Annotated in this window: 39 protein-coding genes, 1 tRNA gene and 1 riboswitch (1 of these 41 running past the window's edge); of the genes, 26 read left to right on the top strand and 14 right to left on the bottom strand. The window is 73.5% G+C overall.

The genetic code is table 11. From position 1 onward, the window contains the following. The 3 genes in view from ACFV4P_RS33225 to ACFV4P_RS33215 are tightly spaced (each overlapping or abutting the next) and all read left to right on the top strand, a layout consistent with a single transcriptional unit that may run on beyond the window. On the top strand, window positions 1-135 hold the end of the coding sequence (locus tag ACFV4P_RS33225) for a class I SAM-dependent methyltransferase (RefSeq protein ID WP_380477217.1). Its footprint begins 768 nt before the window's first position; 135 of the gene's 903 nt are visible here — the last part of the coding sequence; the start codon falls outside the window, past its left edge; its stop codon occupies window positions 133-135. Further along, entirely contained in the window at window positions 135-1,130 is a 996-nt protein-coding gene (locus ACFV4P_RS33220) for an alpha/beta hydrolase (RefSeq protein ID WP_380477216.1), read from the top strand. The genes ACFV4P_RS33225 and ACFV4P_RS33220 overlap by 1 nt, the downstream gene beginning before the upstream one ends. Then, a complete protein-coding gene (locus ACFV4P_RS33215; RefSeq protein WP_380477215.1) occupies window positions 1,127-2,428 on the top strand; it encodes a PLP-dependent aminotransferase family protein in 1,302 nt (433 codons plus the stop codon). Before ACFV4P_RS33220 ends, ACFV4P_RS33215 begins: the two co-directional genes overlap by 4 nt. 128 nt (window positions 2,429-2,556) lie before the next feature. On the opposite strand, the gene ACFV4P_RS33210 is transcribed toward ACFV4P_RS33215, so the two are convergent. From ACFV4P_RS33210 to ACFV4P_RS33200, 3 genes are all read right to left on the bottom strand, one after another. Continuing rightward, complete coding sequence (locus ACFV4P_RS33210; RefSeq protein WP_380477214.1) at window positions 2,557-3,321, bottom strand: ABC transporter permease; 765 nt, start codon at window positions 3,319-3,321, stop codon at window positions 2,557-2,559. A gap of 100 nt (window positions 3,322-3,421) precedes the next feature. Continuing rightward, a complete protein-coding gene (locus ACFV4P_RS33205) occupies window positions 3,422-4,375 on the bottom strand; it encodes an ATP-binding cassette domain-containing protein (RefSeq protein WP_198953258.1) in 954 nt (317 codons plus the stop codon). A 316-nt stretch (window positions 4,376-4,691) separates the two neighbouring features. Next, window positions 4,692-5,963, bottom strand: a complete 1,272-nt coding sequence (locus ACFV4P_RS33200) for a nucleotide disphospho-sugar-binding domain-containing protein (RefSeq protein WP_380477213.1) — start codon at window positions 5,961-5,963, stop codon at window positions 4,692-4,694. Window positions 5,964-6,148: 185 nt separating this feature from the next. On the opposite strand from ACFV4P_RS33200, the gene ACFV4P_RS33195 reads away from it, so the two are divergent. The 7 genes from ACFV4P_RS33195 (at window position 6,149) to ACFV4P_RS33165 (ending at window position 12,828) form a co-directional block, all read left to right on the top strand. Next, window positions 6,149-7,081: a 3-oxoacyl-[acyl-carrier-protein] synthase III C-terminal domain-containing protein gene (locus ACFV4P_RS33195; RefSeq protein ID WP_380477212.1), complete on the top strand. Its 933-nt coding sequence runs from the start codon at window positions 6,149-6,151 to the stop codon at window positions 7,079-7,081. A gap of 120 nt (window positions 7,082-7,201) precedes the next feature. Further along, complete coding sequence (locus ACFV4P_RS33190; protein WP_380477211.1) at window positions 7,202-7,657, top strand: phosphopantetheine-binding protein; 456 nt, start codon at window positions 7,202-7,204, stop codon at window positions 7,655-7,657. 2 nt (window positions 7,658-7,659) lie between these two features. Further along, on the top strand, window positions 7,660-8,508 hold the full coding sequence (locus ACFV4P_RS33185) for a hypothetical protein (protein WP_380477210.1): 849 nt from the start codon (window positions 7,660-7,662) through the stop codon (window positions 8,506-8,508). Then, entirely contained in the window at window positions 8,505-9,218 is a 714-nt protein-coding gene (locus ACFV4P_RS33180; RefSeq protein ID WP_380477209.1) for a 4'-phosphopantetheinyl transferase family protein, read from the top strand. Before ACFV4P_RS33185 ends, ACFV4P_RS33180 begins: the two co-directional genes overlap by 4 nt. Before the next feature lie 2 nt (window positions 9,219-9,220). Further along, window positions 9,221-10,099 carry a hypothetical protein gene (locus ACFV4P_RS33175; protein WP_380477208.1) on the top strand — a complete coding sequence of 293 codons (879 nt, stop codon included), beginning with the start codon at window positions 9,221-9,223 and terminating at the stop codon, window positions 10,097-10,099. Window positions 10,100-10,105: 6 nt separating this feature from the next. Then, a complete protein-coding gene (locus ACFV4P_RS33170) occupies window positions 10,106-11,740 on the top strand; it encodes a condensation domain-containing protein (RefSeq protein ID WP_380477207.1) in 1,635 nt (544 codons plus the stop codon). Window positions 11,741-11,886: 146 nt separating this feature from the next. Next, window positions 11,887-12,828 carry a DUF5996 family protein gene (locus tag ACFV4P_RS33165; RefSeq protein ID WP_380477206.1) on the top strand — a complete coding sequence of 314 codons (942 nt, stop codon included), beginning with the start codon at window positions 11,887-11,889 and terminating at the stop codon, window positions 12,826-12,828. 100 nt (window positions 12,829-12,928) lie between these two features. On the opposite strand, the gene ACFV4P_RS33160 is transcribed toward ACFV4P_RS33165, so the two are convergent. Beyond that, window positions 12,929-14,449 carry a glycosyltransferase family 39 protein gene (locus ACFV4P_RS33160; RefSeq protein WP_380477205.1) on the bottom strand — a complete coding sequence of 507 codons (1,521 nt, stop codon included), beginning with the start codon at window positions 14,447-14,449 and terminating at the stop codon, window positions 12,929-12,931. A gap of 134 nt (window positions 14,450-14,583) precedes the next feature. Here ACFV4P_RS33160 and murQ point away from each other — a divergent pair, with 134 nt between their 5' ends. Next, a complete protein-coding gene (murQ, locus tag ACFV4P_RS33155; RefSeq protein ID WP_380477204.1) occupies window positions 14,584-15,525 on the top strand; it encodes an N-acetylmuramic acid 6-phosphate etherase in 942 nt (313 codons plus the stop codon). 19 nt (window positions 15,526-15,544) lie between these two features. On the opposite strand, the gene ACFV4P_RS33150 is transcribed toward murQ, so the two are convergent. Continuing rightward, window positions 15,545-17,614, bottom strand: coding sequence for a SpoIIE family protein phosphatase (locus ACFV4P_RS33150; protein WP_380477203.1), 2,070 nt, complete (start codon window positions 17,612-17,614; stop codon window positions 15,545-15,547). Between the two features lie 780 nt (window positions 17,615-18,394). Between ACFV4P_RS33150 and ACFV4P_RS33145 the strand changes: the two genes are divergently transcribed. After that, the gene (locus ACFV4P_RS33145) at window positions 18,395-19,648 is read left to right on the top strand and encodes an ATP-binding protein (RefSeq protein WP_380477202.1); all 1,254 of its coding nucleotides are present in this window, start codon (window positions 18,395-18,397) and stop codon (window positions 19,646-19,648) included. A gap of 70 nt (window positions 19,649-19,718) precedes the next feature. Here the strand turns inward: ACFV4P_RS33145 and ACFV4P_RS33140 are convergent, their stop codons facing one another. After that, the gene (locus tag ACFV4P_RS33140) at window positions 19,719-20,363 is read right to left on the bottom strand and encodes a response regulator transcription factor (RefSeq protein WP_073808717.1); all 645 of its coding nucleotides are present in this window, start codon (window positions 20,361-20,363) and stop codon (window positions 19,719-19,721) included. Between the two features lie 94 nt (window positions 20,364-20,457). Here ACFV4P_RS33140 and ACFV4P_RS33135 point away from each other — a divergent pair, with 94 nt between their 5' ends. From ACFV4P_RS33135 to ACFV4P_RS33125, 3 genes are all read left to right on the top strand, one after another. Then, a complete protein-coding gene (locus tag ACFV4P_RS33135; RefSeq protein ID WP_380477201.1) occupies window positions 20,458-22,326 on the top strand; it encodes an AMP-binding protein in 1,869 nt (622 codons plus the stop codon). Window positions 22,327-22,724: 398 nt separating this feature from the next. Continuing rightward, window positions 22,725-22,798: transfer RNA gene (locus tag ACFV4P_RS33130), tRNA-Ala, on the top strand. A 53-nt stretch (window positions 22,799-22,851) separates the two neighbouring features. Then, complete coding sequence (locus ACFV4P_RS33125) at window positions 22,852-24,342, top strand: SDR family oxidoreductase (protein ID WP_380477200.1); 1,491 nt, start codon at window positions 22,852-22,854, stop codon at window positions 24,340-24,342. Window positions 24,343-24,468: 126 nt separating this feature from the next. Here the strand turns inward: ACFV4P_RS33125 and ACFV4P_RS33120 are convergent, their stop codons facing one another. From ACFV4P_RS33120 to ACFV4P_RS33110, 3 genes are all read right to left on the bottom strand, one after another. Beyond that, window positions 24,469-25,578, bottom strand: a complete 1,110-nt coding sequence (locus tag ACFV4P_RS33120; protein WP_380477199.1) for an RNA polymerase sigma factor — start codon at window positions 25,576-25,578, stop codon at window positions 24,469-24,471. A gap of 140 nt (window positions 25,579-25,718) precedes the next feature. After that, complete coding sequence (locus ACFV4P_RS33115) at window positions 25,719-26,480, bottom strand: SDR family NAD(P)-dependent oxidoreductase (protein ID WP_380477198.1); 762 nt, start codon at window positions 26,478-26,480, stop codon at window positions 25,719-25,721. A gap of 50 nt (window positions 26,481-26,530) precedes the next feature. After that, window positions 26,531-27,670, bottom strand: a complete 1,140-nt coding sequence (locus tag ACFV4P_RS33110) for an acyl-CoA dehydrogenase family protein (protein WP_380477197.1) — start codon at window positions 27,668-27,670, stop codon at window positions 26,531-26,533. 332 nt (window positions 27,671-28,002) lie between these two features. On the opposite strand from ACFV4P_RS33110, the gene ACFV4P_RS33105 reads away from it, so the two are divergent. Then, window positions 28,003-28,599 carry a TetR/AcrR family transcriptional regulator gene (locus ACFV4P_RS33105; protein WP_380477196.1) on the top strand — a complete coding sequence of 199 codons (597 nt, stop codon included), beginning with the start codon at window positions 28,003-28,005 and terminating at the stop codon, window positions 28,597-28,599. A gap of 18 nt (window positions 28,600-28,617) precedes the next feature. On the opposite strand, the gene ACFV4P_RS33100 is transcribed toward ACFV4P_RS33105, so the two are convergent. Continuing rightward, window positions 28,618-28,821, bottom strand: coding sequence for a hypothetical protein (locus tag ACFV4P_RS33100; RefSeq protein WP_380477195.1), 204 nt, complete (start codon window positions 28,819-28,821; stop codon window positions 28,618-28,620). A gap of 310 nt (window positions 28,822-29,131) precedes the next feature. Here ACFV4P_RS33100 and ACFV4P_RS33095 point away from each other — a divergent pair, with 310 nt between their 5' ends. From ACFV4P_RS33095 to ACFV4P_RS33085, 3 genes are all read left to right on the top strand, one after another. Next, entirely contained in the window at window positions 29,132-29,650 is a 519-nt protein-coding gene (locus tag ACFV4P_RS33095) for a SigE family RNA polymerase sigma factor (protein WP_073808706.1), read from the top strand. Between the two features lie 95 nt (window positions 29,651-29,745). Then, window positions 29,746-30,678, top strand: coding sequence for a hypothetical protein (locus ACFV4P_RS33090; RefSeq protein ID WP_380477194.1), 933 nt, complete (start codon window positions 29,746-29,748; stop codon window positions 30,676-30,678). A 196-nt stretch (window positions 30,679-30,874) separates the two neighbouring features. After that, on the top strand, window positions 30,875-33,097 hold the full coding sequence (locus tag ACFV4P_RS33085) for an AAA family ATPase (protein WP_380477193.1): 2,223 nt from the start codon (window positions 30,875-30,877) through the stop codon (window positions 33,095-33,097). A gap of 9 nt (window positions 33,098-33,106) precedes the next feature. On the opposite strand, the gene ACFV4P_RS33080 is transcribed toward ACFV4P_RS33085, so the two are convergent. Next, window positions 33,107-34,732, bottom strand: coding sequence for a translation initiation factor 2 (locus ACFV4P_RS33080; protein WP_380477192.1), 1,626 nt, complete (start codon window positions 34,730-34,732; stop codon window positions 33,107-33,109). 264 nt (window positions 34,733-34,996) lie between these two features. Further along, window positions 34,997-36,868 carry a flavin monoamine oxidase family protein gene (locus tag ACFV4P_RS33075; RefSeq protein WP_380477191.1) on the bottom strand — a complete coding sequence of 624 codons (1,872 nt, stop codon included), beginning with the start codon at window positions 36,866-36,868 and terminating at the stop codon, window positions 34,997-34,999. Between the two features lie 199 nt (window positions 36,869-37,067). Between ACFV4P_RS33075 and ACFV4P_RS33070 the strand changes: the two genes are divergently transcribed. From ACFV4P_RS33070 to ACFV4P_RS33040, 7 genes are all read left to right on the top strand, one after another. Next, a complete protein-coding gene (locus ACFV4P_RS33070) occupies window positions 37,068-38,402 on the top strand; it encodes an MFS transporter (RefSeq protein WP_380477227.1) in 1,335 nt (444 codons plus the stop codon). After that, the gene (locus tag ACFV4P_RS33065; protein WP_380477190.1) at window positions 38,399-38,725 is read left to right on the top strand and encodes a sulfurtransferase TusA family protein; all 327 of its coding nucleotides are present in this window, start codon (window positions 38,399-38,401) and stop codon (window positions 38,723-38,725) included. Before ACFV4P_RS33070 ends, ACFV4P_RS33065 begins: the two co-directional genes overlap by 4 nt. Before the next feature lie 55 nt (window positions 38,726-38,780). Beyond that, a riboswitch (cobalamin riboswitch) is annotated at window positions 38,781-38,999 on the top strand. 46 nt (window positions 39,000-39,045) lie between these two features. Next, complete coding sequence (locus ACFV4P_RS33060; RefSeq protein WP_073808696.1) at window positions 39,046-39,474, top strand: acyl-CoA thioesterase; 429 nt, start codon at window positions 39,046-39,048, stop codon at window positions 39,472-39,474. 229 nt (window positions 39,475-39,703) lie between these two features. After that, window positions 39,704-41,422, top strand: a complete 1,719-nt coding sequence (locus ACFV4P_RS33055; RefSeq protein ID WP_380477189.1) for a putative Ig domain-containing protein — start codon at window positions 39,704-39,706, stop codon at window positions 41,420-41,422. Window positions 41,423-41,596: 174 nt separating this feature from the next. Then, entirely contained in the window at window positions 41,597-42,880 is a 1,284-nt protein-coding gene (locus tag ACFV4P_RS33050; RefSeq protein ID WP_380477188.1) for an MFS transporter, read from the top strand. Further along, complete coding sequence (locus tag ACFV4P_RS33045) at window positions 42,877-46,176, top strand: type I polyketide synthase (RefSeq protein ID WP_380477187.1); 3,300 nt, start codon at window positions 42,877-42,879, stop codon at window positions 46,174-46,176. Before ACFV4P_RS33050 ends, ACFV4P_RS33045 begins: the two co-directional genes overlap by 4 nt. Before the next feature lie 62 nt (window positions 46,177-46,238). Further along, complete coding sequence (locus ACFV4P_RS33040) at window positions 46,239-53,813, top strand: MupA/Atu3671 family FMN-dependent luciferase-like monooxygenase (RefSeq protein ID WP_380477226.1); 7,575 nt, start codon at window positions 46,239-46,241, stop codon at window positions 53,811-53,813. Window positions 53,814-55,088: 1,275 nt separating this feature from the next. Here the strand turns inward: ACFV4P_RS33040 and ACFV4P_RS33035 are convergent. Then, window positions 55,089-56,261, bottom strand: coding sequence for a Wadjet anti-phage system protein JetD domain-containing protein (locus ACFV4P_RS33035; RefSeq protein ID WP_380477186.1), 1,173 nt, complete (start codon window positions 56,259-56,261; stop codon window positions 55,089-55,091). Between the two features lie 133 nt (window positions 56,262-56,394). Further along, a complete protein-coding gene (locus tag ACFV4P_RS33030; protein ID WP_380477185.1) occupies window positions 56,395-57,561 on the bottom strand; it encodes an SbcC/MukB-like Walker B domain-containing protein in 1,167 nt (388 codons plus the stop codon). Window positions 57,562-57,671: the final 110 nt, after the last annotated feature.

The following is a 57,671-nucleotide window of genomic DNA, read 5'->3' as shown; positions in this document are numbered from 1 at the left end:
GGCTACCACGAATTCGCCGTCGCACGACGGGAGTTCCAGACCGGCACCCGCCCCGACGTGGCCGACCTCGACACCGCCTTCCGCAAGGACGAGTCGATCTACCTGGAGGCCGTCGCCCCCGGAGGACCGCACTGATGCCACTGCACCCGCAGGCCGAGGCCATGCGCGCCCGCCGCGTCGCCGCCGGCACCCCGCCGCTGTACACCCTCACCCTCGATGCGGCCCGCGCCGCCGACCTCGCCGACCTGCGCGCCGCCACCGGCACCGGCGAACCCGTCGCCGCCGTCGAGGAGTTCACCATCGATGGCCCCGGCGGCCCGCTCACCCTGCGGCACTACCACCCGGCCGCCCGCGCCGAACGGCCCGGCCCCGCGCTGCTGTACCTGTACGGCGGCGGCTGGGCCCTCGGCTCACTGGAGACCGGCGACCCGATCTGCCGCGTACTCGCCAACGGCACCCGCGCCGACGTCCTCGCCGTCGGCTACCGGCACGCCCCCGAACACCGCTTCCCCGCCGCCGTCCACGACTGCTGGGCCGCCCTCGACTGGATCGCCCGCAACGCGCCGGGCCTCGGCCTCGACCCGGCCCGGATCGCCGTCGGCGGCGACAGCGCCGGCGGCAACCTCGCCGCCGCCCTCACCCTGCTCGCCCGCGAACGCGGCGGCCCGGCCCTCGTCCACCAGCTGCTCGTCTACCCCAACACCGACCACCGCACCGCCGCGGCCGACGGGGAGGACCCGGCACTGTTCAACCGCCACTCGGTGGCCTGGTACTGGTCGCACTACCTCGCCGACCCCGCGGACGCCGCCCACCCCCTCGCCAGCCCACTGCGCGCCCCGTCGCTGGCCGGCCTGCCGCCCGCCACCGTCATCACCGCCGAGTACGACCCGTTGCGCGAGGAGGGCGAGGAGTACGCAGCCGCCCTGCACGCCGCCGGCGTCCCCGTCGAGCTGCGCCGCTACGACGGCATGCCGCACGGTTTCTTCGCCGTGCCCGGCGTCCTCGACGACGGACGCGCCGCCCAGCTCTTCGCCGCCGAACGGCTGGTGGCGTCGTACGCCGAGGCGGCGTTGTGCCCCTACACGGCGTTGTGCCCCGACACGGCGGCCGGGACGGGGGTCGGCCGGTGAGCGGGGTGCTGCGCCTCGGCGAGCTGCACGGCTCGCTGTCGGACCCGCTGCTGGACGCGATGACCTTCCTCAACGAAGTCACCGGCCGCTACCCCGAGGCGATCTCGTTCGCGCCGGGCCGCCCGCACGAGGAGTTCTTCGACCCCGCCGACATCCACGGCCACCTGGAGACCTACCTGCGGCACCTGCGCGAGGAACGCGGGATGACGGAGAGCCAGGTCCGGCAGGAGGTGTTCCAGTACGGGCGGACCAAGGGCCTGATCGCGCCGCTGATCGCCCGTGCGCTGGAGGCCGACGAACGGATCACCGCCGACCCCGAGGCGCTCGTCGTCACCGTCGGCGCCCAGGAGGGCATGCTGCTGGTGCTGCGTGCCCTGTGCGCCGACCCGGACGACGTGCTGCTGGTCTCCTCGCCCTGCTACGTCGGCGTCACGGGCGCGGCCCGGCTGCTCGACCTGACGGTCCGACCGGTGCCCGAGGCCGGACCCGACGGCGGCCTCGACCCGGAGGCCCTGGCCGCCGCCGTCCACGAACTGCGCGCCGCCGGGAAACGCCCCCGCGCCTGCTACGTCGTCCCGGACTTCGCCAACCCCAGCGGTGCCAGCCTGGACGAGGCCGCCCGCCGGCGGCTGCTGGAGGTCGCCGAGGCCACCGGCGTGCTGCTGATCGAGGACAACCCGTACGGCTTCTTCGGCCGCCACGGGCCCGTCCGGCCCACCCTGAAGGCGCTGGACGGCGACCGTCGCAACGTGGTCTACCTCGGATCGTTCGCCAAGACCTGCTTCCCCGGCGCCCGCGTGGGCTACGTCCTCGCCGACCAGCAGGTCCTGGCACCGGACGGGCGGACGGGCCTGCTCGCCGACGAACTCGCCAAGCTCAAGAGCATGACCACCGTCAACACCTCGGCGCTCGCCCAGGCCGTGATCGGCGGCATGCTGCTGGCCGGCGGACTGCGCCTGCGGGAGGCCAACGAGCCCGCCCGGGAGTTCTACGCGCAGAACATGGACGTGCTGCTGACCCAACTGGAAAACGCTTTCCGGTTGGTTCCCGGAGTCACCTGGAACACCCCGGAAGGCGGCTTCTTCGCCGTCGTCACCGTCCCGTTCCGGGCCGACGCCCGGGCGCTGGACGCCTGCGCCCGCGAGCACGGCGTGCTGTGGACCCCGATGGACGGCTTCCACCCCGGCGGGGGCGGCGAGCACCAGCTGCGGCTGTCCTGCTCGTACCTGACCCCGGAACAGATCGTCGAGGGCGTTCGGCGGCTGGCCTGCTTCGTGGCGGAGCGCGTGGCGTCGTAGGTCGCCGTGACAGCACTGAGTGGGGCCCGGCATCCTGCGCCTGGCCCCACTCAGTGCTGTCGTGACGTGCTGTCGTGACGGTGCTCTCGCGTCGGGGAAGTGCGTCGGGGAAGTGCGGCGGGGAGGTGTCAGCGGATCCGGCGGGCGAACAGACGGGACGCCCAGGCCACCGCCAGGGCCGTCATCAGACCGGTCAGCAGCAGCCCGCGCCACACCTCCGGCGCGTCGAGGTGACCGGCGAACAGGGCGCGCATGCCCTCCACACCCCAGTAGCAGGGGTTCCAGGACGCGGCGGTGCGCAGCCAGGCAGGGGCGAGGGCGATCGGCAACAGGGTGCCGGAGAGCAGCGCCAGCGGCTGGGCGATGGTGTTGACGACCGGCCCGAGCGCCGCGTCCGTGGGCACCAGCAGCGCCAGGCCGTAGGAGACCGAGGACGCCATCAGCGCCATCAGCGCGAGCAGCGCCATGGCCAGCAGCAGGTCGGTGAGGCCGACGGTGAGGCCGAACGGGATGGCCAGCACGGCGATCAGCAGCGACTGGACGAGCAGCGCGGTGGTCTCCCGCAGGGCGCGGCCGAGCAGCAGCGCGACCCGGCTGACGGGCGTCACCCGGGAGCGTTCGATGACGCCGGCGTGCAGTTCGCCGAGCAGCGTGAACCCGGTGAACAGGCCGCCCATCACGGCCAGCGCGGACAGCAGCCCGGGCACGTAGATCCGGTACGCGTCGGCGGTGCTGTGCGCGCCCGACGCGGCCAGCGCCGAGGTCAGCAGCGGGGCGAACAGCAGCAGGTAGCACAGGGGTTGGAGCAGTCCGACGGCCAGCCATGCGGGCGAGCGGGCCATCAGGAGCAGTTGGCGCTGGTAGACCAGCCAGGTGTCGCGGGCGAGCTTCACAGGGACCTCGGGGCGTCGGAGCGGCGGAGGGCGAGGCGGGGCGCGGCGGGGCGGGGAGAGGGGAGGGGGGAGGGGGGAGGGGGGAGGGGGAGCGCGGGCGTCAGGCGTGGACCAGCGGGCGCCCGGTGAGCGCCAGGAACACGTCGTCCAGGCTGGGGCGCTGCAGCTGGACGTGGTCCGGCTCCAGGCCGGCGGCGGCCAGCGCGCGCAGCAGCTGCGGGATCGCGGTGGCCGCGGAGTCCACGTGCAGGCGCAGCCCGTCCTGCCCGGGAAGCGCCTCCAGGCGCTGGACGCAAGGGAGTTCGGCGAGGGCACGTTCGGCGTGGGCCGTGTCCTCGGCGCCCGGCAGGCCGATGGTGACGGCGTCGCCGGAGATCTCCTGCTTGAGCTGCTCGGGGGTGCCCTCGGTGACGATGCCGCCGTGGTCGACGATGCCGATCCGGTCGCACAGGGCGTCCGCCTCGTCCAGGTAGTGGGTGGTGATCAGCACCGTCATTCCCTGCTCGCGCAGGCGGCGGACCTCCGACCAGACCTGGGCGCGGCTGCGCGGGTCGAGCCCGACGGTGGGCTCGTCCAGGAACAGCACCCTGGGCCGGTGGACCACGCCGAGGGCGAGGTCGAGGCGGCGGCGCTGGCCGCCCGAGTACGTCTTGCAGGGGCGGTCGCCGAACTCGGCCAGGTCGAAGGCCGCCAGGCCCTGTTCGGCGCGCTGCAGTGCCTCGGCCTTGCGGATGCCGTACATCCGGGCCTGCAGGACGAGTTCCTCGCGGGCGGTGGCCTGGTCGGTGGTGCCGCCGCCCTGGGCGACGTAGCCGATCCGGCGGCGGACCTCGCCGGGCTCGGCGCGCAGGTCGGCGCCGGCGACGGTGGCCTCGCCGCCGTCGGGCGCGAGGAGGGTGGCGAGCATGCGCAGCGTGGTGGTCTTGCCTGCGCCGTTCGGGCCGAGGAGGCCGTAGATCTCGCCCTCCGCGACGTTGAGGTCGATGCCGCGCACCGCGTCGACGGTGGCGGCGCCGCGGCGGGGCCGGAAGGACTTGCGCAGCCCCTTGGTCACGATCAACCCGGACTCCTGTGCTCGGTCGGTGGGTTCGGTGGGTTCGGTGGCGGTGCGGAAGCGGTGGCTTCTGGAGCGATGGGCTCGGAAGCAGTGCCTTGGAAGGCGGCGGCTCGGAAGCAGTGGCTCGGAAGCAGTGGCTCGGAAGCAGTGGATTGGAAGGCAGTGCCATGGAAGGCAGCGACTCGGGAAGCGGTGGGCTCGGAAGCGGTGGGGGAGGTGCGAGGCGAGGGGGACGGCGGCGGATGCCGGAGCAGACCCTAGGGCCGGACCCCGCCCGCCCACAATGGTCTGGACCAGGTGGTGGACTCGTCGCTCAGCGCGGTGCGCGCGCGAACCGCTCCAGCCGCTCGACGGCCGCCACCGCGCCGCCGCCCGCCAGGAGTTGACGTCCGAGCAGCTTCGCAGCGGCGGTGAACGCCGGGTCGTCGAGGACGGCCCGCAGTGCCGCGTGCAGCTGCGAGGAGGTGGCGGTGGCGAAGTCGACCCGGACGGCTGCGCCGAGCGCGGCCAGCCGGCCCGCCGTCACCGGCTGGTCGTGCCGGATCGGCGCGACCACCAACGGCCGCCCGTGGACCAGGGATTCGGCGACGGTGTTCATCCCGCCGTGGCACAGTACGGCGTCCACCGCCCCGCGCTCAAGCAGTTCCAGCACCGGAACGCGCTCGCACACCACCGCGTCCGGCGGCCACCCGGCGTCGCCCGGGCCCGCCACCACGGCCTGCACGTCCGGGAGTTCGGCGAGCGCGGCCGCCGTCCGGTGCAGGAAGCCGCCCGCGACGTCGGCGGCCAGCGTGCCCATGGTGACCAGCACCCGGCGGCGTCCCGGCTCCAACCGGCCCCAGGGGAAGGGGGGTTCGGGACGGTCCGCGAGCAGCGGCCCGACCAGGGCGTATCCGTCGGGCACCCGGTCCAGCCCGGCCAGCTCCCGGCAGGTCGGGGCGATCAGCAGGCCGGGGGAGAAGCGCGGATCGGCGAACTCGGCGGCGGGCAGGCCGGCCCGCTCCCACAGGCCGCGCAGCACCCCGTCCCGCCAGGCGGCCAACTCGCCGTCGCCGCCGACCGGTTCGCCGACCGGTTCGCCGAGCGGTTCGCCGAGCGGTCCGTCCAGCGGTTCGCCGAGCCGTTCGCCGAGCGGTTCGTCCAGCGGTTCGCCGAGTGTTTCGCGCAGCGGTTCGCCGAGCTCCAGCGAGGACGGCGCGAACGTCGCCCACCGCACGCCCGCGCCGTGGGCGGCCAGCGCGCCCGCCGGGCTGTGCTGGTCGACCAGCACCACGTCCGGCCGCCACTGCTCCACGGCGCGGCGCACCGCCCCCAGCGTGAACCGGGTGTGCGGCACCACGAAGCCCTCCCAGAGCGACCGCACCGCCGCCGCCCCGCCGACCGCCTGCTCCCGGAACACCCGGGCGCCGGTCGGGTGCAACACCGCCTCCTCCCCGAGCACCGGGCGCAGCGCCGACTCCGGCCCCACCCAGGCCACTTGGTGTCCGCGCGCGGCCCAGGCCAGGGCCAGCGCCCGGGCCGGCAGCAGATGTCCGGCGAGCGGCGGCACCACGATCAGCAGGCGCAGCGGGGTGGTCACGGGCATGGGCGAAGGCCTTCCAGGAGAGGATCGACGGCCGGGCGGGCGACGCGGGCTGCCGGGCCGGGCGAGGAATTCGTGCGCGTCGTGTGCAAACGACGGAGAACTGGTACAGACCACAAGGGGGAGTCGGGAAGGAAGCGCCGGAGATCCCTTGTGCGGGCCGGTGAGGCGTGGGAATACTAGCCCGCGTGACCGCTTTGGAAGCAGTCGCCGTCCACCTTCCGCCCGTCGCCGAACCGATCGAACAGGTCGGAGCACGCCTCGGACTGACGGACCGTCAGATCAGGCTCTTCCGCCGGTTCCACGGCCTCGACCAGGTCAGGGAGGACCCCGACGGAGACCTGACCGATCTGCTCACCTCCGCAGCGAAGGCCCTGGCCCCGCTGCCCGGAAACGAACACCGCGTGAAGTACGTGCTGCACGCGCGCAGCCTGCCGATCGCGGCGCCCTACCCGCACAACCCGCTGCACGACGTGCTCGGCCGTCTGGGGCTGACGCACGCCCGTGCCTTCACCGTCACCCACCACGCCTGCGCCGGCTCGCTGTTGGCGCTCGACGTGGCCGGTCGGCTGCTGGCGGCAGACCCCGACCCCGCGGCGCTGGCGTTGATCCTGGCGGGCGAGAAGACCTTCACCCGGGACGCCCGCATCGTCCCGGAGACCGCCCTCTTCGGCGAAGGGGCGGCGGCCGCCCTGGTGCGCGCCGAGGGCGAACACGACCGCGTGCTGTCCTACGCGGTCGACCAGCGCGGCGAGTTCGACGGGCGACTCGCCGCCGATCCGGAGCTGATGGCGCGCTACCAGCGCAACTACCCGGAGCTGATGACCGCGGTGATGGAAGCCGCGCTGGACGAGGCCGGCGAGAGCTGGGACTCGATTCGGCTGCTGCTGCCGCACAACGTCAACCAGATCTCCTGGCAACGGATCTGCCGCCGGATCGGGTACCCGCCCGACCGCGTGGTGCTGGACAACGTCCCGGCGGTGGGGCACAGCTTCGCCGCCGACATCCTGCTCAACCACCACACCGCCACCCGCCGCGGACTGCTCCGCCGCGGCGACCGCTACCTGGTCGCCGCGTCCGGACTCGGCGCGACCTTCGCCGCCATGGTGCTCCAGCACTGAGGCACGCACCCGTCCGGGGACATCACGGCCCCGGACGGGAGCGCCCGCGCGAAGGCCCCGTCCGCCGCGCGAGCGCCGCACCCGGCCCGCACCCCCGGGCCCCGCCGACAGGGAACCGCCATGACCGACCCGACCACACCCCCGAACGACCGTCCCGCCGCAGACCCGCCCACCGTCGACCGTCCCGCCGCAGACCCGCCCACCGTCGACCGTCCCGCCGCAGACCCGCCCACCGTCGACCGTCCCGCCGCAGACCCGCCCACCGTCGACAGGCCCGCCGTCGACCCGCCCGCCGCCGTCGACCCCGCCGTCGACCCCGAACTGCGCGGCCGCGCACTCGACGGCATCCTCCTGCTGCTGCCCCGCGTCCTCAAGCGCGACCTGCCCGACGTCACCGAGAACGCCTGCCTGTTCGACGACGTCGGCCTGACCTCCGCCGCCACCTTGGAACTCATCCTTGAACTCGAGGACCACCTCGACGTACAGATCGACGTCGAGGGCATCGACCAGGACGACCTCCGCTCGGTCGGCACCCTGGCCGGCTTCGTCGCCGGACACGTCATCGCCGAGGACTGAGCATGCGCGTCCACGGACCGCTGCCCGCCACCACCCTGCCGCGCACCGCCTCCCCGCTGCGCCTCACCGCCGCCCGCGCCCTCGACCTGCCCGGCCACTCCCCGCTCGCCGCCGACCCCGACCTGCGCACCTTCACCGCCGACCTGTCCCGCCGCTACGGCGTGGCACTCGACGAGGATGCGCTGACCGGGGCCCGCGGCCAGTCCTACGCGGCGCTCGGGGAACTCGCCGTACGCCAACTGACCGACTCCGCACGCCCGGTGGACCTGCTGGTGCTGGTGTACGCGACGCCCGACGTCCGCCCCGGCCAGTCGGTGGCGATCCAGCTCGGCAACCTGTGCCCGGGCGAGCCGCTGTCCTTCGCCCTCTGCGACGAGGGCGTCGGCGGCACGTTCAGCGCACTCGGCATCGCCGACGCCTACGCCCGCACCGGCGGCGCCCGACGGGCCCTGCTGATCGCCGTCGAACAGGCCGACCTGCACCACCGGCCGCACCGCCCCGCCCGGCTGCCCGACCGGCACTCCGCCGCCGCGCTGCTCTGGGAGGCCGACGGCGGCGGACGCCCGCTCCACCTGCTCGACAGCGCGGGCGGGATCAAGGAGCTGGGCGCCGAACTGCCGGACGGGACGCTGCTGGTGCTCGGACCCGGGCTGGCCCACGCCGCCGCGCCCGACGGAGTGGAGACCCGGCGCGCCCGCCCCGGCAGCCCGTACACCGGGGGCTGGGCCGCGCTCGCCGACGCCCTCGCCGAGCCGCGGCTCGCGGGGCGGCCGCTCGCGCTCGCCGACCTGGAGCCCGAGACCGGCCGGCTCGACCTGGCCTGCTGGGCACCCGAGGAGCCGACCGGATGACCGCCGTCTGGCTGATCGCCACCGACACCGGCCCCGAACAGGCCTGTGCACTCGCCGAGTTGCTCGACCCGGACGAACGGGCCCGGGCCGCCCGCACCCCCGACGGCCCGCACCGCCGCCGCTGGATCGCCGCGCACGCCGCCGCCCGCCGACTGACCGCCGCCGCCGCGGGCATCCCGCCGGAGCACGTCCGCTGGCGGCGCGGCCCGCACGGCCGACCCGAACCCGTCGGCGCGGCCGAGGAGTTGAGCGTCAACCTGAGCACCTCCGGCCCCTGGGCGCTGTTCGCCGTCCAGCCGCGCGCTTGCGGCGAGATCGGCGCGGACCTGGAACCCGTCCCGCCCGACCCGGCCGCCGCCCGACTTGCCCTCCGCTACTACCCGACCGGCGAACTCGACGGCGCGGCGGACGAGTTCACCCGTCGATGGACTCGCAAGGAGGCGTACACCAAGGCCTACGGCGGACGCCTCGCCGACGGACTGCGCACGCAGGTCGGACCGGTCGACGGCCCCGGCCCGCACCGGATCGACGGGCCGCTCGGCCCCTGCGTCGTCCACGACCTGCCCGCCCCGCCCGGCTACCGGGCCGCCGTCGCCCGCACCGGCACCCGGCCGATCCTGCCCCGGCTGCTGACCTACCCGGCCGACCTCGCAGGCGAGTTCGCCCTCCACCTCCCCCCAGTCGCCAGCCGGCCCGATCCCGAAGGCTGACCATGACCCGCCACCCCGACGACGCCACCCCGCTGCCCACCGACGCCCCGGGCGTCCAACTCCAGCCCGCCGCCTACGAGAAGCTGCTCGACGCGCTGCGCGGGTCGATCGCCCGACTCGCCGCCGACGAGCCGTTCGAGCGACTCGTCGTCCCACCCGTGATCTCCCGCGCCACCATCGAACGGGCCGGCTACGTCGCGTCCTTCCCGCACCTGCTCGGCACCGTGCACAGCTACACCGGCAGCGCCGCCGACTGGCGTCAACTCGCCCCGCTGATCGCCGAGTCCGGACCCTGGCACCTCCGCCAGACGGTCTCCGACCTGGTCCTGCTGCCCGCCGCCTGCTACCCCGTGTACGCCACCCTGGCCGGCCAGGACCTGAAGCAGCCCGCACGGTTCGGCGTCGAGGCCCAGTGCTTCCGGCAGGAGGCCACCGCCGAACCCGGCCGGCTGCGCACCTTCCGGATGGCCGAACTCGTCACCGCCGGCACCCCCGCCCACTGCCTCGACTGGCGCGAGCACTGGCTGGCCCGGGTCGCCGACTGGCTGGAGGCCCTCGGCCTGAAGCCGTCGATCGACCTCGCCGACGACCCGTTCTTCGGCGGCGGCCGCCGCCTCTACCAAGCCGCCCAGCGCGCCCAGGAGTTGAAGTTCGAACTGCGCGTCGAACTGGCCGACGGACTGGTGCAGGCGATCGCCTCCGCCAACATCCACAAGGACCACTTCGGCGAGGCCTTCGCCTTCACCGCCGACGGCGCACCCGCCCACACCGCCTGCACCGCCTTCGGCCTCGACCGGATCGCGCTGGCCCTGCTGCACACCCACGGCCCCCGCCCCGTCGACTGGCCCGCGACCATCGGCACCGCCCTGAACGGAGACTGACGCAACGTGTCCGCACAGCAAGACGTCGTGGTGCAGTTCAGGTCCGAAGCCCCCGAAGCCGAAGGGCCCCTCACCCTCGGCCAGGACAACATGATCCGCTGCCTGCGCCACGACGAACCCTCGCACATGAACAAGCAGGCCTGCTGGAACGTCCCCGCCGGTGCCGACCTGCCCGCATGCCTGGCCGCCCTCCGCACCCTCGCCGAACGCCACCCCGCTCTGCGCACCGTCTTCCCCGGCCCCGCCGACCGCCAGCCCGAACGCCAACGGGCACGATCCGCAGGCGAGTTCACCGTCCGGGTGATCGAGCTCGCCGAGGACGAGGACCCGGCCGAGCGTGCCGAACGGTACTGCTGGGACGGCCGCCGCCAGGCCTTCGACCTGGCCGAGGAATTCCCGCTCAGGTTTGCCGTCCTCACCCGCCACGGCGTCCCCGTGCTGCTCGCCGTGGTCATCTGCCACGCCCAACTCGACGGCGTCGCCACCGGATTGCTCTACCAGGAGTGGCTGACCCTGGCCGCCGGCGGCACCCTGCCCGCACCCGCCGCACCCACCCCGATCGAGGTCGCCGAACAGGAGTGCTCCAGCTCCGGGCAGCGCCGCACCCGCGCCGCGCTCCGGCACTGGGAACACATCCTCGCCGACCGGCCGTCCGCCGTCTTCGCCGACGACCGGATCGGCCCCAACGACACCCTGCTGCCCACCCTCGGCATCCGCTCCACCGCCGGCGCCGCCTCCCTCACCCGCGCCGCCCAGCGCACCGGAGCCTCCAACTCGGCCGTCCTGCTCGCCTGTTACGCAGCCCTAGCCGCGCACCGCGCCGCCCGCTCCACCGTGGTGATGGCCGCCCTCTCCGCCAACCGCCACCGACCCGGCCTCGCCGACCACATCGGCACCCTCGCCCAGGACGCCCTGCTTGCCGTCGACACCGACTGCCCCGACCTCGACACCCTGATCGGCCGCACCCAGGCCCAGGCCCTGTCCGGCTACTGGCACGCCACCTTCGACGCCGAACGCATCTGGCAACTCATCGAGGACGTCGCCCACCGCCGAGGCTCCCGGTTCGCCCGGCACGTCGTCGTCAACGACCTCAGCGCCACCGTCCCCGACACCGTCGCCGCCGCCCGCCCCGACCCGGCCGACGAACCCGACCTCGCCTGGTACCCCGCCGAACCCACCCCCACCCGGCTGATGCTCAACATCTGGCGCACCACCGGGTGCCTCGAATTCACCCTGCACACCCACCCCGACGTCCTCGACCGCGAAGAAACCGAACTCTTCGCCCACGCCCTGCTCCGCCTGCTCGACCTGGCCGGCCGGCGCACCGTCCGCCTCGGCGCCGACGGCGAACTCGCCGACCTGACCGGCCTCCCCGTCGGCCGCCGCGACAAGGCCCGCTGGCAGCAGATCGGCGCCAACTGGATCGACCTGGACGCCGTCGCCGACCTGCTGCGCACCGCCCTCGGCGCGAGAGATGTCGAAGTGCGGTACGAGGAGGGCGAGTTGAAGGCCAGCTCCGACACGGCGCTGACCCCCGGGCAGGCCCACGCCGCCGTGATGGCCGCCCTGCCCGGGCACGACACCGCGATGGCGCCGCACCGCTACGTCCTGGGCGGCGGCACCGGCAGCGGACGGGACTGACCGCGACACCGCCGGCGCGCCGGATCGACTGCGGCACCCGGGTGGGTCGCCCCGCCACCCGGGCGCGTCGCGGCCGGGCAGTGCGCAGCACCCCGCGAGGATGGGACGCGACCCCCGTCCCGACCCACCCTCAGCCGGAGCACACCATGGAGCTGTTCCCGCCCCTGCCCCTGGAGTCCTGGCGGGACACCAAGGAGACCCTGCACCGATTCGCCCAGGTCATCGGCAAGATCCGGCTGGCCGGCAGCCCCCGCCGCAACCACTGGTGGAACGTCCCCTTCCACCTCACCGGGCGCGGCATCACCACCCGCCCCACCGGACCCACCCGCGGCGGCGACGCCTTCACCATCGACTTCGACTTCACCGACCACCGCCTGTACATCCGCACCCTCGAAGGCCGCGAGGACTCCTTCCCGCTCACCGGCCGCTCCGTCGGCGACTTCTACCGCGACACCCTGCGGGCCCTCGTCCACCTCGACATCGACATCGTCCCCGAGCACCCCCACCCGTACGACCTGCCCGACGCGCACCGCCCGTTCGCCGACGACCAGGAACACCGCAGCTACGACCCCGCCGCCGTCACCACCTACTGGCACATCCTCAGCCAGGTCGCCCTGCTGCTGGAGGAGTACGCCGCCGGATACTCCGGCAAGACCAGCCCCGTGCACCACTTCTGGCACACCTTCGACATCGCCGTCACCCGCTTCTCCGACCGCGAGATCGAACAGCCCGCCGCCGACCCCGTCACCCGCGAGGCCTACTCCCGCGAAGTCATCAGCTCCGGCTTCTGGTTCGGCGACAGCAACGTCCCCGAACCCGCCTTCTACTCCTACACCGCCCCCGAACCCGCCGACCTCACCGCCCGCCCCCTCCACCCGTCCGCCGCCTCCTGGACCTCCAGCCGCGGCAGCCACCTCGCTCTGCTGCGCTACGACGACGTCCGCGCCGCCGCCGACCCGTGGGCCACCACGCTCGACTTCCTCAACTCCGCCTACCGCGCCGGCGCCCAACTCGCCGGCTGGGCACGGCAAAGCGAATGCCCGGGCGGCGTCACCGACTCCGTCCTGCGGACGGAACCGTCGGCCTAGGCCTGCGAGTAGAACGACAGGGTGGCGACCTCCAACGGCCCACTTGGCCGGCGGCGGCGACTCGAAGGCGATCCTCGCAGTGCGCAACGCCCCGGCCTGCTCAGTAGAAGTGCCGCAGCCGGGGCCAGAGTTGCGACCACGGCGCGACCGCGCCCGCGCACAGCAGCACCGGGGCGTGCTGTTCCTCGTTGGCCAGGCCGTGGCCGTTGTCGACCCGGGCGACCTCGCGGCAGGCGGCGAAGGCACGTTCCACCTCCGAGTGCGGCGCCGGGTGGATCAGCAGCACCGGGCCGGTCGCGGAGTCCGGCGGGGGACCCCAGTCGGCGTACGACATGTGGCCCGAATACGGCGCCGGCAGACCGTACCGGCCGCCGTAGCGGGCCAGTGCGCCCGCCTCGCCGTAGTCGGTGGCGAACACCACGGCCCGGCCCCGCTGCTCCGGCGGGACCAGCTCCCAGCCCGCGCCCACCGCCGCCGCCAGCTCCGGCCAGCCGACCTGCTCCGCCGACTCCTTGTACACCCAGGCCACCACCGGGAGTTGGCGTGCCGGGAGCACCGGCAGCGTGATCACCGCGTTCACCGCCGCCGCCAACGCCAGCACCGCCGCCATCCGCACCCGGCGCCGCCGCACCGGCCACATCCGGTCCACCGTCGGCTGGGACCCCGCCGCCAGCACCAGCAGCAGCGGCGGCAGCGCGTAGTACGGCTTGCCGCCCACCAGCAGCACCAGCACGCACAGCCCGAGGTACCCGTACGCCAGCGGCCGCGCCCAGCCCAGCTCCGGCTCGTGCCGCAGACGGCGCAGGCCGCTCCACCACACCGACACCAACCAGGGCGACAGGTACAGCAGTTGCATCGGGACGAAGGTCAGCCGGTTCGCCAGGCCGTCCTGCCCGCTGATGCCCGAGGCCACCGTGAGCTGCGGCCAGCCGTGCCGCGCCTGCCAGTACAGGTTCGGCGCGGCCACCAGCACCGCCAGCAGCGCGCCAAGCGGCAGCCAACACCCCTGTAGCAGGCGGCGGTTGCCCCGGAACCGGACGGCCGGAAGCAGCGCGGCGGCCCACAGCAGCACCAGGTCCTTGTTCAGCAGCGCGACGCCCACCGCCGCGCCGATCGCCACCCACCAGCGGCGCTCGCCCGTGCGCAGCAGGCGCAGCACCAGCACGCCGATGCCCGTCCACGCGAACAGGTCGAAGCTCGCCGTGGACAGCATGTGCCCCAGCGCCAGCACCATCGCCGACACCGCCGCACCCGCCGCCGCCATCGTCTGACCGCCCCGGCGCGCCCCCAACTCCCGTGCGGCCAGGGCGACCAGGACGATCGTCACGGCGCACAGCACCACCGCGACCACCCGCAGCCCCGCCGGGCTCTCGCCGAACACCGCCGTCGACAGCCGGGCCAACGCCGGTGTCAGCGGCGGCTGATCGACATAGCCCCAGGCCAAGTGGTGCCCGGCGGCCAGGAAGTAGAGCTCGTCGCGGTGGAACCCGTACCGCCCGAGCAACGCCGCCTGGAGCACCGTGACGCCCGCCGCGACGGCGAGCACCGGCACGAACGCGAACCGCGCCAGTCCGCCGCCGGGCGTGGCGACGGCAGCGGACCCATCCCCCCGAACGTCCATGCGGGGAGTGTGACAGACCCGGTGGCAAGCGCCAGGGTTCGGACCGGGTCGGACCGGGTCGGACCGGCAAACCTTCGGCGGCACGGCCCAGTTGGAGCCGAAAGCGCACCGGCGACCGGCTAGGCTCGGGAGCTGTGAACGGCACCCCGCAGCCCAGTGACCTGCCCGTCTCCCTCGTCGCCGGCCTGGCCACCGAGGCCCGGCGCCCCGAGCACGCGGACATCGACCTGCTGCCCACGCTGGAGATCGCCCGGCTGATGAACGCCGAGGACCGCACCGTCCCGGACGCCGTCGCCGCCGCACTGCCCGCGATCGCCGCCGCCGTCGAAGCGATCGCCGAACGGATGGGCCACGGTGGCCGGTTGATCCACGCGGGCGCCGGAACCGCCGGCCGACTCGGCGTCCTCGACGCCGCCGAATGCCCGCCCACCTTCAACACCGGGCCCGGCCTGATCGTCGGGCTGATCGCCGGCGGCCCCGACGCCTTCACCGCCGCCGTCGAGAACGCCGAGGACGACCGCGCCGCCGCCGTCGCCGACCTCGACGCCCTCCAACTCGCCGCCGCCGACACCGTGGTCGGCATCTCCGCCTCCGGCCGCACCCCCTATGCCGTCGCCGCCGTCGAACACGCCCGCGCCCTCGGCGCACTCACCGTCGGCCTGTCCGGCAACCGCGACTCCGCACTCGCGAGCGCCGCCGACCACGGCATCGAGATCGTCACCGGGCCCGAACTCCTCGCCGGATCCACCAGGTTGAAGGCCGGGACGGCGCAGAAGCTGGTGCTCAACATGATCTCGACGATCACCATGATCCGGCTCGGCAAGACCTACGGGAACCTGATGGTCGACCTCCGCGCGACCAACGAGAAACTCCGCGACCGCAGCCGCCGCATCGTCGCCCTCGCCACCGACGCCGAACCGCACGCCGTCGCCGCCGCGCTCGACGCCACCGACGGCAAGGTCAAGGACGCCGTCCTGCTGCTCCTCGCCGACATCGACGCCGCCACTGCTGCCGCGCTGCTCGCCCGGCACGGCGGCCGCCTGCGCGACGCTGTCCAGGAAGCTCTGAAGAACTGACCAACAGGGCGTTGCCGACTCACAGTTGCTGCTCAGCCCAGATGGTCTTGCCGCGCGGCGTGTGCCGGGTCCCCCAGTTCCGGCACAGCTGCGCCACCAGCAGCAGGCCCCGGCCGCCCTCGTCGAAGGTACGCGCCCGGCGCAGGTGCGGGGCCGTGCTGCTGCCGTCCGACACCTCGCAGATGAGCGTGTCACCGTCCCGGATCAACCGCAGTCCGATCGGCGGCAGGCCGTAGCGGACGGCGTTGGTGACCAGCTCGCTGACCACCAACTCGGTGACGAACGCGGCCTCTTCGACGCCCCACGCGGCGAGCGTCGTCGCCGTCACCTTGCGGGCCCGCGCCACCTCCGACGGATCGCGGCGCAACTCCCAATCGGCGACGTCCAGTTCGTGCAGCGCCCGGGTGCGGGCCAGCAGCAGCGCCACGTCGTCGCTGGGCGCGTCCGGGCCCAGCATCGTGGACAGCACCCGGTCGCACAGCTCCTCCAGCGAATCCGCCGGGTCGGCGAGCGCCGAACGCAGCCGGTCCAGGCCCAGCGCGGGGTCGCCGCGCAACTCCGAGGCCCGCAGCAGGCCGTCCGTGTACAGCGCCAGCACACCGCCCTCCGGGACCGCCAACTCCCTCGCCTCGAACGGGAGTCCGCCGAGACCGAGGGGCGGGCCCGGCGGCAGCTCCGGGAAGGTCACCGAGCGGTCCGGGCCGACCAGCACCGGGCCCGGGTGACCGGCCCGGGCCATCGTGCAGGTCCGCGCGACCGGGTCGTACACCGCATACAGGCAGGTCGCCCCGACGCTGCCGCCCGCCCAGGTCGCCGTGGCGTCCGGCAGCTCCTCCAGATCCACCCGCAGCACCAAGTCGTCCAGGTGGGTGAGGAGTTCGTCCGGCGGCATGTCGATGTCGGCCAGCGTCCGCACCGCCATCCGCAGCCGGCCCATCGCCGCCGACGCGGGCACCCCGTGACCCACCACGTCGCCCACCACCAGCGCCACCCGGGCGCCCGACAGTGCGATCACGTCGAACCAGTCGCCGCCCACCCCGTCCCGGCCGTTCACCGGCAGGTAGCGGAACGCCACCTCCACCGCCGCCTGCCGGGGCGTCCGGGCCGGCAGCAGCGAACGCTGCAGAGCGAGTGCGGTGTCGCGCTGCTGGGTGTACTGGCGGGCGTTGTCCACCGACAGCGCCGCCCGCGCCGTCAACTCCGTGGCCAGCACCAGATCGTCGTCGTCGAACGCCTCCGGCGAACGGTGCCGCAGGAAGATCGCCACCCCCAGCGTCACCCCGCGTGCCGTCAACGGCACCAGCAGCGAGGAATGGATGCCGAACTCGGCCGCCGCCTTCTGCCGTCGCGGCTCCCGCTCGATCCAGCCGCGCAGCCGCGGATCGCGGATGTCCGTCCGCACCGGCCGGCCCGAGGACAGCACCTGCGCCATCGGCGACTCCGGCAGAATCACATCGCGCGCCCCCGTCGCCACCGCGGACTCCGGGCAACCCGGCAGCACCGACTGCTGCGCCACCCGGTAGAACACCAGTCCCGCATTGGACGGCGGACCGCCGCCGAACACCGGATCCAGCAGGTCCACGCCGACGAAGTCCGCGAAGTCCTCCGTGCCGACGTCCGCCAACTCCTGGGCGGTGCGCTGCACTTCGAGAGTGGAACCGATCCGCAGGCCGGCCGCGCCGAGCATCGCCAACCGGCGCCGGGCCCGATCCTCCGGGCGGGCCTTCCGGCCGGAGACCTCGGCGATCGCCGGCGGCGGATCGGCCCCCAGGGGCTGCAACGGCTGCGCGGACACCACCCAGGTCGGATCGCCGCCCGCCGTCCGCACCGGGACGATCGCCAGTTCCACCGCCACCGGGCCGCGCTCCGAACGGATCAGCCGGACCATGCCGGTGAACGGCTCGCCCTCAACCACCGCACGCAGCAAGGCGATCGGCGGATCGCCCGCCAGCAGGTCGAACGCCGAACGCCCCAGCATCCGGTCGGCCGGGAACCCCGACATGCGCTCGGCGGCCGCCGACCATCCCGTGATCGCGCCGTCGCCGTCCACCGTCGCAGTCGCCGCACGGCCCGGTACCCGTGTCGCCATGTCCGCACATTCCCCTTCGGTGCAGCAACCCCCAGGCCATGCCTTCAGCATCGCCCCGTGTCGCAGACGCCTCAAACCGCCACGCCGAGCGCCGTCGAGGTCGAACGTGTGTTCGGTTCTGGTGGGGGTGGAGGGTGCACGCGGCGGTCTCGGTGGTGGGAGGGGCACCGAGGGCAGTGCCGGAGGTCGGTTCCAGCGTCTGCGGGCCGGTGGCGGGGGTGTCGGTGAGCGCCGCCGGGACGGTCGTGTCGTCGACGCGGTCGATCTCGCCGGGCCCGGTGCGGTCGGGGGCGGCCCCGGCAGGCGCCCGGGCCGTTGCGGAACCAGGCCGGTCGCACCACCATGCCGCCCGGGGCAGCCTGCGCCAGCAGATTCTCGTCGGCCCGGCCCCGGGCGCGCAGGACGGGCGCCATGAGCGGGCCGTCAAGGGGGGCCATGGCGGGGCCGCGCCTCTCGCGGAGAGCACCATGAAGCGCCGGGCACCTGCGAGTTCGGCCGTGTCCGCCAAGGTCAGAGCGGCATCGTGATCCGCCGGCTCGGCCTTCCTGGGCGCCTCACCTCCGCGAACTGCTCCTCCTCGGCGCTTGCGAGGTCCGGGACCGCCGGCCGTGCCCCGGCGGCCCGCCCGCCTGTTCCGGGCGCTCGACGAGCGGACGTGCGGCTCATCGCAGCGCCGCGTGCGCACCCGACTGCTCCGGGACGGTCGGGACTGCAAGGCTCTGTCCCACGGCGGTGCGATCGTCGGATCGGCTGAGTGTGTGGACCGGTACGCTGCCGCCCATGAACGGCGGCGGTGGCAGAAGCGAACACGAGGCCGAGGTGCTGGCCGCGCTCGCCGAACTGGACCGGATCGAACACGAACGGACCCGCCGCATCGCGCTGCTCGACAGCCGACGCACCCTCCGGGCCGTCGCGGAACGCGCCCGCGCCGAACACGGCTTCGAACTCGGCTTCGGCGGGCTGGTCGAGGGCCGGGACCTGGTGCTGCGCGTCTGGTCCGGGACGCTCCACACCACCCTGCACGACCTGCGGATACCGCTCGGGCTCGGCCTCGGCGGCCGGGTGGTGGCCCTCGGCAGCGCCGTCGTCGTCCGCGACTACTACCGTTCCAGCCGCATCACCCACGACTTCGACCAGCAGGTCGGCAGCGAAGCCGTCACCGGCATGGTCGGCCTCCCCATCGGCACCGGCCCCGCCCGCGGCGTCCTCTACGGCGCCATCCGCGGCAGCGGACAGATCGGCGACACCGCCATCGACGGACTCACCCGACTCGCCCACCTCGCCACCCTCGCCGTGGACGTCGCCGACGGAGCCGCCACCCTCGCCGACGCCGCCGTCACCGGCGAACGCCGCCGGATCGCCGCCGAACTCCACGACGGCGTCGGCGCCATGCTCTTCGGCCTCGGCAGCTCCGTCCGCGACCTGCGCGCCGACACCGCCCAACACCCCGAACTCGCCGCCCGCCTGCACCGCCTCGAACGCGAACTCGGCGACGCCGCCGCCACCCTGCGCGCCGCCGTCGCCCGCCTGCACCGCGACCGGCCCGCCCACCCCGGTGGCGCAGGCCCCGGCGACCACCTCGTCGCCGACCTCTCCGAAACCCTCCGCACCTTCGAACAGCGCACCGGCACCCCCGCCACCTTCGTGCCCATCGGAACCGCCCCACGCCTGGACGCCGAACGCGCCGCCCTGCTGCGCCGCACCGTCGCCGAGGGCCTGCTGAACGTCGAGAAACACGCCCGGGCCGACTCCGTCGCCGTCACCCTCACCCACGACCGGCACCGCCTCGACCTTGCCGTCATCGACGACGGGCCGGGCCCCGAAAGCAACGGGAAACCGCTTTCCACACCCAACGGGAAACCGCTTTCCGCACCCGCCGCCGACCGCGCGGCCCGCACCCCCGCCACCGGCGCGGGCCTGCCTGCCCTCCGCGCCTGCTACGAACGCCTCGGCGGCAGCCTCCACCTGCACAGCGACGAGGACGGCACCACCCTGCGCGGCGAACTCCCGCTCCCGCTCCCGGCCACGTCCTGACACCCAGGCGCCCTGGCGTGCAGTGCCCTGACACCCTGACGTTCTGACCGCCCGGACGCGGGCAGTCGCGTCAGAGCAGCTGCTCCTGCTGCGCCCGGCGGATCGCCTCGACCCGGTTGCGGGCTCCGAGCTTCTGCATCGCCGTCTGGAGGTACGTCTTGACGGTGTTCCGGGTCAGGCCGAGTTCCTCGGCGATCTCCGGGTTGGTGCGGCCGGTCGCGGCCGACCGGATCACGTCGTACTCGCGCCGGCTCAGCGACAGCCGGAACAGCCGGGCCTGCAACTGGGCGGGGGCCGAGCCGCTCAGTCGCGGGTCCAGCACCTGCTGACCTGCCGCGGCCAGCCGCAGCTGGGCGACCAGGTCGGTGTCGGTGACGTCCTTCAGCAGGCAGCCGTGGGCGCCGGCCGCGAGCGCAGCGGAAAGCGCATTCCGGTCCTCGAACGCGGTGAACAGCACCACCCGCGCGTCCGGCGCGGCCGCCCGCAGCAGCGGCACCGTCTGCGAGCCCGGCAGGTCCGGCAGCCGCAGGTCGAGCAGCACGACGTCCGGCCGCAGCGTCCCGGCCAGCGACACGCCCTCGCGGGCCGTCCGGGCCGACCCGACCACGGACACGTCCTCGGCCCGCCGAATCAGCGCGGACACGCCGTCGCACACGACCGGATGGTCGTCGACCACCAGGACCCGTACGGTACGACCAGTGGAGCCATCCGCCATTCGAGCGAACTCTCCTCTCCAGGTGGGGGGACCGCAGACGCACGCCGGCGGAAATATTGGGTGCGACGGTAACTGAACGAAGAGGGGTCAGGCCATGGGCTCAGCCGAGAACGTCCGCAACAACGAGCAGCCACCGTTCGGGCCGGGCAGCGACTTGGGCTCCGGATCGGGCATCGCCTCGGACGCCGGGCAGGCCCGGGCACGGCTCGACCGGGCCGCTTCGGTGGCCAACTTCCGGGCCGCCCGTGAGGTGCTGTGGCAGCACGCCACCGACTACGACACCGCGTACCGCACGTTCGAATGGCCGGAGTTGGGCGAGTTCAACTGGGCGCTCGACCACTTCGACCCGATGGCGCGCGGCAACGACCGGCCCGCGCTGTGGGTGGTCGAGGCGGACGGCAGCGAGCGCGTCCACACCTTCGACCGGCTCGCCCGCCGCTCCGACCAGGTCGCCAACCACCTGCGCGCGCTCGGCCTCGGGCGCGGCGACCGGGTGCTGGTGATGCTCGGCAACGTCGGCGAACTGTGGGAGGTGATGCTCGGCGCGATCAAGCTCGGCGTGGTGCTGATCCCCGCCACCCTGCTGCTGTCCACCGAGGACCTCGCCGACCGCCTCGACCGCGGCGAGGTCCGCGCCGTGATCGCCGCCGCCGAGGTGGCCGACCGCTTCGCCGACCTCCCCGGCGCCCCGCTGCGAATCGCCGTCCGCGCTGCCGATGACAGCAACACGGTGCCCGGCGACAGCAACACGGCCCCCGACGACAGCACCGCGGTCCCCGCCGGCTGGCACGACTACGCGCAGGTCGACGCCGCCGCCGAGGAGTTCACCCCCGACGGCCCCACCCTCGCCGACGACCCGCTGCTGCTGTACTTCACCTCCGGCACCACCTCCAAGCCGAAGCTGGTCGAGCACACCCACGCCTCGTACCCGGTCGGTCACCTGTCCACCATGTACTGGATCGGGCTGCGCCCCGGCGACGTCCACCTCAACATCTCCTCACCGGGCTGGGCCAAGCACGCCTGGAGCAACCTGTTCGCGCCGTGGAACGCCGAGGCGACCGTCCTGGTCTTCAACTACGGCCGGTTCGACGCCCAGCAGTTGCTGGAGGTGATCGCCCGCTGCAAGGTCACCACCATGTGCGCGCCGCCCACCGTCTGGCGGATGCTGATCCAGGCCGACCTCGGCGCCCACCGCACCGACCTGCGCGAACTCGTCGGCGCCGGCGAACCGTTGAACCCCGAGGTGATCGAACAGGTCCGCACCGCCTGGGGATTGACCATCCGCGACGGCTTCGGCCAGACCGAGACCACCTGCCAGATCGGCAACAGCCCCGGCCAGCCCGTCAAGCTCGGTTCCATGGGACGACCGCTGCCCGGCTACCACGTCGCCCTCCTCGACCCGGACGGAAAGCCCGCCGACGAAGGCGAGTTGAGCCTCGACCTGGCCCGCCGCCCGCTCGGCCTGATGCGCGGCTACCGCGGCGACGCCGAACGCACCGCCGACGCCATGCGCGACGGCCACTACCACACCGGCGACGTCGCCGCCCGGGACGCCGACGGCTGGATCACCTACGTCGGCCGCGCCGACGACGTCTTCAAGGCCAGCGACTACCGGATCTCCCCGTTCGAGCTGGAGAGCGTCCTGATCGAACACCCCGCCGTTGCCGAGGCCGCCGTCGTCCCCTCGCCCGACCCGCTGCGCCTGGCCGTCCCCAAGGCGTACGTGGTGCTGGTCGAGGGCCGCACCCCCGGACCCGAACTCGCCCGCGACATCCTCGCGTTCACCCGCGAGAAGCTCAGCGCCTACAAGCGCATCCGCCGCCTCGAGTTCGCCGACCTGCCGAAGACCATCTCCGGCAAGATCCGCCGCGTCGAACTCCGCAACCACGAGGCCGACCGCACCGAGAACCGCAACCCGAACGAGTACTGGGACAGCGACTTCCCGGACCTCCGCCAGGGCTGAGCAACCCGCCCCACCCCGCAACGGGAAACCGCTTTCCGCACGCCCCGCCGAGCCGTCGGCAGAGCAACCGGAAAGCGATTTCCCGTTGCCGGAGGCAGCTGCCCCGACGAGTGGAGGGAAAGCGCTTTCTCGCCATCCGGGAGGGTGAGCGTCCGGAGCGCCGGGAAGCTGCTTTTCGCGCACTCCCGCCGAGTTGTCGGCGAAGCAGGGGGAAAGCGCTTTCCGCCGCTCCGGGGGCGGGTGCCTGGGCGAGCCGGAAACCACTTTCCGCGCGCCCTCGCCGAGCTGTCGGCAGAGCAGCCGGAAACCGCTTTCCCGCCGCCCCGGGGAACCCGCCCGGACGAGCCGGAAAGCGCTTGCCAACGACCCGGTGCGTGCCGGTAGCATCCCTCCCACCTCCCGGGCGTAGCGCAGAGGCAGACGCATCGCTTTCGCAGAGCGGGTCACGCCGGTTCGAATCCGGCCCCCGGGAGGCCCGGCCCAGCACCACACCGGCCGACGCGCCGCCACCCCGGAGGACCCTCGATGAGCGCGCCCGAGCCGCACCGGTCCCAGGCACCCACCGAGGCCGAGCTCGCCGCCTTCGACCGCACCGTCGGGCAACTGCGCACCCTCCCCGCCGACCACCCGCTGCGGCTGCGGGCCGAACGCGTCGCCGAGTCCTTCGTCCGCGACGGTCGACAGCAGCGCCGCCGCGAACGCCGCACCGACGCCGTCCTCGCCGACGCCGAACTGACCGCGGCCACCGCCACCGGCGACACCGCGCGACGCGAGGACGCCCCGCTGCCCACCACGCCCGGGCACGTTCCGATCGGCGAACTCCGGCGCGGCCGCCGCTGCTACGTCTGCAAGCGAAGCTACCGGCAACTCGACGGCTTCTACCACCGCCTCTGCCCGGACTGCGCCGCCGACCACACCACCCGGCGCGCCCTCAGCACCGACCTGACCGGCCGACGCGTCCTGCTCACCGGCGCCCGCGTCAAGATCGGCTTCCAGCTGGCGCTGATGATGCTCCGCGACGGCGCCGAACTGACCGTCACCAGCCGTTTCCCGCACGACACCCTGCGCCGCTTCGCCGCCGCCGAGGGCAGCGCCCACTGGCTGGAGCGGCTGCGGATCGTCGGCATCGACCTGCGCGACCCCCGACAGGTCCTCGGACTGTGCGAGCAACTGCTCGCCGAGGGAAGGCCGTTGGACATCCTGGTGAACAACGCGGCGCAGACCGTCCGCCGCCCGCCCGAGGCCTACGCGCTGCTCGCCGCCGGCGAGCACGGGCCCGTCCCCGCACAGGTCGCCCACGCGCCCGGCTTCCGCCCGATGCCCGCCCTCGCGCCCGCCTGGCCCGCCGCCGAACTCACTCCGCCCGCCCCCGAACTCGCGGCCCCTGCCACCGAACCCGCCGCCCCCGCACCTACCGCGCAGACCCCCGCCCCCGCCGCGCAGACCCCCGCACCCACCACGCCCCAGCCCGCGTTGACAGTGCCGCGCCCGCACGCCCGAGTGGACGAGGCCGGCCTGCTGCCCGACCGCGCGCCGCGGAACTCCTGGTCGGCGACGCTCGGCGGACTCGACCCGGCCGAGGTGCTGGAGACCCAGCTCGTCAACGCACTCGCCCCGGCGCTGCTCTGCGACCGGCTGCTGCCGCTGCTGGAGGCGTCCCCGCACCCGTCGCGCTACATCGTCAACGTGACGGCGGTGGAAGGCCGGTTCGCGGTCCGCAACAAGACGTCCGGCCACCCGCACACCAACATGGCCAAGGCCGCGCTCAACATGCTCACCCGCACCAGCGCCGCCGAACTCGCCGCGCGCGGCATCCACATGTGCGCGGTCGACACCGGCTGGATCACCGACGAGAACCCGGCTCCGAAGAAGTCCCGGATGGCCGACGCCGGCTTCCGCACCCCGCTCGACATCGTCGACGGCGCGGCCCGCATCTACGACCCGATCGTCCGCGGCGAAGCGGGCGAGCCCTTCGCCGGCGTCTTCCTGAAGGACTACCAGGTCGCCGAGTGGTGACGCCCCGCCGCCGGAGGCATCGCCGCCCGGAAGCGTCGCCACCACCCGCCACCACCCGCCACCACCCGCCACCACCCGCCAGCCACCGCGAACAACCGCATTCGCCGCGATTCGCCCAGGCCGGACCTACCCCTGTCGACCGATCGGAATGGGCTTGGCCCCGATCTTGGCGCAGGCCTCGTCCGGCGGCAGGCCGTCGGCCGGGTAGACGATCGGACCGCCTGGGGCGTGCGGGTCGTGATGGTAGCCGCCGTCGGGGTCCGGAACGTCGGCCCCCGGGTGGAAGCATGCGGTGAAGGAGGCAGGCACCGGCTCGGACGGGCCCCACATCCGGCGCCACAGTCGGGCGCAGGACGCGCCGGGGTCGCGCGGGTCGAAGTCGTGCGTGGTGGAGACCTCGGCGAGGTCCGCGTCGGCGGCGAGCGTCCGGGCGCACATCGCCGTCCGCCCGGGCTCGTTCCACGGCAGCCCGCCGGCGGCTGCCAGCGCCCCGCCGCCGGTGAGCAGGAGCAGCAGTGCGCCGCCGACCAGCACTGTTCGCGGCGGACGCCGCCGTGCGGAGGCGGCCGGTGCGCGTTCCAGGACCGAGTCGAGGACGCGCCGGCCCTGCGGCGAGCGCGCCCAGCCGTCGGAGTCCTGCGGGCGCAGTTGCCGGACGGCGTCCAGCACCGGGTCGTTCTTCATGCGGGCACCTCCGAGCCGATGGCGGTCGTTGACGTCTGCTGTTGCTCCAACGCGGTACCGAAACGGCGTCTGGCGCGGTGCAGGCGGAGTGCGTAGGCCGCTCTGGTGCAGCCCAGTGCCTTGGCGGCCTGCTGCGCCGTCAGGTCGTACCAAGCCGGTGAGCAGCAGGACTTCGCGGTCGGTCTCGGCCAGGTGCGTCAGTATCTGGAAGACCTGTTCGCGGTCGCCGACGCGGTCCTCGAAGGCCGTCGGCGGGGTGCTGTCCGGCGTCGCCCGGATGCGTTCGGCCAGGGCCTGGCGACGCAGGTCGGAGCGCACCCGGTTGGCGAGCAGGCGGCGCGCCGCGGCGAGCAGCCACGGCAGCGCGTCGTCCCCGTCGTCCGGCGCCGCGTGCTGCTTGCGCCAGGCGAGCAGGAACGTTTCGGAGACGATCTCCTGTGCGGTCTCGCGGTCCGCGCGGTGCAGCAGGTAGCCCATCACCCGGTCGGCGTGGGCTTCGTACAGGTCCTCCAGCCATCGGTGCCGCTCCTGCGGCTCCTCCTGGTCCGTCATGCGCGCCCTTCCTGTGCGACAGCCGTCACCAGGAAATGTCCGGCACCGCGCGAACGATTACAGCCGGCGGACACGCCACAGGGCCGCCCGGTGCGGGGCGGCCCTGTGCGGCGAGGGCGGCGAGGGCGGCGAGCGGCGGGTCAGCGTGCGGACATCCGCAGGGCGCCGTCCATGCGGATGGTCTCGCCGTTGAGGTAGTCGTGGTCGGCGATCACGGCGACCAGACGGGCGTACTCCTCGGGGTGGGCGAGGCGCTGGGGGAAGGTGACGGTGGCGGCGAGGCCGGCCCGGACCTCGTCGGAGAAGCCGGCCATCATCGGGGTGTCGACGATGCCGGGGGCGATGGTGACGACGCGGATGCCGAACTGGGCGAGGTCGCGGGCGGCGGTGATGGTCATCCCGGCGACACCGGCCTTGGACGCGGCGTACGCGATCTGGCCGACCTGGCCCTCGAACGCGGCGATGGACGCGGTGTTGACGACCAGTCCGCGCTGCCCGGCCTCGTCCGCCTCCAGGGTGGACATCGCCTCGGCGGCGAGCCGCATCACGTTGAAGGTGCCGAGCAGGTTGACGTTCAGCACGGTGCGGAACAGGTCCAGGTCGTGCGGGCCGCGGCGGCCGACGATCCGGGCGGACGGGGCGATGCCCGCGCAGTTGACGGCCAGCCGCAGCTGGCGGCCGTCGGCGGCGATCCGGGCCAGCGCGTCGCGCACCGGCTGTTCCTCGGTGACGTCCGCGCCGAGCAGGGTCACGCCCTCGGGCGGGGTCGTCGCGGACTCCACGGCCTTCGGCAGGTCCAGGCCGTAGACGTGGACGCCGAGGCCCGCCAGGTGCGCGGCGGTCGCCGCACCGAGGCCGGAGGCGGCACCCGTGACCAGGGCGGCGGTACCGGTGAGCTGCATGGTGGAAAGGCCTTTCGAAACAGGTGGCGAACCGTCGGGGGATCAGGGGGTCAGCGGGCGAACTGACGGCTGATCACCAGACGCTGGATCTGGTTGGTGCCCTCGAAGATCTGCATGATCTTCGCCTCGCGCATGAACCGCTCGACCGGGAAGTCCCGGGTGTAGCCGTAGCCGCCGAGCACCTGCACCGCGTCGGTGGTGACCTTCATCGCGGCGTCGGTGGCGATCAGCTTGGCCACGCTGGCCTGCCGGCTGAACGGGCGGCCGAGGTCGCGGCGGCGGGCCGCGTCGAGGTAGGTGGCGCGGGCGGAGTCCACGGCGGCGGCCATGTCGGCGAGCAGGAAGCCCAGGCCCTGGTGGTCGACGATCTTGCGGCCGAAGGTGGTGCGCTCGTTGGCGTAGGCGACGGCGGTGTCCAGTGCGGCCTGGGCGAGGCCGGTGGCGCAGGCGGCGATGCCGAGGCGGCCCGAGTCGAGGGCGGAGAACGCGATGGACAGGCCCTGGCCCTCGGTGCCGATCAGGCGCTCCGGCCCGAGCAGCGCGCCGTCCCAGTACGCGGCCGTGGTCGGCACGCCGTTCAGGCCCATCTTCTCCTCGGGCGGGCCGAAGGTCAGGCCCTCGGCCTGTCCGGGCGCCAGGAAACAGGAGATGCCGTGCGCGCCGGGCGCGGTACGGGCGAACAGGGCGTAGAAGTCGGCCTTGCCGCCGTGGGTGATCCACGCCTTGGTGCCCGTCACCCGGTAGCCGCCGTCGACCGGCTCGGCCTTGCAGGTCAGCGCGGCCGCGTCGGAGCCCGCCTGCGGCTCGGACAGGCTGTAGCCGCCGATCATCTCGCCGGCCAGCATCCGGGGCAGCCACTGCTCCTTCTGCTCGGGCGTGCCGAACGCGTTCAGCGGGTGGCAGGCCAGCGTGTGCACGCTGGTGGCGACCGCGACGGCCGCCCAGCGCGAGGCCAGCTCCTCCAGCACCTGCAGGTACACCTCGTACGGCTGCCCGCCGCCGCCGAACTCCTCGGAGTACGGCAGGCCCAGCAGACCGGCCTGGCCGAGCAGCGCGAACAGGCCCTCGGGGTACAGCTCCTGCTTCTCGTGGGACTCGACCTTCGGGGCGAGTTCCTTGTCGGCGAGATCGCGGGTCAGCGCGATCAGGTCGGCGGCTTCCTCGGTGGGAAGCAGGCGGTCCACGGCCATGTTCCGGCTCCAAGCGGTACGCAAAGCGGTACGTCAGTACCGGAAAGCGTAGCGCAGCCGGGGCCGGCAGGGGAGATGCCGGGGCGGCCAACAGGGAAAAGGCCGGAAACGCGGAGGGAAGTGGAGGGAAGTGGCGGGAAGTGGAGGGAAGTGGAGGGAAGTGGAGGGAAAGCGGCAGCTCGCCGAACGAGGGCGGGCGCGAGGCGGGTCATGCGCAGGGTCATGTACAGGGGCGCGAGGCGGGGCGCGAACCAGGGGCGCGAGAGGCGTCGCCGGGTGCGCCCGGCGGCCGGATCGGCGGCCCGGGAGAGGCCGACTGTCATACTGGCCGGGTGATCGACAGCGCCACCGCACCCCAACCCACCGGACGGGGTGCCGCCCGCCGCAGCGCCCTCTTCGAGGAACTCGTCGCGCTCTTCGTCGCCGAGGGCTTCGCCCGCTTCACGCTGGACGACCTCGCGGCCCGCCTGCACTGCTCCAAGCGCACCCTGTACGGGCTGGCCGGCTCCAAGGAACAACTGGTCCGAGCGGCCGTCGTGCACTTCTTCCGCAACGCCACCGCCCGGGTGGAGGCCGCACTCGCCGCCGAGACCGACCCGGCCGCCCGGCTGGCCGCCTACCTGCGCGCCGTCTCCGCCGAACTGGCCCCCGGCTCGGCCCGGTTCTTCGACGACCTGGCGGCCTTCGAACCCGCCGCCGAGGTGTATGGCCGCAACACCCGCGCGGCCGCCCGCCAGATCCAACGCCTGATTGACGACGGGGTCGCGGAAGGCGCTTTCCGCGAGACCCACGTGGCGTTCGCGGCGGACGTGATCAGCTCGGTCATGGTCCGCATCCAGCAGCGCCAGGTCGCCGAGGCCACCGGCCTCGCCGACGCCGAGGCGTACGGACACCTGGCCGAACTGCTGCTGCACGGCCTGCTGCGCTGAGACCCCCGCGCGGGGCGCTCAACTCTCCCGCGACGAACCGGAGCCGGCGTCGGATGCGGTGACGTCGGAGTCGTCCTCGGGCCCGGCGTCGGAGTCGTCCTCGGCCTCGGGCCCGGCGTCGCAGACCGGGCAGCGCCCGCGCTCCCGGACCTTGCCGCACTCCTCGCAGACCAGGTTCAGCCAGCAGGCGGCCTCGCCGCCCTCGCTCTCGATGCGCTCCATGCCGTCCAGTGTGCCGCCGCCTCCGCGCGGGCGGGAAATCCCGCGCGGAGCAGGGGAGTTGACCGCCGCCGCAGGCGCACGGTCGACAAGGGGGTCACCGTTCCCGAGGGGGCGATCAGGGCGCACGGGGCACCCCCGCCGCCGGTCTGCGCAACCCCTTCGAGGTCGATCCGGCCGCCGTCACCGCAAAGGCCTGCACGCGAGTCGGCTGCTCCCCGTTACCCAATCTTGATCTTCGCCTCCGCGACGGAACCCCCCGGGCGAGGCGTCTTCAGAGCGTCGACGAACACTTTTTCATCCGGGGGAGCACATGACCGAGGGGCTCGGTTTCGACGAGTTCGCGGCCAGCAGAGCGCGCCGCCTGTTCCAACTCGCGTACCTGATGTGCGGGGACTGGCACCAGGCACAGGACCTGGTGCAGACCGCGCTGTCGAAGATGTACCCGGTCTGGGGCAGGCTGCGGCGCGCGGACGGGGACGCCGGCGTCGACGCCTACGCGCGGAAGGTGCTGCTGCGCTGCTACCTGTCGCACCGCCGGCTGCGCCGCTCCAGCGAACTCGCCGTCGCCGAGTTCCCCGACGAGCCCACCGTCGGCGCCCGCGAGGGCAGCTCCGCCGCCCTGCGGATCACCCTGGTCGCCGCGCTGCGCCAACTGCCGCCCCGCAACCGGGCGGCAGTGGTGCTGCGCTACCTGGAGGACTACAGCCTGGAGGAGACGGCGGAGGCGATGGGCGTCACCGTCAGCGCCGTCAAGAGCCTCAACTCCCGTTCGATGACCCGACTGCGCGCCATCCTCGGCCCCGACCGGGCCCTGCTGCTCCAGGACTGACCACCCCCACGGCGCCGGGCCGACCCCCGGCACACCCCTCTACTCGTTCTGTCACCCGCGTGACACCCACCTGCCAGTACGGAAGGCATCGGACATTGGACCTGGACCTGGAGCTCTCCCGGATGATGGAGACGAGCGTCAAGGAGCTGAGCGTCCCGGTTGCCGTCATCGTCGCCGAGAGCAACCGCAGAGGCCGCCGGCGCCAGCTGGCCCGCCGCCTGCGGATCGCGGGCGCCGCGCTCACCGTCGTCGTACTGGCCGCCGTCGGCGCGAACGCCGGACTGAACACCATGGCCGCGAAGGCACCGGCCGCGAACACCGACCCGGCCGGTGCGGTCCTCGCCTCGCCCACCACCTCGCCGAGCCCGTTCGGCTCCGTCGCGCCGAGCCACGACCCCGACTACACCCAGATGCTGAACCTCTCTCCGGCACCCGTGCTCGGCCGGCCGTCGAGCAACGACACCCCGGGCCCCGACGGCATGGCGGCGTTCACGCCCACCCAGGTGCAGAAGGTGATCACCGCCCTGCTGCCGGCCGAAGTGGGGTCCTTCAAGGACGCCAGGGCCTTCCTCGGCACCCTTCCCGTCGGTACCGCCGGGGTGACCTTGCAGTACGTGGACGGAGACGGGGTGGTCAGCAGCCTGGAAGTGATGATGCGGCACTCGGTGGCCCAGTTCCCGAAGGACCGCCACGCGCCCGACCCCAGCGACCAGCCGTTCCATTGCGCCGAGACCGTCTTCGGCACCGGGAAGCGCAGTACCCAGGGCTGCGAGTACGGCTTCCTCCCGGACGGCACCTGGGAGATGGTGGAGGCCAACGACGCGATCGTTCCCGGCCTGTACAACTACCGGGTCAGGCTGTGGCGGATCGACGGCACCGTGCTGGAGTTCACCGAGTTCAACGGCCCGCGCGACTACGTCCTCGCCGTGCCTCGGAAGACCCGCACCACCCCGCCGATCCCGCTCGACACCTGGCGCGGCGTCGCGGAGAGCCAGGAGTGGCGCTGGCTCAGCCTGCCCTCCAACTGACCGCCCGCTCCGCCCTTGTGTCGGACCGCCCGCGCACCTGACCGCCCGCGCACCTGACCGCCCGCGCACCTGACCGCCCGCGCACCTGACCGCCCGCGCACCTGACCGCCCGCCGCACCTGACCGCCCGCCGCGCCCGACCCCCCGGGTTCGCCCGTCTCCCGGCCACCGTCCCTGCCACCGCGTAGGGTTGACGAGTGACCGAACAGACGCGCAACGTGGTGGGCGACCACGCCAGGGTGGACACCGTGGTGCAGGCCGGGCACGTCGGCACCGTGAACATCCACCAGGCGGCCGCCGCCGTCCACACCCCGGCCTTCGAACTGCCGCCCCAGCGCGCCCACTTCGTCGACCGCACCGAGGAGCAGCGGCGCATCGTCGAGCTCCGCCCGCCCGCCGGCGCGAGCGAGGGCGCCCCGCAGGTGGTGGCGATCAGCGGCCTCGGCGGCATCGGCAAGACCGCGCTCTGCCTGCGCGTCGGCCACGCCCTCGCCGAGCGCTACCCCGACGGGGCGCACTACCTCGACCTGGACGACTACCGCCGCGATGGCGGCATCGACCCCGCCGACGTCCTCGCCGACCTGCTGCCCGCCCTCGGCGTCGACCGCGACTGGCTCGGCCGCGGCTACCGCGCCCTGCTCCGCCAGTACTGGGCCAGGACCCGCGGCGGCCGCCGCCTGCTGGTCGTCGACAACGCCCACACCGGCGCCGAGGTGCAGGCCCTGCTGCCCGCCTCGGCCGGCAGCCTGGTGCTGGTCGCCAGCCGCGGCCCGCTCTACGACCTCGGCGACGCGGGCCAGTTGGAGCTGGCCCTCACCCCGCTCAGCGCCGACCACACCGGCGAACTGCTGCGCCTGCTGCTCGGCGAACAGCGCTGGGCCGCCGCCGACCCCGCCACCGTGCACGCCATCGCCGCCGCCTGCGCCGGACTGCCCAAGGCCGCCGAAGTCGCCGGCGAACTCGCCCGCCGCCTCCCGCACCGCACCCTCGCCGCGCTCGCCGAACGCCTCACCGACGAACTCCACCGGCGCGGCAGCGCACCCGTGGAAGCCGTCTGGGACGCCGCCTACCGCGAACTCGCCCCCGCCGCAGCCCAGTTGTACCGCACCTTGGCGGAGATCCCCGGCCCCTGCGGCACCGAGTACCTGGCCGCCGCCCTGCTCGGCCTCGGCCTGTCCGACGCCGAGGACGCCCTCGCCGAACTCGTCACCGCCGGACTGCTCGACTACCGGGCCGGCGGCTACCGGCAGCACGCACTGGTCCGCGGCCACGCCCTGCGCCGCGCCGAACAGGCCGACCCGGACGGCGCCGAACGCGCCGCCGCCCGCCGCCGCGTCCTGCACTGGCTGCGCCGCCAGACCGCCCGCGCCGACCTGCTGACCGCCGGCGCCCGCCTCACCGTCGAACCCGCCGTCCCGCCGCTGCCCGGCGTCCCCGACGCCGACCTCGGCACCGCCAAGTCCGGTGCGCTGCACTGGATGGAGGCCAACCGGCTGAGCCTGTACGGCGCGGTCGCCCTCGCCCACGCCACCCGGCAGGACGAGGACGCCGTCGCCCTCGCCGAGTCGCTCTGGACGCACTACCTCGACCACCCCCGGCACGACGCCGTCGAAGCCTTCCGCGCCGCCGTCGACTCCGCCGACCGCGCCGACCGCCTCCCCGCCCGCATCCGCACCCGCTGCCTGCTCGCCCGACCCCTGTGGGAGGCCGCCCGGTTCGACGAGGCCGCCGCCCTGCTCCAGCAGGCCCGCGCCCTCGCCGACCTGCTCGGCGACCAGGACGCGGACCGCCGACTCGCCGCCTCCGCCGTCGACTTCCGCGGCCAACTCGCCCTCGCCCGGGGCGAATGGACGGCCGAGCACCACGGCGCCGACGCCGCCCGGGAACACTTCGACGCCGCCCTGGCCGACTTCGCCGAGGCCCGCGCCGTCCACCTGGCCATCGGCAACGCCTACGGCGCGGCCCTCCAGACCTACCAGTGCGCCAAGACCGAGGCCGCCGCCGACGACCAGGCCGCCGCCGCCGAACTCTTCGACCGCGCCCACCGGTTGTTCGCCGCGATGCCCGGCCGCGGCCGCATCGCCGCCCGCGCCCGCTCCGGCCTCGGCCGGGCCCTGCTGCGGGCCGGCCGCTGTACGGACGCCGAACCGCACCTGACCGCCGCGCTCGCCGACGCCGAGGAACGCGGCTCCACCTTCGACGAGGCCCGCATCCGCACCGACCTCGCCACCCTCGCAGACCGCACCGACCGCCCCCGGGAGGCCGCCGCCCACCGCGCCCGGGCCGCCGAACTGCGCGCCACCCACGGCGGCGACACGGGCGGCGGCGACACCCACGGCGGCGACGCGAACGGCTCGGACAGGACGGCCGACGCGGACGGGGCGGCCGACGCGGACGGGACGGCCGACGACGAACGCTGACCGCAGCCCTCACAGCTCCGCGTCGAGCTCCTCGGCGCGGGCCGGACGAACGGTCAGACGGGCCGTGAACGGGCCCAGCGCGCAGTCGAGTTGAACGGGCCACTCGGCCGCCGGCCGGGTGCCCAGCCAGGCGTGCACGGCGGACACGGCGGCCGTCGGATCGACCCGGTGCACCCGGCCGCCCGTCCGGTCCGGCGCGAGCTGCACGGCGAGCAGGCCGCGCTGCCGGTGCCGCAGCACGCAGCGGTCGGCCGACAGCACCGCCGCGGCCGTCAGACAGGACGGCAGCTCGGCCAGCACGTGCGCCGTCCACCCCGCCACCGTCCACCGGCCGGAGCCGGGACGCCGCCACAGCACGGCGGCGCTGCGCACCTGCGCCAGCGAGGCCGCCGGATGCTCGGCGGACAGGTGGTGGATCGGCCGCTCGGTCGCCGCCGGGAAACGCTCCACCCGCACCCGGCCGCCCGCCACCTCCGCGCGCACCGCGAGCGCCGGCGCCGCCGACCGGGGCACCGACGGCACGGGCAGTGGCTCGGTCGGCACCGCCGGTCGAGGGGGCGTCAGCTCCAGCAGCCGGTACAGCTCGGCGCGCAGCAGCGCCAGCGCCTCCCCGGGCCGGTCGAAGGCGTCGGCGGCGTCGGCCGGGGCCAGCGCGGACACGTCGCGGACGCTCTCCGGGCCGGTGAAGCGCGGCGCGGCGGCCAGCAGCCGAGCCATCGGGGTGCCCGCGATCAACTCCCGGCCGCCGTCGTAGGCGTTCAGCACCGGACGGCCCAGCGCCGCCGCGTACAGCGCGGTCGAACCATGGTCGGTGATCACCGCGTCGGCGGCGACCAGGACCGCCGCCCAGTCCTGGTGCGGGGAGGGCAGCAGCAGCCCGGCCCGCAGCTCGGGCCGGAACTGCTCGGCGAGGTCCAGGCGGCTGCGCCCGCCCACCTCGTTGGGGTGCACCAGCAGCGCCACCCGGTACCCGTCCACCGGCAGGCCGAGCACCAATTCGCCCGGCAGGCCCGGCCGTTGGGTGAGCAGGCTCTCCGGACCCCAGGTGGACAGCACCGCCAGCAGGGTCCGGTCGCCGAGGTCCAGCGCGGAGCGGTACGCCTCGCGACGCGGGCCGGACTCCAGCATCCGGTCCAGCGTCGGATCGCCCACCACGACCGCACGGGTCGCCGCCGGCGGGCAGAACTCGGCCAGCCGGGACACCTGTTCGGCGTGCCCGAGGCCGTGCAGGTCGGCCCACGGCGCGCCGTCGGAGAGCAGGAACGCCGGGTCGAGCCCCGACGGCAGTTCGGGCGAACCCTCCTCGTGCAGCGCCTTGTTGAAGCCCGCACCGTGCGGCAGCAGCGCCCGGGCCCGGCCCGAGAGACTGGCCAGCGCGCCCTTCGGACTGGTCGTCAGAATCAGGTCGAACGGCCGGCCGGTGGCCTGCTCGAAGTCGATCACCCGGGCGCCGGAACGGTCCAGCGCGGCCAGCGCCTCCAGGTCGAAACGGGAGCCCGGCACGAGGGTGAACCAGCGGGAGATCCGGCCGTCGCCCTCGAAGACCGGCAGCACGTCCAGCAGCCGGTGCAGCGCCACCGCCGAGCGGAACGCCAGCAGCACCGAGCGCTGCTGGTCCCCGCCGGTGTCGCGCATGCGCCGATGCTATCGGGGCCCCCGCCGCACCGGCCGCCGGGACACGGCCGCTCGACCCCGGCCCGGGCCCGCGACGGCCGGTCTGCCACGCCCCGAGGTTCCTGCTGACGGCCGCTCACCAGGCCGCGAGAGGCCCGGCGACGGCCGACCGACCGCATCCCAGACCTACTGACGGCCGCTCAACCACGCCCCCGCAGCCCCGGGCACGGGAACGCCCGCCGCCCGGGCCGGGCGGCGGGCGTGCTGGGCGGCGGGCGTGCGCCGTCAGATCGCGTCGACCAACTGCACCGCGGCCTCCGTGCCGGAGGCGATCGCGCCGGAGATCCACGCGTGGTAGCGCGGCTGGCAGTGGTCGCCGGCGAAGAACAGCCGCCCTGCCACCGGCGTCGCCACGTGCGGGCCGAGGCTGAGCAGCTGCCCGGGCGTCTCGATGACGGCCTCGCCCAGTGCCCAGCGGTTGCGCAGCCAGGACTGCGACACGTGCCGGTCGGTGACGTAGCGCCGGATCCGCTCGCCGTACAGCTCGGTCAGGTGCTCCAGCGCCTCGGTGTGCCGGTCGGCGGGGGTGAGGGAGTCGAAGCGCAGCGCGTCCTCCGCCCAGTTGTAGGCGGCCAGCACCACGCCGCCGGGCGCGCCGCCGTCACTGGGGTGGGAGGGGAAGTAGACGAACCGGCTGGCCTCGTCGGAGACGCAGCCGCCGCCGACCGCCGCCACCGCGTCGCCGTGCGGGGCGGGCCGGTAGTCGGTGCCGAGCTTGTCCTTCCAGGTGTTCTCGTCCCACTCCCACCAGCGTTCGGTGAACTCCAGCAGCACCTTGTGCGCGGTGTCGTGCTTGAGCTCGTTGATCGCCCGGCGCTTGCCGTAGGGGAGCAGCGGCGCGAAGTCGACGTGCCGCAGCGCCGCGAACGGCACCGCCAGCACCACCATGTCGGCCCGGTACTCGGTGGCCTTGCCGCCGATCGCGCCGTCGCAGGCCTCGTCCTCCGGGCCGGTCTCCGGTTCGGCGGTCAGCGTCACGCCGCTGTCGTCGGTGGCGACGCGGGTGACGACCTGGCCGCGCTCGATGTGCAGGTCCTTGGCGAGGGCCTCGGTCAGCGCGTCGGTGCCCGCGTTGAACTCGAAGTAGGTGACGGAGGGGTTGATGTCGCCGGCGTCGAACACCGAGTGCAGGAAACCGTAGGACAGTCGGCTGGTCAGGTTCTCCAGTGTGCCGACGGCCTGGATCTGGGCGTCGCTCCAGCCCTCGCCCTCCTGGAGGTAGCGCAGCAGTGAGTAGCCGTCCATGTCGTACAGCAGGTTGGCCATGCCCTCGACGCGTTCGGCGATCGGCTTGTCGGTCCAGGTGCCGTCGGGGTTCTTCACCATGGTGTAGGCGCGGGCGGTGTCGAGGGCCTTGTCGAAGGCGGCCGCGGTGGTCTGGTTGCTGTTCCAGCCGAAGCTCTTGTTGATCGGGCCCGGATCGGCGCTGTACGCGCCCTTGCTGACGGTCTGCCCGTTGACGTGCACGAAGCGGCTGCCGAGGCCCTTCGGCGCGACGTACACCGGGGCCTCGCCGCTGCTGAACTCCTCGCCCGTCCAGGACTTGTACGTCACCTTGGAGTCGTTGGACACCTGGTCCGGCACCGGCGGGAGGTCCACCAGGTCGAACGGGCGGCGCGGCACCTTCAGGTGGTCGGCGAGCGCGAGGGTCAGCAGGTGGCTGGACGGGATGCGCATCGCGCCGGCCTCCGCGTGCAGCCGCCCGTCCTGCCACACCTCGCCGCGGAAGGTCTTCACCCGGCCGCCCACCCGGCTGCGGTTCGCCTCCAGCACCCGCACCCGGTGGCCCGCCGCCTGCAGCAGCCGGGCGCACACCATGCCGGAGACGCCCGCGCCGACCACCACGACGTCCCGGGTGTCGGTCGGCTTGAGGCGGGTACGGCCGGTGAGCAGCTTCAGGTAGTCGAGTGTCAGGTCGTTGTGGTCGGCGTCCGTCAGCAGGATGCGGCGCGCCATGATCAGCGCTGCCTCCCGCCGGGCCGGGTCGTCCTGCGGCGTCGCGCCCGCCGCGAGCGAGGCGCCGGCCCCGGGGCCGGTCAGGGCGGCGGCCGTCACCACGCCGCCGGAGGCAAAGAGAAGTCCGCGTCGAGAGATCATCGCCCCAGCGTCCCAGCGGCCCGCCCGGCAGAACGGGCACTCGGGGCACCGCGCCTCCTCTCTCACCCGCACGGGGGGCGCTCGCCGCATTCATCCGGCGCTCCCCGCCCGCATTCGTGCGCCCGGCGGTCGCTCGGTAAGCGATCGATAGGGTATTCCACGAAAACTTGGAGAACAGGGGAGAGCCGTGAGGACCAGGATCAGCACCACCGCACCACCGCCCGCCGAACTCGCCGCCGAACTCGCCGCCGACCCCGCCGTCCAACGGCACATCCTGCGCACCCTGGTCACCGCCCAGATCCTCAGCGGCGCCGGGCTCGCCGCCGGCATCACCGTCGGCGCCGTCCTCGCCAAGGACATGCTCGGCAGCACCGCGCTCGCCGGACTGCCCAGCGCCCTGTTCACCGCCGGCAGCGCCCTCGCCGCGATCATGGTCAGCCGGATATCCGCCGCCCGCGGCCGCCGCCCCGGACTCACCGCCGGCTACGCCACCGGCGCTGTCGGCAGCGTCGGCGTCATCGTCGCCGCCGCCCTCGACAGTCCCGTGCTGCTCTTCCTCGCGCTGTTCGTCTACGGCGCCGGCAGCGCCACCAACCTCCAGGCCCGCTACGCCGGCGCCGACCTCGCCGCCCCCGGGCACCGCGCCCGCGCGATCTCCACCGTGCTCGTCGCCACCACCCTCGGCGGCGTCCTCGGCCCCAACCTGGCCGCCCCCACCGGTGCCGTCGCCCACGCCCTGCACCTGCCACGCCTCGCCGGGCCGTTCCTGCTGGCCGGCCTCGCCTACACCGCCGCCGCCCTCGTCCTCGCCACCCGGCTGCACCCCGACCCGATGCTGGTCGCCCGCGCCGCCGCGGCCCCCGCCGCCGCGGCCCCCGCCGCCGCGGCCCCCGCCGCCGAGCCCGCCGCCGCGGCACCCGCCGCAGCCTCCGCCGCCGAGCCTGCGGACCGGCCGGCCGACGCGTCAACTGCCGTGGTGCGCAACCGCGTTCTGCTCGGCGCCCAGGTCATGGTGGTCACCCAGCTGGTCATGGTCGGCGTGATGACCATGACGCCCGTCCACATGCACGACGCCGGCCGGGGCACCGCCGCCTCCGGACTGGTCATCGCCCTGCACGTCGCCGCGATGTACCTGCCCTCCCCGCTCACCGGACGCCTCGTCGACCGGCACGGCCCGCTCGCCGTCGGCGCCGCCGCCTGCCTCACCCTGGTCGCCGCCGGACTGCTCGCCGCCCTCGCCCCCGCGCACTCCGTCCCGCTGCTCGCGCTCGCCCTCGTGCTGCTCGGCCTCGGCTGGAACTTCGGCCTGGTCTCCGGCACCGCCATCCTCACCGACGGCGTCCCGCTCGCCACCCGCGCCAAGACCCAGGGCAGCGTGGACGTCGCCGTCTCGCTCTCCGGCGCCACCGGCGGCCTCGCCTCCGGCGCCGTCGTCGACCTCTCCGGCTACTCCGTCCTCGCCTTCGGCGGCGGCCTGCTCGCCCTGCTCACCCTGCCCGCCATCGCCACCGCAGCCGTCCGGAGCCGACGATGACCTACCACGTGCCGCCGCAGGCAACCTCCACCCCGTCGCGACAAAGGCTGCCTGCCACGGCACTGGCCTTCGACGGACGCGGCCTGCTCTGCGTCACCCTGCTGCTGCGCCTGCGCGCCGCCATCGCCGACGCCCCCGCCGGCACCCTCGTGCACGTCCGCGCCACCGACCCCGCCGCCCCGCTCGACCTCCCCGCCTGGTGCCACTTCACCGGCCACCACTACCTGGGGCCCGTGGACGAGGACACCTACGCGCTGCGCACCGCCGCCGACCCCGCCCCGACCGCCCCCGACGCCCCCTGGCGCCGACCGGCACAGCCGTAGGGCAGGTCCCGGCGTCTGCCTTCAGACCCAAGGGCGGAGCACCTCGAACGGGGAGATAGGCTGGTCGGGCAGCGGTTCGCCCCGTCCGATCAACGGCGGGAGCGTCGCAAGAGGGAACCTGGTGCGAGTCCAGGACTGCCTCGCAGCGGTGAGCGGGAACGACCGCCGTCACACGCACTGGGCCCGATCGGCCCGGGAAGCGACGGCCAGTAGACAGGCCCTCCACGGGAGATGCCCGCGAGTCCGAAGACCTGCCGCCGCCCGCGGAGCCCACCGGCGCCGCGGATCGTCCGAGCCGCGACTCGCGAAGGAGAGTTCCCGTGGCAGACCAGACCGTCGTACCCGAGGCGGCCGCCGCAAAGCCCGCGCAGGCGTCCCAGGTCACGCTCGCCCACATCATGAGCGAACACGACACCAACCTCTACGGCACCATCCACGGCGGCGTGGTGATGAAGCTCATCGACGACGCCGCCGCCGCGTCCGCCGCCCGGCACGCCGAGGGCCCGGCCGTCACCGCCGCCGTGGACGGCATGACCTTCCTGGCCCCGGTCCGGGCCGGCGACCTGCTCACCGCGCACGCCGAGCTCGAACGGGCCGGCCGCACGTCGATGACCGTCCACGTCACCGTCACCGCGGAACGCTGGAACGCCACCGGCCCGGTCACCCGGGTCGCCACCGGCCGGCTCACCTTCGTCGCCATCGACGCGGAGAGCCGGCCGCGGACCGTCCCGGCGCTGCTGGCCGCCTGACGCGCCGTCAGCCCGTCCGGGCCCGGAACGCCGTCCCACCTGGCGTTCCGGGCCTGCTTTCTGCCGTCGGCGCTACGTGATCACTCTCACGTCTGCGCAAATCCGCCCATTGTGGACGGCGCGCGATCGACATGTTCCGTTCAAGCTCCGCTTACCCCACCATGGCAGCGTGTGCCCGCCTACGCGCGTAGCGCACCCCATGGTCCCTGTGGTTCGAGGAGATTGACAGATGATCAGAACGTGGAAGGCCGCCCGCCCGCTGGCCCTCGCCGCCGCCGCACTGGTGGCCGCCGCCGGCGCGAGCGCCGTCCCGCAGCACGCCACCGCGGCCACCCCCAAGAGCGCCGCCGCGGCCGCCGCCACCCCCAAGCGAGTTCTGTTCGACAACACCAAGGCGGAGACCGCGGGCAACGCCGACTGGATCATCTCCACCAGCCAGCCCGACCCGCTGGCGCAGAACGCCAACCCGACCGGCGAGACCAGCTGGACCGGCGCCCTCTCCGCCTGGGGCGTGGCCCTGCAGAAGACCGGAAACTACAGCCTCAAGACGCTGCCCGCCGGCAACACCATCACCTACGGCACGGGCGGCGCGCTCGACCTCGCCAACTTCGACGAGTTCGTGATCCCCGAGCCCAACATCCGGCTCAGCGCCGCCGAGAAGACCGCCGTCATGACGTTCGTCCAGAACGGCGGCGGCCTCTTCCTGATCTCCGACCACACCCAGAGCGACCGAAACAACGACGGCTGGGACTCCCCGGCGATCATCAACGACCTGCTGACCAGCAACGGCGTCAACAACACCGACCCGTTCGGGTTCTCCGTCGACCTGCTGAACATCACCACCGACAACCCGCGGGCGATCACCTCCGCCGGCGACCCGGTGCTCAACGGGCCGTTCGGCACCGTCACCGGCTCGATCATCCGCAACGGCACCACCTTCACCCTCAAGCCCGCCGACAACCCCAACGTCAAGGGCCTGCTCTACCGCACCGGTTACAGCGGCAACACCGGCGCCGCGTTCGTCACCTCCACCTTCGGCAAGGGCCGGGTGGCGATCTGGGGCGACTCCTCGCCGATCGACGACGGCACCGGCCAGCCCGGCAACACCCTGTACAACGGCTGGAACGACCCGGCCGGCACCGACGCCGCGCTCGCCCTCAACGCCACCGCGTGGCTCGCCCAGGGCGGCTCCACCGGCAACACCGGCTCGGTCACCGTCACCGACCCGGGGGCCCGCACCGCCACCGTCGGCACCGCGACCAGCCTCCAGCTCGCCGCCACCGACACCGCCGGCGGCACCCTCGCCTGGTCGGCCACCGGCCTGCCCGTCGGCCTCACCGTCAACCCCTCGACCGGTCTGATCAGCGGCACCCCGACCACCGCCGGCACCGGCACGGTCACCGTCACCGCGACGGACTCCACCGGCCCCTCCGCAACCGCCGCCTTCACCTGGACGGTCGCCGCGAGCGGCGGCACCACCTGCACCGCCGCCCAGCTGATCACCAACCCGGGCTTCGAGACCGGCAGCACCTCCGGCTGGACCGAGACCAACAGCGGCGGCAGCTCCACCATCAACTCCAGCTCCAGTGAGCCCGCGCACTCCGGCAGCTACGACGCCTGGCTCGACGGGTACGGCGCCACCAACACCGACGCCCTCGCCCAGACCGTCACCCTGCCCGCCGGCTGCTCCGCCTACAACCTGAGCTTCTGGCTCCACATCGACAGCGCCTCCTCCACCACCACCGTCTTCGACACCCTCACCGTCACCGCCAACGGCACCACCCTCGCCACCTACAACAACACCAACGCCGCCGCCGGCTACCAGCAGCGCACCTTCAACCTCGCCGCCTACGCCGGTCAGAGCGTCACCCTCAAGTTCACCGGCGCAGAGGACTACACCAAGCAGACCTCCTTCGTCCTCGACGACATCACCCTCAACATCTCCTGACACTCCCTTCCCACCCCGGGCCGGCCCCACCCGGCCCGGGGTTCCGTCGTTCGATCACGTCGGCGACGGGATCGACCTGCTTTGTGAAGGTCTTGCCATGAGGATCTTCACCTTTCTAGACTGCGGCGACTGTGGCCAGGCGCGTCCATGCCACTTGTTCGGGGGAGGGCTGAAGTGAAACGTTTCCGCCTGCTCGTTGCGGGCAACGCCGTTTCTGCGTACGGCAGTTATCTCAATATGGTCGCCCTCAACGTCTTCGTGTACCACCTGACGGGCAGTGCCCTGACGGCCGGTCTGTACATGGCGGTGCGGCTGCTGACGAGTGTGGCGTCCGGAGTCCTCGCGGGTGCGCTCGCGTCGCGGATTCCGCGCAAGCGGCTCATGGTGGGGGCGGACCTCACCCAGGCGACCGCGTTGGTCCTGCTGCTGCTGGCGCCCTCGGGCGCCCGGGTGGCGCTGCTGTTCGGGCTCGCGGTGATCGCCGGGGCCTGTTCGACCGTCTCCGGGGTGGCGCTGCGCAGCGCGGTGCCCGAGATCGTCGGGGCGGAACTGCGGACCAGGGCCAACAGCCTTCTGGCGACCGGGCGTTCGCTGGCGATGGTGGCCGGGTTCGGCTCCGCGAGCGTCATCGTCGCCCAGCTCGGCTACCGCTGGGCGTTCGCCTTCGACGCGCTGTCGTTCCTCGTCTCGGCGAGCGTGCTGCTGTCGCTGCCGATCCGCACCGAGGCCGCGCGGGAGAAGGACGTCCCGGCAGGCGCCGCGAAGGCGGAGCCGGGCGGCGGCGGGCGGTGGGCGACGCTGATGCTGCTGCGCTCGATGCCCGTGGTGGCCGTGATGGTCCTGGTCCGGGCGGTCGACGGCCTGGGCTCCTCGTCCCACAACGTGGCGCTGCCGATCTACTCCGACGCGCTCGACCACGCCCACCCGGCGGCGTTCATCAGCCAGTTCTGGGCGACCTGGGCGATCGGCAACATCGCCATGCAGCAGATCCTGTCCCGCTGGACCTCCCGCACCGGCCGCAGCCCGGGGGAGCGGGTCTTCGCGCTGGGCGCCTGCGTGATGTCGGCCGCGTTCATCCTGGTCTTCAGCGGACTGCCGACCGTCCTCGCGGTCGTCGCCGCCCTGGTGGCCGGCATGGCGGACGGACTGACCGAAGTCGCGTACGTCTCGCGGCTCCAGGCCGTCCCGGACGCGCAACGGGCCCGGCTGTTCGGCCTGTCCGCGTCGGTGGAGAACCTGGGCTTCGGCCTCGGCATGATCCTCAGCGGCGCGCTGCTGGAGGAGTTCTCGCCGTTGCAGGTGGTGGGCGCCTTCCACGGGCTCGCGATCCCGCTCTGCCTCGGATTCCTGCTCCTGCTGGTGCGCGGCGCGGTGGCCGGACGGGCCGCGCCGCCGGCGGCGCCCGAACCGGAAGCAGCGGACGACCGCGTTCCCGCATCCGAAGGAGGACGGACATGACCACTCCCACCGACCGCCGGATCGCCGTCATCGGCGTCGCCTTACGCCTCCCCGGCGCCAACACCACCGACGCCTTCTGGCGGGTGATTCGCGACGGCGAGGACCGCATCCGGCATTTCACCGAAGAAGAGCTCGACGCCGCCGGAATCCCGGCCGAGAAGTACCGGGCACCGGATTTCGTGGGCGCGAGCGCCGTCCTCGACGGCGACATCTCGCAATTCGACGCCTCGTTCTTCGGGATGAGCGGCCGAGAAGCAACCTACACCGATCCGCAGCACCGCCTGTTCCTCGAAGTCGCGTACCACGCACTGGAGAACGCCGGCTATCCGCAGGAGCGCCCCGGCACCCGCATCGGCGTCTACGCCAGCACCGGGTACGAGCTGTACTCGCTTCAGACCTACCTGCTCAACAACGTGCTCCACGGCTCGCCCGCCGACGACTGGCTCTCGCGCCTGCAGGTGCTGATCGGCAACTACGCCGACTTCACCGCCACCCGCGCCTCCTTCCGGCTGGACCTGACCGGCCCGTCCTTCAACATCCAGACGGGGTGCTCCAGTTCACTCCTCGCCGTGCAGACCGCCGCACAGGCGCTGCTGTCCGGCGAGACCGACCTCGCGCTCGTCGGGGCCGCGGCCATCCACACGCCGCAGGTGCTGGGCTACCAGTACGTCAAGGGCTCGATCCTGTCGAAGACCGGCCGGGTGCGGGCGTTCGACGGGGCCGCCGACGGCACGGTCGGCGGCAACGGCGTGGTGGCGGTCGTCCTCAAGCCGCTGGAACGCGCCCTCGCCGACCGGGACACCGTCCACGGCGTGATCAGCGGCTGGGGCGTCGGCAACGACGGCGCCGCCAAGCACACCTTCAGCGCGCCCAGCGCAGCCGGCCAACAGGCCGCGATCCGAAGGGCGTTGGAGACGTCCGGGATCAGCGCGGACGAGATCGGCCTGCTGGAGACGCACGGCACCGGCACGCTCAAGGGCGACCCGATCGAGTTCGACGGCGCCACCGCCGCGTTCCGCGCCGACACCGACCGCACCGGGTACTGCGCGATCGGCTCGACCAAGGCCAACATCGGCCACCTGGACGTGGCGTCGGGCCTGGTCGGCCTGATCAAGGCGATGCTCGCCGTCCGCCACGGGGTGATCCCGCCGATGGCCAACTTCCAGCACCCCAACCCGGGCATCGACCTCGTCACCAGCCCCTTCTACATCCCCCGCGAGGCCCGGCCGTGGCCGCAGGACGGCCGACCGCGCCGGGCCGGCGTCACCTCGCTGGGCGTCGGCGGCACCAACGTCCACGTGCTGCTGGAGGAACCGCCGCCCGCGACCCCCGCGCCGCAGGACGACGCCCACCCCACCCCCGGCGTGCTGCTGCTCTCCGGACGCGACCCGGAGGCGCTCACCGCCAACGCCCGCGCCTTCCGCACCCACCTGCGCCGCCGCCCCGACACCTCCATGCCCGACCTGGTCACCACCACCGCCCTCGGCCGCACCCACGGACGGCACCGGCTCGCCGTACGCGGCGACGGCCCGGCGGCGCTCGCCGACGCCCTCGACCGCTGGCTGGCCGGCACCGCCCCCACCGCCGGCGGGCGCGGCCCGGTGTGGACCGGCCTCGCCCCCCGCGAGGGCGCCACCCCGGTCGGCTTCCTGTTCGCCGGCCAGGGCAGCCCCTCGCACGGCATGGCCGCCCCCTTCGACCGCAGGTTCCGGGCCGTGACGGACGTCCTCGACACCTGCGAGGCGCAGTACCGCCGCACCTACGGCGCGCCGCTGCTGGACGCGTTCCGGGCCGGCGCCGAAGCCGACGGCAGCCAGACCTGGCCGACCGCCACCGCGCAGCCCGCGCTGTTCGCCCTCCAGGTCGCCCTCACCCGCATGTGGGAGCACGCCGGGGTGCGGCCCGCGATCGTCGCCGGACACAGCGCCGGCGAGTACGCGGCCCTCGCAGCCGCCGGCGCCCTCACCGTCGAGGACGGGCTGCGGCTCACCGCCGAACGCGGCCGGCTCATGCAGGCCTGCCCGCCCGGCGCCATGGTCGCCGTCGCCGCCGACCGCACCACCGCCGAGCAACTCGCCCACGAAATACCCGGGTTGGAGCTGGCCGTCGCCAACGGCGCACAGTCCCACGTGCTGGGCGGTCCGGTCGAGGCCGCCGAGAAACTGGTCGCGCTGCTCGCCGAACGCGGCATCCCCGGCGAGTGGCTCCCGGTCGACCGCGCCTTCCACACCGCGCTGACCGAACCGGCCCTCGACGCCTTCCGCACGGTACTGGAGAGCATCGCCTTCCGGCCGCTGACCGTCCCGTTCGTGAGCGGCCTCGACGGCGACGTCCGCCCCGCGGGCTGGGTGCCGGACCCGGACTACTTCCTGCGGCACACCCGGGAAGCGGTCCGCTTCGACGCCGTGCTCGCGACGCTCGGAGCACAGGCGGACGGCGCGCCCGTGCTCCTGGACCTCGGCCCGCACCACACGCTCGGCGGCCTCGCCAAGCGCGCCCTGCCCGCCGCCACCGTGGCCTCCGCCATGCGGCGCGGCGCGGGCATCGAACCCCTGTGGTCCGCGGCCGCCGCCCTGCACTGCGCAGGCGCGCCCGTGGACTGGCACCACCTGCTGGAAGGCACCCGCGGCGGCCGCACCCCGCTGCCCGCCTACCGCTTCCAGCGCCGGCACTACTGGACGGGCCCCGAACCGTCGATCAGCACATTCGGTGAACCAACGGAAGACGAGGACGCAGTGGAACTGAGCAACACGGGCACGGTCACCGCCGACGACGTACGCCGTCACATCGTCGAGGTGACGGTCAACCACCTCGGCGCGGAGCCGGGGGCGGTGACCGACGACACCTCGTTCTTCGACCTCGGCGCCGACTCCCTGCAACTGATCCACATGCTGCGGCTGGTCGAACAGGAGCACCAGGTCAAGGTCGCCATGCGCGAACTGTTCGAGGAGGCCGGCACGCCGCGCCTGCTGGCCGAGCTGATCGTGAGCCGGATCCCGGGGGCCACCGCCGCGCCTGTCGCGCCTGCCCCGGTCGCACCGGCGCCCGCTCCCGTCCCGACGCCTGCTCCGGCTCCGGCTCCCGTCCAGGTCCAGGTGCCCGCGCCCCTCGCCCCGGTGGTCCCGGCCGCCGCCGCCCCGGGCTACGCGACGCGCCAGGAGTTCGAGGACCTGGCCCGCCAGATCCAGCAACTCACCCAGATCCAGCTGCAGATGATGACCCAGCTCGCCGAACTGGTGACCCGCCAGCTCGCCGCGCTGCCCGCCGGCCCGTCGACCGCGGCCGGTGGCCGGTGAGCACGCAGCAGCAGGGCGGGCCCGCGCCCGTCACCGCCGCCGCCGACAGCGACCTCGCCGCGATGGCGGAGCTGTCGCGACGGATCGCCGAGCAGCTGAGCGGTGCAGTCCGGGCGACGACCCCGGCGGCCGAGACCGGGGCCGATCCCGCAGCTCCTGCGCCGTCCGGTGCCCCGGTGGCGTCCGGTGCCGCACCGAAGATGCACGGCCCCCGAGTGGCGGTCGACCGCGGCTCCGGCATGGTCAGCGGCACCGGCCCGGAGAGCCGCAAGCGCCACCTGGACGAGCTCGTCCGCCGCTACACCGCGAAGACCCCGACGTCGAAGGAGCTGGCCCGGCGCCACCGCCGCGTGCTGGCCGACAGCCGGGCCGTGGTCGGCTTCCGCTCCAGCACCAAGGAGATGCTGTACCCGATCGCGGCGCGCGGCGCGTCCGGCGTCTCGATCACCGACATCGACGGCAACAGCTACACCGACATCACCATGGGCTTCGGCGTGCTGATGTTCGGCCACGAGCCGCCGTTCGTCCGCGAGACCGTGCGCGAACACCTGTCGCGCGGCGTGCAGTTGGGCCCGCGCAACGCCGAGACCGGCGAGGCGGCCGAACTGCTCGCCGAGATCACCGGCATGGAGCGGGTGGCGTTCGCCAACTCCGGGACGGAGGCCAACTCGGCGGCCATCCGGCTCGCCCGCGCCGCCACCGGGCGCCGGAAGATCGTGACCTTCCACGGCTCGTACCACGGCCACGCGGACAACGTCCTCGGCCGGGCGGCCGGGAAGAACGAGGAACGCGCCACCGCGCCGGTGTCGATCGGCATCCCGGACAGCGCGGTCGCCGACCTGATCGTCCTCGACTACGGCGACCCGGCCTCGCTGCGGGTCATCGAGGAGCAGGCGCAGTCCATCGCCGCCTGCATCATCGAGCCCGTGCAGAGCCGCCACCCGTCCCTCCAACCGGTCGAGTTCGTACGGGAGTTGCGCGCCCTGACCCAGCGCCACGGCATCGTGCTGATGTTCGACGAGATGCTGACCGGCTTCCGCCCGGCGCTGCGCGGCGCGCAGGAGCTGTACGGCGTCACGCCGGACCTCGCCACCTACGGCAAGCTGCTCGGCGGCGGCTTCCCGATCGGCGCCATCGCCGGACGGGCCGACATCATGGACGGCGTCGACGGCGGCTACTGGAACTACGGCGACGCCAGCTACCCGCCCGGCGAGACGACCTTCTTCGGCGGCACCTACATCCAGCACCCGGTGTCGATGGTGGCCGCCCGCGCCGTCCTGACCCACCTCAAGGCGCAGGGCCCGTCGCTCCAGCAGCGCCTCAACGGTCGGATGGACCGGCTCGCCGCCGACCTCAACGGCTTCTTCGAGGCCGAGGAATTCCCGCTGCGGCTGGCCCACTTCGGCTCGATGTTCCGCTTCGAGCACCGCGCCGACATGGAACTGCTCTACCACCACCTGCTGCTGCGCGGGGTGTTCGTCTGGGAGTGGCGGAACTTCTTCCTGTCCACCGCGCACACGGACGAGGACCTCGCCGTCGTCACGGACGCCGTCCAGGGTTCGCTGCGCGAGCTGCGCGACGCCGGGTTCTTCCCCGGGGCCCGCCTCCTGGCCCCGGCGCCCAAGCCGGCCGCCGTCCCCGCAGCCGTCCCGGCCGCCGTCCCCGCAGCCGTCCCCGCCGCAGCCCCGGCCGCCGCCCCGGCCCCGGTCGGCGCGATGCCCCTCTCCGCGCCGCCGCGCGACCGCGCCCCGGCCGCAGCCCCTGCCTCCCCGGCCCCGGCCGCAGCCGCCACCCCGTCCCCGCCGGCCGTCCCGCCCCGCACGTCCGGCCCCGACTTCAGCATCTACTTCTTCGGCGACTACCCCCAGGAGGAAGCCCCCCGCCTGGACAAGTACGCCACCATCCTGGAGACCGCCCGGTTCGCCGACACCCACGGCTTCCACTCCCTCTGGATGCCCGAACGGCACTTCCACTCCTTCGGCGGCCTGTTCCCCAACCCCGCCGTGCTCGGCGCGGCCCTCGCCCGGGAGACGCAGAGCATCCGCATCAACGCGGGCTCGGTCGTCCTGGCGCTCCACGACCCGATCCGGGTCGCCGAGGAGTGGTCGATGGTGGACAACCTCTCCGGCGGACGGGTCGGCATCGGCTGCGCGACCGGCTGGAACGCCAACGACTTCGTGTTCTTCCCGGAGCGGTTCGCCCGCCACAAGGAGGCGATGTTCGAGCAGCTCGCCGACGTCCGGGCGCTGTGGCGCGGCGAGGCCCTCAAGCGCACCGGCGGGGACGGCAGCGAGACCGAGATCCGGCTGTTCCCACGGCCGGTCCAGGACATGCCGCCGATGTTCACGGCGGTCGTCGGCAACCCGGCCTCCTACGAGCTGGCCGCCCGCCACGACCTGGGCATCGTCACCAACCTGATGTCGCAGACCGTCGAGCAGCTGCGCGACAACATCGCCCTGTACCGCCGCACCCGCGCCGCCCACGGCCTCGACCCGGCCGCCGGACGGATCGCCATCCTGCTGCACACCCTGCTCGACAGCGACCACGACCGGGCCCGCGAGGCGGCGTTCGATCCGCTCTCCCGGTACATGCGGGCCTCGCTCTCGCTGTTCGGCGGGGTCACCAACAGCCTCGGGTACGGAAAGGTCGACCTGTCGACACTGAGCCAGGACGACCAGGACGTGCTGTTCGCCCGCGCCTACCGCCGGTACTGCGACGACCGGGCGCTGATCGGCACCCCCGAGACCGTCGCCCCCGTGGTGGACGCCGTCCGGGCGGCCGGCGTGGACGAGATCGTCGCCCTGGTGGACTTCGGCGTCCCGGAGCCGACCCTGCGGGCCGGCCTGCCCCACCTCGACTCGCTGCGCCGTACCTACGCCAGGACCGCCACGCCGGAGCCCGTACGCCGGGCCGCCCCGGAACCCGCACGCCCGGCCACGCCGGAGCCCGCACACCGGGCCGCCCCGGAACCCGCACGCCCGGCCACGCCGGAGCCCGCACACCGGTCCGCCCCGGAGCCCGTCGCGCAGCAGCACCCGCTCTCCTTCGGCCAGCAGCGGATCTGGATGGAGGAGCGGATCATGCCGGGCCGCACCGCCTACAACGAGTCCAAGGCCCTCCTGCTGGACGGCCCGCTGGACGTCCCCGCGCTGCGGTCCGCCGTGCGCGCGCTGGTGGCCCGCCACGAGAGTCTGCGCACCGTCTTCCGCGAGCACACGGACGGCTCGGGCGAGCCCGTCCAGATCGTCCTGCCGCCGCACGAGCCGGACTTCGAGCTGATCGACCGCTCGGCGTCGACCCCGGCCGACGCCGACCCGCACGCCGCCGTCCAGGACGTGCTGGACACGGAGAGCGCCCGCCTGTTCGACCTGGCCGAGGGCCCGCTGTTCGTCACCCGGCTGGTGAAGCTCGGCGAGCAGCGCCACGTCCTGGTGCTGTCGCTCCACCACATCGTGGTGGACGCCGCGTCGGCGTCCGTCATGACCCGCGAGCTCTCCGCCTTCTACCGGGCCGAGACGGCCGGCCGGACCGTCGCGGACGGCGAACTGCCGGTCCTCGCCCGGTCGTACGCCGACCACGCCCGCGCACAGCGCGCCGCAGCCGGCAGCCCCGAGGCCTCGGCGGACCTCGCGTACTGGCGGGAGACCCTCGGCGGCGACCTGCCGGTGCTCGGCCTGCCCACCGACCGGCCCCGCCCGCCGGTGATGACGTCCAACGGCCGGGCCACCTTCCGCACCCTGCCCACCGAACTCTCCGACGGCCTGAGGGCGTTGAGCCGCGGCCGACGCGCGACCCTGTTCATGACGCTGATCGCGGGCTACGCGGCGCTGCTGCACCGCCTCACCGGCGGCCAGGACGTGGTGATCGGCACGCCGATCTCCGACCGCCCCGAGGGCTCCGAGGACCTGGTCGGCTTCTTCGTCAACACCCTGGCGCTGCGCGTCGACCTGTCCGGCGACCCCGACTTCGGCACCCTCCTCGACCGGGTCCGGCGCACCGCGCTGGACGCCTACGACCACGCCGACGTCCCGTTCGAGTCCGTCGTGCGCGAGCTCGCGCCGAGCCGCGCCACCGACCGCACACCGGTGTTCCAGGTGCTCGCCGAGTTCGAGCGGGGCGAGCCGTTCCGCCTCGACCTGCCGGGCGTGCGGGCCTCCTCCCTGGACGCCGGGCCCGACAAGTCCCTGACCGACCTGTGCGTGTACTTCACCGACGGCGGCGCGGCCGAGGGCATCCGCTGCCACCTGGAGTACAACACCGACCTGTTCGACCCCGCCACGATCGACGGCTGGTTCACGACCTTCGCCGGCCTCCTGCGGCAGGCCGTGGCCGACCCCACGACGCCGCTGTCCCGGCTCGCGCCGGTCCGAGACGCGAGCACCGCGCCGACGGCGGACGGCTGGCTCTGCGGCCCGGCGCGCGAGGTGCCCGCGACGACCCTGCACGCCTGGGTCGCCCGGCAGGCCGCCCGCCACCCGGGGCGCCCGGCCGTCGTCGACGGCGAAACCGTCCTGACGTACGGGGAGTTGGAGCGCCGCGCGTCCCAACTCGCCGCCGTCCTCCGACACCGGCTCGGCCCGCCGGCCCCCGGCCCGCACCGCCCGGTCCCGATCTGGCTGGACCGATCGCCCGAGCTGATCGTGGCGATGCTCGCCGTCCTCAAGGCCGGCCACGGCTACGCGCCGCTCGACCCGGCCCTCGGGCTCGCCCGCGCCGCGTCCGTGCTGGCCGACTGCGCCTCGCCGCTGCTGCTCACCACCGGCGACGCGGCGGCCGTTCTCGACCTGCCCGCCGACGTCACCGTCCTCGACGTCAACGACCCCGGCAGCGCCCCCGCACTCACCGAGGCCGACGCCACGGCGACGCCCGCCGCGCTCTGCTACGCCCTGCACACGTCCGGAACGACCGGACGCCCCAAGGGAGTCGCCGTCCCGCACCGCAACCTCGTGGCGTTCTGCGAATGGCACCACCAGTACTTCGCGACCACCGCCGAGGACCGCACGGCCCTGCTGTCCAGCGTCGCCTTCGACGGCTCGCTGATGGAGATCTGGCCGACGCTGACGGCGGGCGGCACGCTCGTCGTCGCCGACGACGAGACCCGCAAGGACCCGCTGGCGCTGGCCCGTTGGTACGCCGTGCACGGCATCACGTTCTCCTTCCTCACCACGGCCTTCGGCGAGGCGCTGATGGCCCTGGACGAGCGGCGCCAGCCGCCGCTGCGTCACCTGGCCGTCGGCGGCGACGTGCTGAGGGTGCGGCCGCACGCCTCGGCGGCCTACCGGGTCACCAACGTGTACGGCCCGACCGAGGCCACCGTCCTGTGCGCGGCGCACACCGTCGCACCCAGGGGCGCCGAGACCGGCCCGATCCCGATCGGCCTGCCCGTCGACAACGCCCGGGTACGACTGGTGGACGCCGACGGCAACCCGGTGCCCGACGGCACGCCCGGCGAGCTGTACATCGCCGGCGCCGGCGTCGCACAGGGCTACCTGGACCGGCCGGACGAGACCGCCGCCCGGTTCCGGCCCGACCCCCACGGCGGCCCGGGCGCACTCACGTACCGCACCGGCGACCTGGTGCGGCGCAACCCCGCCACCGGCACGCTGGAGTTCTGCGGGCGCGCCGACGACCAGGTGAAGGTCCGCGGCTTCCGCGTCGAACCGGGCGAGGCCACCGAACAGCTCCGCCAGGTGTGGGGCGTGCAGGACGCCGCCGTCGTCGCCCGCCGCGACGCACACGGGGACGCCTACCTGGTCGGCTACCTCGTCCCCGCCGAACCGCTCACGGGCGACGACGCGACAGCCGCCGCGCAGCGGACCGCCTTCGCGATCCTCGCCGCCGGCGCGCTCGGACGCCGGGTGCCCGAGTACCTGGTGCCGCGCAGCTGGGCAGTCCTGCCGGCCCTGCCGCTCAACGGCATCGGCAAGCTGGACCGCTCCGCCCTGCCCGACCCGGACATCACCGTCCCGACCGCACCCGCCCCGCAACCGGCCCCCGCGGCCGCACCGGTGCCCGCACCGGCGTCCGCACCGACCCCGCACCCGTCGCGGACCCTGGACCGGGTGCGTGAGCTGTGGGCGGCCGAACTCGGCATCGCCGCGGAGACGATCGACCCGCAGTCGTCGTTCTTCGACCTGGGCGGACACTCGATCACCGCGATCCGCGTGGTGAACCGGGTCCGCGAGGCGCTCGGCGTGGACGTCCCCGTGACCCGGCTCTTCCAGCAGCCGACCCCGGCCGCGACGGCCGCCTTCATCGACGCCTCGGGCGGCGGCTCCGCCCCCGAGACACCCGCGGCCGTCGCACCCGTCGCACCCGTCGCATCCGTCGCATCCGACCGCCCGCCGCTCACCATCACGCAGGCACGCTTCGCGGACCGCATCGGCAAGCTCCCCATCCCCGAGGTGTTCAACGTCGCGCTGCGCCTCCTCATCACCGGCCCGCTGGACGTCCCCGCGCTGCACACCGCCCTCACCGGCCTGATGGAGCGCCACGAGTCGCTGCGCACCCGGTGCGTCCGCGGCGAGCGACCCGAGGACTGGTGGCAGGACGTGCTGCCCGCCGTCGCTGTGCAGCCGCCCGTCGCGGACCTGCGCGGTCTGACGGAGAGCGAACGCGAGGCGGAGCTGTCGCGGATCAGCACCGAGGCGGCCAGGCACCCGTTCGACCTCGAGGCGGGCGTCCAGCCGGCGATCCGGCTGGTGCGCACCGGCGAGGAGACCTGGGCACTGGTCTTCGTCATGCACCACTCGATGTGCGACGGCTGGGGCGTCAGCGTCCTGCTCAAGGACTTCGCGGCGCTGTACCGGGCTGCTCTGACCGGCGAACCGCACGGCCTGCCGGCGGCGACCCAGCAGACTGCCTACGCCCGGTCCGAGCAGGTCCGCAGCCAGGCCGACCGGGAGGAGGACTACGCCTACTGGGAACGGCAGTTGAAGGACGCGCCGCCGTTCACCCACGACCTCCCGCTGGACCGGCCGCGCCCCGAGACGCTCAGCGGCCTGGGACAGGTGGCCCAGTTCGCGGTGCCGTCCGAGGTCCGGGGACGCATCGAGGAACTGGCCAAGCGCCTCGGCACCACCCCGTTCGCCGTCACGGTCACCGCCCTCGGCCGGTTCATGGGCACCCTCAACGGCCGTGCGGACCACCTCGTCCCGGTCGCGTACGCCAACCGCGCCCGCCGCGAGGAGGAGACACTGCTCGCCTGCACCGTCTCCTCGATGCTGCTGCGGCTGCGCACCGACGCCACCGGGCCGTTCGCCGACCAGGTCCGCGAAACCGCCCGCGCCGCGGGCGAGGCCCTGGAACACCTGATGCCGCTGTCCCAGTTCGGACCCCGGCTCCGCGAACGCGGCTACCCCCACGTCCCCGACCGGCTCGCCCACGGCTTCCAGTACCAGAACTCCCTGGAAACCGACATCGACCTGCCCGGCCTCACCGTCCAGGTCGAGGACCTCACCATCCCCGCCGCCCGCGGCGAGTTCAACCTCGGCATCGTCCCCGCCGGCGACGCCTTCGCCTGCTACCTCGAATACACCACCGACCTCTGGGACGCCGAAACCATCGCCTCCTGGACCACCCGCTACACCACCCTCCTCGACACCCTCGTCACCCAAGCCCTGACCACCACCCCCTGACACCCACACCCGCAGCGGCATCCCCCATCGGGGGATGCCGCTCAACCCCGGAAGCGCACCGGAAACGCAAAAGACCCCAGGAGAACCTGGGGTCTTTCGTTGGTGGGTCGTTCACGAGATCCGCTGACCTGCGGGTATGCCGTCGCCTGAGAGTTGGCCCCCCGGGGCGGTCAAGATCACTCCCCATATGCTTCACCTACTGAACTATCTGGTTCGACGGACGATGCACTGCGCCGAGGGCCCCGTGGCGCGAGAGTCATTTGCGAGGGGGCCCGCAGGGTTCGTTCCGTTGCTCAGTGGGGCTGAGTGGTTGGGCGAGCGGACCCGCCGATGTCAAATATGGCCCGTAAGCGGGCCGTTTGCCAGGATGAGAACGGCCTCCATGTGGAAGGGGCCTACTTGCTGAATCCCTCCGATGCCGCTGCGGTGCCTGCGCGCGTAGGTCGGGTGTGGTGCCGGACTGGAAAGAGGTCTTGCCGGTGGTCGGGTAGCAGCAGTTCCGAGGCAGGCGAGTCGGAGGATTGAGACGTCACGTGGTCGTGATCGTCTTCAACTCCTGGCACGAGGTTGCGTTTCTTTCGCCTGAGGCGGTCCATGTTGAAGTCTCTGGCACCCCCTCTCCGGCGCAAGCAGGTGCGGGGAGTCGTACCAGACCGCCGGTGGGTGGCTGGTTTTCGCTGTGACGCGTTACCGTCAGGTCCGCTGGGCGAAAGTGATCGGCCGGCCGCGCCCGTGCAAGCTGCTGAAGAGGGCAAAGCGACGTGTCGCTTGGGGTAGACCTTGATCCTGCTGGCGCACGTCAGAGGCGACGGCATGTGCGGTCGTGCTCGCCGGAGTGTGGCGCCGACCTGGGTGTCCTGTCGGGAGGCGGCGCTGCTCGCGGCGGACAGCTGGCTTCCCGATATCGGATTGCTGATCGAGGGGTACGTCGAAGGGTGGATTCCTGATGGCCCGATCGCCCTTGAGTAGCTTCGGCTGCTTCGTTGGGCTCTACGTCGTCGACCGCATGATGCGGTGGCCACGAGGTGGAGCCCGGTGAGGCACTCAGCCGCGGTCCTGTCACACCGGGGGCGAGACTGTGCCGCCGCTTAAGCCGGCCGAAGTGCTCGCGACGAAAGCCGTGCCCGTCCCCAAGACACCCGATTTGCGGCACATGCCGCAGCGAGCAAGTCACCTGCCGAGCCCCAGTCACCTGCGAACCTCTGCCCGGAGTGTTCAGCCAGAGTTGCATTCGCAACTGGCCGTCCTTAGGGATTTCCAAGCGGTTGCTGTCATTTAGGACAGCGCGAGTCCAAAGTGGCGGTCTTCCCAGTTGGCCGCCAGGTCGTTCAGTCGCTGATGGAGGCTCGGCAGCACGAACTCGTGGAGACCTTCCTGTTCGCACCGGCGACCGCCGTCGCCAGCGATCGCAGTGAGAAGTTCCCCGAAATGGGGCGGTACAGTACGACTGTTCAGCTCGGCAGCGGCTCGCCAGCGTTCGAGCTGTTCCGGTTCCTCTTCGAGCTTGCATCCGCGCTGGTACAGATCGACGTCCATCCCGACGGGTTGGATCACTCTTTCGCTTTTGTGCGCGAGGTTGAGGATGATGTCGACGCCGGGCGGGTCGAGGTCGCCCCAAGCTGCGAGGGGCAGGCTGCTCGGGACTCGGCGGAGGAGGAAGAGAGCGAGCGCGTCCGAGGCGAATCCTCCGGTCCAGATGCACAGCCATTCTGTGGGTACCGTGGTGCGCGAAGCGACGGCTTCGAACGTTTCCTGGTTCTCGATGAGAAGAACGCCGCGGGCTTGGAGGTCCAGGTGTCCGTGTTCCGCGGCAGCGCGGCCCGGCAATTCGATGAACGGCTCGGCCACGGAGAGGTCGGCCACCAGACGCTGCCGGTGCCAGGCTGCGGGGCCGGTCATTCTCAGGCCGGTGTCAGTGGTGTAGACGGCTTGGCTGAAGGGCACGCCGATCAGGTTCGCGAAGGCGTTCTTGGACGCGTCGCTCCAGCGTTTGCTCCCGCCGAGTGCGCGTGAGGCGAGTTCGCGCTCGCCGAACCTCCAGTTGCGGCTCATGCCAAGGTGCCACTGCGCGGCCGCCCGGATCGCGGCGGAGTAGGTGTTCCAGTTGTGTGTGCCGGCGCGGGATCCCGCCGGGGCAAGCCAAAGGCTGTCATCTGGAAGAGCTGCGAGCAGTGTGTACTCGGGGGCGAGTTCAGGTACAGCGTGCATGGCAGCCAGGACCGCTGCACGCTGGTTGGTCACGCACTCGCGTTTGACGATCGCCCGGTAGCGGGCCTGCCCTCGTTTGGTCAGCAGCGGCCCTGCGGCCCCGATCAGCAGCATCCGCAGCGACAGCTGGTGGCGGCTGTGCCGTAGAGCTGCGTCGGCGAGTCCGAGGTGGACACCGCGGTCGGTGACGGCCTCTATCCCGAAGAGGTCAACCAGGTCAGCCCGCTCGCGGCCGGACATGCTCAGGGGCATGAGCCGGTCCAACCGTCCCCGGTTCGCGACGCGCTCTCGCGTCCTGGCGCAGAAGATCGTTCCACCCGGGGTTGCGACCCACTGCTCGAGGTCAGGGTGAAGGGTGATGTGCCGGCTCATCTCACTCTGGTTCAGGGGTGTCGAACTCGTCGCCCACTGTAGAGGGGAGGTGGTCGTCCTCCTCGAAGAGATCGTCGTCTTCAGCTTCCGGAACGTCGTCGTAGTCCTCGTCCGGGAGCAGGTCATCGTCCCCGAAGTCCAGTCCGGCGCCGCCCGTCAGTGCCGGGTCGATCATGACGTGACGCTCGGCGCCGTCCCAGATGACAGGGGTGGTGAGGACACCTTCGATCTCGGGGTCACGGAAGAGCTGGTAGGTCGCCACTCCCGGCACCTCCCGGTAGAAGCCCCATTCGTCGTGGCTTGCCATGACGAAGTCCAGGTCGAGTTCCACTAGCAGTCCCATGCACTCGCCGCGCATCTCGGCGTCGATGCCGGCGAACGCCTCGTCCAGGTACACGGGGCGGGGGGCCGTGGGAGCGGCGCTGGCGTAGTGGGCCGCAGCAGCAACGAACAGTGGCAGCTGCAGCATCACGGCCTTCTCCCCGCCCGAGCCCTTGCCGTGCATACCCGCGTCGATGTCGATCCATTTCTGCTGGGGCCCCGGCTTGTACTGGACACGAATGCGGCTCCAGGTGCGGTAGTCGAGGGCCGATCGCAGGTGGACCTTCCAGTCGGTCCCGCCTTCTGTTGTGCGAGCCCTGGTGACCTGCTCGCCGAGGAAGGTGATCAGGTGTTCACGAGCGCCTTCGGGTAGGTAGCGGCTGGCCTGCCGGTCCAGGGTCTCCAGCGCCTCACGGGTCTCACGGCCCTTCGCCGGGTCCGGTTCCCACACCAGCCTCATGCTCTGCCCCGAGGCCGTACGACGGCTGCTGAGGAGCCGGTTCATCTCCGTGATCAGGGCTTTGGCTCCCGCTCGGCGCTTGCGCAGGTGTTCACCGACCTGGCCGAGCAGCACTTCGGTGAACAGGTCGTGCTCGCTCTCGTCGAGCAGTCGGTTGCGCTCACGGACCTCGGCCTCGACGATCGCCAGCGCCCCGGTGATGGTGTGGCTTCGTCCGTTGTGAAGCAGCCGGACGCTGATCAGCCGGTCGTCATTGTTGCTGCGGACAGTCCAGTCCTGCCCCGCCAGTTCCCGTTCGAGTGACTGCTTGGCCTGGTCGACCTCGTCCCGGGACTGGTTGAGCGCGCTCGCATCACACGGTTCGTCGGCGAGAGCGGGGAGCAGCATGCGCGCGCGGTCCTCAGAGGGCGGTTCGTGAGTTGATGTCCGGTTCGGGGTGAGGCTGGGGCGGGACGGCCGGTGGCGGGCGTTCGGTTGGCTACTGTTTCGTGGTGAAG

The organism is Kitasatospora sp. NPDC059795 (assembly GCF_042732175.1).
Classification (GTDB): Bacteria; Actinomycetota; Actinomycetes; order Streptomycetales; family Streptomycetaceae; genus Kitasatospora.
Note: the sequence above shows the minus strand (reverse complement) of the source record. Positions and strands in the feature narration are given on the sequence as shown.

Excerpts from the sequence above, each read along its gene's own strand:
- ACFV4P_RS33145 (WP_380477202.1), top strand. The coding sequence starts at position 18,395 with ATGAACGGCGGCGGTGGCAGAAGCGAACACGAGGCCGAGGTGCTGGCC.
- ACFV4P_RS33200 (WP_380477213.1), bottom strand. The coding sequence starts at position 5,963 with ATGCCCGTGACCACCCCGCTGCGCCTGCTGATCGTGGTGCCGCCGCTC.
- ACFV4P_RS33160 (WP_380477205.1), bottom strand. The coding sequence starts at position 14,449 with ATGGACGTTCGGGGGGATGGGTCCGCTGCCGTCGCCACGCCCGGCGGC.
- ACFV4P_RS33185 (WP_380477210.1), top strand. The coding sequence starts at position 7,660 with ATGCGCGTCCACGGACCGCTGCCCGCCACCACCCTGCCGCGCACCGCC.
- ACFV4P_RS33075 (WP_380477191.1), bottom strand. The coding sequence starts at position 36,868 with ATGATCTCTCGACGCGGACTTCTCTTTGCCTCCGGCGGCGTGGTGACG.
- ACFV4P_RS33040 (WP_380477226.1), top strand. The coding sequence starts at position 46,239 with ATGGCGGAGCTGTCGCGACGGATCGCCGAGCAGCTGAGCGGTGCAGTC.
- ACFV4P_RS33065 (WP_380477190.1), top strand. The coding sequence starts at position 38,399 with ATGACCTACCACGTGCCGCCGCAGGCAACCTCCACCCCGTCGCGACAA.
- ACFV4P_RS33030 (WP_380477185.1), bottom strand. The coding sequence starts at position 57,561 with ATGCTGCTCCCCGCTCTCGCCGACGAACCGTGTGATGCGAGCGCGCTC.
- ACFV4P_RS33165 (WP_380477206.1), top strand. The coding sequence starts at position 11,887 with ATGGAGCTGTTCCCGCCCCTGCCCCTGGAGTCCTGGCGGGACACCAAG.
- ACFV4P_RS33220 (WP_380477216.1), top strand. The coding sequence starts at position 135 with ATGCCACTGCACCCGCAGGCCGAGGCCATGCGCGCCCGCCGCGTCGCC.
- ACFV4P_RS33135 (WP_380477201.1), top strand. The coding sequence starts at position 20,458 with ATGGGCTCAGCCGAGAACGTCCGCAACAACGAGCAGCCACCGTTCGGG.
- ACFV4P_RS33035 (WP_380477186.1), bottom strand. The coding sequence starts at position 56,261 with ATGTCCGGCCGCGAGCGGGCTGACCTGGTTGACCTCTTCGGGATAGAG.
- ACFV4P_RS33125 (WP_380477200.1), top strand. The coding sequence starts at position 22,852 with ATGAGCGCGCCCGAGCCGCACCGGTCCCAGGCACCCACCGAGGCCGAG.
- ACFV4P_RS33120 (WP_380477199.1), bottom strand. The coding sequence starts at position 25,578 with ATGACGGACCAGGAGGAGCCGCAGGAGCGGCACCGATGGCTGGAGGAC.
- ACFV4P_RS33055 (WP_380477189.1), top strand. The coding sequence starts at position 39,704 with ATGATCAGAACGTGGAAGGCCGCCCGCCCGCTGGCCCTCGCCGCCGCC.
- ACFV4P_RS33115 (WP_380477198.1), bottom strand. The coding sequence starts at position 26,480 with ATGCAGCTCACCGGTACCGCCGCCCTGGTCACGGGTGCCGCCTCCGGC.
- ACFV4P_RS33045 (WP_380477187.1), top strand. The coding sequence starts at position 42,877 with ATGACCACTCCCACCGACCGCCGGATCGCCGTCATCGGCGTCGCCTTA.
- ACFV4P_RS33080 (WP_380477192.1), bottom strand. The coding sequence starts at position 34,732 with ATGCGCGACACCGGCGGGGACCAGCAGCGCTCGGTGCTGCTGGCGTTC.
- ACFV4P_RS33140 (WP_073808717.1), bottom strand. The coding sequence starts at position 20,363 with ATGGCGGATGGCTCCACTGGTCGTACCGTACGGGTCCTGGTGGTCGAC.
- ACFV4P_RS33175 (WP_380477208.1), top strand. The coding sequence starts at position 9,221 with ATGACCCGCCACCCCGACGACGCCACCCCGCTGCCCACCGACGCCCCG.
- ACFV4P_RS33110 (WP_380477197.1), bottom strand. The coding sequence starts at position 27,670 with ATGGCCGTGGACCGCCTGCTTCCCACCGAGGAAGCCGCCGACCTGATC.
- ACFV4P_RS33190 (WP_380477211.1), top strand. The coding sequence starts at position 7,202 with ATGACCGACCCGACCACACCCCCGAACGACCGTCCCGCCGCAGACCCG.
- ACFV4P_RS33150 (WP_380477203.1), bottom strand. The coding sequence starts at position 17,614 with ATGGCGACACGGGTACCGGGCCGTGCGGCGACTGCGACGGTGGACGGC.
- ACFV4P_RS33100 (WP_380477195.1), bottom strand. The coding sequence starts at position 28,821 with ATGGAGCGCATCGAGAGCGAGGGCGGCGAGGCCGCCTGCTGGCTGAAC.
- ACFV4P_RS33095 (WP_073808706.1), top strand. The coding sequence starts at position 29,132 with ATGACCGAGGGGCTCGGTTTCGACGAGTTCGCGGCCAGCAGAGCGCGC.
- ACFV4P_RS33180 (WP_380477209.1), top strand. The coding sequence starts at position 8,505 with ATGACCGCCGTCTGGCTGATCGCCACCGACACCGGCCCCGAACAGGCC.